This window comes from Microcoleus sp. LAD1_D3, assembly GCF_036702135.1.
Classification (GTDB): Bacteria; Cyanobacteriota; Cyanobacteriia; order Cyanobacteriales; family Microcoleaceae; genus Microcoleus.
In genome coordinates, this window is the sequence record NZ_JAUBSB010000023.1 from 1 (window position 1) to 57671 (window position 57671).

At 46.0% G+C, this 57671-nt stretch carries 32 protein-coding genes and 1 other RNA gene; 19 read left to right on the top strand and 14 right to left on the bottom strand.

Annotation, left to right across the window (positions count from 1 at the left end; all coding sequences use genetic code 11):
* Positions 1 to 281 precede the first annotated feature (281 nt).
* Entirely contained in the window at positions 282 to 1691 is a 1410-nt protein-coding gene (locus QUA74_RS15160; RefSeq protein WP_333330250.1) for a 2-polyprenyl-6-methoxyphenol hydroxylase-like oxidoreductase, read from the bottom strand.
* Between the two features lie 399 nt (positions 1692 to 2090).
* Here QUA74_RS15160 and QUA74_RS15165 point away from each other — a divergent pair, with 399 nt between their 5' ends.
* Positions 2091 to 5195 (top strand): MFS transporter, encoded by a 3105-nt coding sequence (locus QUA74_RS15165; RefSeq protein WP_333330253.1) that lies wholly within the window; start codon positions 2091 to 2093, stop codon positions 5193 to 5195.
* Between the two features lie 856 nt (positions 5196 to 6051).
* Positions 6052 to 10623, top strand: coding sequence for a response regulator (locus QUA74_RS15170; protein ID WP_333330256.1), 4572 nt, complete (start codon positions 6052 to 6054; stop codon positions 10621 to 10623).
* A gap of 101 nt (positions 10624 to 10724) precedes the next feature.
* On the opposite strand, the gene QUA74_RS15175 is transcribed toward QUA74_RS15170, so the two are convergent.
* Entirely contained in the window at positions 10725 to 11903 is a 1179-nt protein-coding gene (locus QUA74_RS15175) for a WYL domain-containing protein (protein WP_333330259.1), read from the bottom strand.
* Between the two features lie 249 nt (positions 11904 to 12152).
* Here QUA74_RS15175 and QUA74_RS15180 point away from each other — a divergent pair, with 249 nt between their 5' ends.
* From QUA74_RS15180 to QUA74_RS15205, 6 genes are read left to right on the top strand one after another with little or no spacing between them, the layout of a single operon-like run.
* A complete protein-coding gene (locus tag QUA74_RS15180) occupies positions 12153 to 13880 on the top strand; it encodes a Cas10/Cmr2 second palm domain-containing protein (protein WP_333330262.1) in 1728 nt (575 codons plus the stop codon).
* Entirely contained in the window at positions 13859 to 15001 is a 1143-nt protein-coding gene (locus QUA74_RS15185) for a type III-B CRISPR module-associated Cmr3 family protein (RefSeq protein WP_333330264.1), read from the top strand. The genes QUA74_RS15180 and QUA74_RS15185 overlap by 22 nt, the downstream gene beginning before the upstream one ends.
* On the top strand, positions 14977 to 15804 hold the full coding sequence (locus QUA74_RS15190; RefSeq protein ID WP_333330267.1) for an RAMP superfamily CRISPR-associated protein: 828 nt from the start codon (positions 14977 to 14979) through the stop codon (positions 15802 to 15804). Before QUA74_RS15185 ends, QUA74_RS15190 begins: the two co-directional genes overlap by 25 nt.
* Positions 15804 to 16229 (top strand): hypothetical protein, encoded by a 426-nt coding sequence (locus tag QUA74_RS15195; protein ID WP_333330270.1) that lies wholly within the window; start codon positions 15804 to 15806, stop codon positions 16227 to 16229. Before QUA74_RS15190 ends, QUA74_RS15195 begins: the two co-directional genes overlap by 1 nt.
* The gene (locus QUA74_RS15200; RefSeq protein WP_333330271.1) at positions 16226 to 17971 is read left to right on the top strand and encodes an RAMP superfamily protein; all 1746 of its coding nucleotides are present in this window, start codon (positions 16226 to 16228) and stop codon (positions 17969 to 17971) included. Before QUA74_RS15195 ends, QUA74_RS15200 begins: the two co-directional genes overlap by 4 nt.
* Complete coding sequence (locus tag QUA74_RS15205; protein ID WP_333330274.1) at positions 17971 to 19563, top strand: hypothetical protein; 1593 nt, start codon at positions 17971 to 17973, stop codon at positions 19561 to 19563. The genes QUA74_RS15200 and QUA74_RS15205 overlap by 1 nt, the downstream gene beginning before the upstream one ends.
* Positions 19564 to 22089: 2526 nt before the next feature.
* On the opposite strand, the gene QUA74_RS15210 is transcribed toward QUA74_RS15205, so the two are convergent.
* Positions 22090 to 23751: a glycosyltransferase family 39 protein gene (locus QUA74_RS15210; RefSeq protein WP_333330277.1), complete on the bottom strand. Its 1662-nt coding sequence runs from the start codon at positions 23749 to 23751 to the stop codon at positions 22090 to 22092.
* A gap of 74 nt (positions 23752 to 23825) precedes the next feature.
* Here QUA74_RS15210 and QUA74_RS15215 point away from each other — a divergent pair, with 74 nt between their 5' ends.
* The 4 genes from QUA74_RS15215 (at position 23826) to QUA74_RS15230 (ending at position 34379) form a co-directional block, all read left to right on the top strand.
* On the top strand, positions 23826 to 25313 hold the full coding sequence (locus tag QUA74_RS15215) for a hypothetical protein (protein WP_333330280.1): 1488 nt from the start codon (positions 23826 to 23828) through the stop codon (positions 25311 to 25313).
* A 360-nt stretch (positions 25314 to 25673) separates the two neighbouring features.
* Positions 25674 to 26078 carry a DUF4347 domain-containing protein gene (locus tag QUA74_RS15220; protein ID WP_333330283.1) on the top strand — a complete coding sequence of 135 codons (405 nt, stop codon included), beginning with the start codon at positions 25674 to 25676 and terminating at the stop codon, positions 26076 to 26078.
* Positions 26079 to 26858: 780 nt separating this feature from the next.
* Positions 26859 to 30359, top strand: a complete 3501-nt coding sequence (locus tag QUA74_RS15225) for a DUF4347 domain-containing protein (RefSeq protein WP_333330286.1) — start codon at positions 26859 to 26861, stop codon at positions 30357 to 30359.
* Positions 30360 to 31139: 780 nt separating this feature from the next.
* On the top strand, positions 31140 to 34379 hold the full coding sequence (locus tag QUA74_RS15230; RefSeq protein ID WP_333330289.1) for a DUF4347 domain-containing protein: 3240 nt from the start codon (positions 31140 to 31142) through the stop codon (positions 34377 to 34379).
* A gap of 271 nt (positions 34380 to 34650) precedes the next feature.
* On the opposite strand, the gene QUA74_RS15235 is transcribed toward QUA74_RS15230, so the two are convergent.
* Both QUA74_RS15235 and cimA read right to left on the bottom strand, forming a co-directional pair.
* The gene (locus tag QUA74_RS15235; protein WP_333330292.1) at positions 34651 to 38232 is read right to left on the bottom strand and encodes a WD40 domain-containing protein; all 3582 of its coding nucleotides are present in this window, start codon (positions 38230 to 38232) and stop codon (positions 34651 to 34653) included.
* A 533-nt stretch (positions 38233 to 38765) separates the two neighbouring features.
* Positions 38766 to 40424: a citramalate synthase gene (gene cimA / locus QUA74_RS15240; protein ID WP_445302151.1), complete on the bottom strand. Its 1659-nt coding sequence runs from the start codon at positions 40422 to 40424 to the stop codon at positions 38766 to 38768.
* Positions 40425 to 40499: 75 nt separating this feature from the next.
* On the opposite strand from cimA, the gene QUA74_RS15245 reads away from it, so the two are divergent.
* The 3 genes from QUA74_RS15245 to QUA74_RS15255 all read left to right on the top strand — a co-directional run bounded on the left by QUA74_RS15245 (position 40500) and on the right by QUA74_RS15255 (position 42419).
* Complete coding sequence (locus QUA74_RS15245; protein WP_333330295.1) at positions 40500 to 40838, top strand: 2Fe-2S iron-sulfur cluster-binding protein; 339 nt, start codon at positions 40500 to 40502, stop codon at positions 40836 to 40838.
* A gap of 151 nt (positions 40839 to 40989) precedes the next feature.
* Positions 40990 to 42099 (top strand): glycine oxidase ThiO, encoded by a 1110-nt coding sequence (gene thiO, locus QUA74_RS15250; protein WP_333330298.1) that lies wholly within the window; start codon positions 40990 to 40992, stop codon positions 42097 to 42099.
* Positions 42100 to 42212: 113 nt separating this feature from the next.
* Complete coding sequence (locus QUA74_RS15255; protein ID WP_333330301.1) at positions 42213 to 42419, top strand: hypothetical protein; 207 nt, start codon at positions 42213 to 42215, stop codon at positions 42417 to 42419.
* Between the two features lie 370 nt (positions 42420 to 42789).
* On the opposite strand, the gene QUA74_RS15260 is transcribed toward QUA74_RS15255, so the two are convergent.
* On the bottom strand, positions 42790 to 43257 hold the full coding sequence (locus QUA74_RS15260) for a hypothetical protein (protein WP_333330304.1): 468 nt from the start codon (positions 43255 to 43257) through the stop codon (positions 42790 to 42792).
* A 101-nt stretch (positions 43258 to 43358) separates the two neighbouring features.
* Positions 43359 to 43640: a hypothetical protein gene (locus QUA74_RS15265; protein WP_333330307.1), complete on the bottom strand. Its 282-nt coding sequence runs from the start codon at positions 43638 to 43640 to the stop codon at positions 43359 to 43361.
* Positions 43641 to 44567: 927 nt separating this feature from the next.
* Between QUA74_RS15265 and QUA74_RS15270 the strand changes: the two genes are divergently transcribed.
* Complete coding sequence (locus tag QUA74_RS15270; protein ID WP_333330311.1) at positions 44568 to 45683, top strand: fatty acid desaturase; 1116 nt, start codon at positions 44568 to 44570, stop codon at positions 45681 to 45683.
* A gap of 212 nt (positions 45684 to 45895) precedes the next feature.
* On the opposite strand, the gene QUA74_RS15275 is transcribed toward QUA74_RS15270, so the two are convergent.
* Positions 45896 to 47644: an ABC transporter ATP-binding protein gene (locus tag QUA74_RS15275; RefSeq protein ID WP_333330314.1), complete on the bottom strand. Its 1749-nt coding sequence runs from the start codon at positions 47642 to 47644 to the stop codon at positions 45896 to 45898.
* A gap of 330 nt (positions 47645 to 47974) precedes the next feature.
* Here QUA74_RS15275 and QUA74_RS15280 point away from each other — a divergent pair, with 330 nt between their 5' ends.
* A complete protein-coding gene (locus tag QUA74_RS15280) occupies positions 47975 to 48136 on the top strand; it encodes a hypothetical protein (protein WP_333330317.1) in 162 nt (53 codons plus the stop codon).
* A gap of 30 nt (positions 48137 to 48166) precedes the next feature.
* Positions 48167 to 49858, top strand: a complete 1692-nt coding sequence (groL, locus tag QUA74_RS15285; protein ID WP_333330320.1) for a chaperonin GroEL — start codon at positions 48167 to 48169, stop codon at positions 49856 to 49858.
* Positions 49859 to 50230: 372 nt separating this feature from the next.
* Here groL and QUA74_RS15290 read toward each other — a convergent pair whose 3' ends face one another.
* The 3 genes from QUA74_RS15290 to QUA74_RS15300 form a co-directional block, all read right to left on the bottom strand.
* Positions 50231 to 50488 (bottom strand): DUF2811 domain-containing protein, encoded by a 258-nt coding sequence (locus QUA74_RS15290; RefSeq protein ID WP_050813024.1) that lies wholly within the window; start codon positions 50486 to 50488, stop codon positions 50231 to 50233.
* A 558-nt stretch (positions 50489 to 51046) separates the two neighbouring features.
* Positions 51047 to 51208 carry a hypothetical protein gene (locus QUA74_RS15295; RefSeq protein WP_333330323.1) on the bottom strand — a complete coding sequence of 54 codons (162 nt, stop codon included), beginning with the start codon at positions 51206 to 51208 and terminating at the stop codon, positions 51047 to 51049.
* A gap of 419 nt (positions 51209 to 51627) precedes the next feature.
* Positions 51628 to 51903 (bottom strand): class I SAM-dependent methyltransferase, encoded by a 276-nt coding sequence (locus tag QUA74_RS15300; RefSeq protein ID WP_333330326.1) that lies wholly within the window; start codon positions 51901 to 51903, stop codon positions 51628 to 51630.
* Positions 51904 to 52701: 798 nt separating this feature from the next.
* Here QUA74_RS15300 and QUA74_RS15305 point away from each other — a divergent pair.
* Complete coding sequence (locus QUA74_RS15305; RefSeq protein WP_333330330.1) at positions 52702 to 54747, top strand: ATP-binding protein; 2046 nt, start codon at positions 52702 to 52704, stop codon at positions 54745 to 54747.
* A gap of 38 nt (positions 54748 to 54785) precedes the next feature.
* Here QUA74_RS15305 and QUA74_RS15310 read toward each other — a convergent pair whose 3' ends face one another.
* From QUA74_RS15310 to rnpB, 3 genes are all read right to left on the bottom strand, one after another.
* Positions 54786 to 55979, bottom strand: a complete 1194-nt coding sequence (locus QUA74_RS15310) for a Gfo/Idh/MocA family oxidoreductase (protein WP_333330333.1) — start codon at positions 55977 to 55979, stop codon at positions 54786 to 54788.
* Between the two features lie 163 nt (positions 55980 to 56142).
* Complete coding sequence (gene rnc, locus QUA74_RS15315; protein ID WP_333330335.1) at positions 56143 to 56865, bottom strand: ribonuclease III; 723 nt, start codon at positions 56863 to 56865, stop codon at positions 56143 to 56145.
* Positions 56866 to 57235: 370 nt separating this feature from the next.
* An RNA gene (gene rnpB, locus QUA74_RS15320) (RNase P RNA component class A) lies at positions 57236 to 57669 on the bottom strand.
* Positions 57670 to 57671 lie beyond the last annotated feature (2 nt).

Below are 57671 nucleotides of genomic sequence, written 5' to 3' on the forward strand. Positions count from 1 at the left end.
CACGGCAATCGTTTGGGAGTTTATTGTTGCCGAATCTATCTTGCTTTACCTCTGCTTAAATATCTGCGGAATGCGGGTTCAAAAGCCTAAAATTGCGGTAGTAAATCGGATTTCACCCATCTTAATTACGTGAAATACCCGAAAACCGCAGTCGCCAAAGTGATCCTTTTTATCATGCAGGTTGTAGCGGACATCATATCAGGTTAAATCAACGCAGATGAATAGGATTTCATCTGCCTTTATCTTCCTTACTCGGCGGGGAAAAAATAGAATTGGCAAAACTAACCGGATTCTGTATAAACTCTCGAGCTTAATTCTCCTTTCTGCCGAACGGTGACTACTTGCCCGATCGCCTTCAGCACAATACTGGGAGAAAAAAGTATAGCCGGCGACTCAATCATGTGCAGAACTTCCAAAAATGCTTGACAAACTTTAGCATCTCCGACCAGCACTTTTAACACTAGATCCATGTAATCAATAATCAGCCGCGTGCCCAAATTTGGTTTCGCACCTGTACTTCCCCGATAGCGGGAATCCTGACTGATGGCAAACGTCCAAGGGATAGTATGTAATTTTGCTAGTTTTTGTTGAAATTGTCGAGAGAAACCTTTTAAATCGCCTTCGGGATACCGCTCTCTTTGCTTTTGCAAACATTCATCTAGCATCTGAGCATCCAGTGCAGCAACGGTCATTCCCTGGCCATAAACCGGGTTGAAAGCGCAAACTGCATGACCGATAATTATTAAGTTTTCAGGGTAACGACGGAGGCGATCGTAGTGGCGTAAACGGTTTTCTGTACCTCGATAACTATAAACAGGTGTGAGGGCTTCTGCGTCTTTAATCGCATGATAAATTGTCGGGGTTGGCAGACTGCGTGCAAATTCTAGAAAACCTGCTTCGTCTGTGGGAGGATAATCCCGATCGCCCCCGGCGACAGTCACCAGCCAGCGATTGCCTTCGATCGGAAAAATTGCACCGCCACGGGTGCGAAATGGCGGTGCTGTTGACACAAAGACTGGCGCTGTGTCTGACAATTTACCCCTGCATTCATAGATGCGGGTGGCATAGCCGACACAAGCATTGATAACGGTTTCTTGCGGAGGTTCATAGCCCAAACTTTTCAACCATTGAGGTGTTTTGGAAACTTTGCCACCAGCATCGACTACTAAATCTGCATACAAATTCTCTGCATGGATGTTAGCCTGGTTGTGGCGATCGCGAAAACGCACCGATACGCCAGCAACCTCCGCACGCGAGGCATTCGTCAGCAACCCCGTTACTGTGCCTCCTTCGAGGAAATGCACGTTCGTATTTTCAGCCAAGCGGCGGCGAATGTGCCAATCCAGTAAATCCCGACTGAACATAATTAAATCATTTAGATCCGGGCTAAATTGCGGAGCCCAACCCGCCGGACTAAACCACCCGATCGACCTTGGATCTAAAGTAGGAGCACCAGCAGCTATCAGTTCGTTTTCCCAGCCGGGAAAAAACTGTTCTAGGATGATTTTCCCCCGATTTAAAAGGATGTGAAGGTGACGAGATTGAGGAATACCGGGGCGAGGTACGGGTTGTTCAGGAAAAAAATCTCGTTCAACAATACTAACTCGGTCGAAGTGTTTTGCTAATACTCTAGAGGCCAACAGTCCTGCTAAACTGCTGCCAATAATAATTGCATGACTTTCTCGCTGCACGATCGAATTCCTTGAAAGCTAATTTGCTATGGCATTGGTAGATAAATTGTTAACAATTTGTCTGGGCTTCTGTGCTGACTCTTTATATCCCTCTACCCAAGATTTTCCTCTGCGATTATTTTAATCCGACTTACCATTACTATCATCTATATCGGGTGCGCCCCAGCGCGCTTTACTCATAACTGAGAACTAACAACTTCACAACTGCCAACTTACTTAGCACAAACAGCCCTAAATAGACAGCCTACCGCAGACATATTTCTACACTTCCAACTGTAGGGGGATGTTTTAGCTCGACAATAAGGCGATGATTGCCATTGGGGGCATGAGTCTAAAACTATATACTGGTAAACTCGCGCCAATGAGCGCGCGCACCCACTCCTTAACGAGGAATATACTATGTATCAAAATTTGCCAATAAATCCACAACTGTATAACATCGGGTTCTGGCTGGCCCAAGTGCCAGTAGAGCAGACTACTACAAACACAGCAGAAGACGCAGCACTTCTCTATTCCGGGCCGCAATTTTTTATCGCCTTGATAGCTGGAGTCGTACTCGCCTGCGCTTTCCAACTCTTGCTAACAAATTTATCAGTAGCCGCGGGCCTTTCCTACATGGGACAATCCCATGACGACGACAGCCACCACTCGGATAGTGGCAGCCCCCCAGTCCGCCATATCGGCCGAAAGGTAGGTACTTGGACGCTAATCACCGTCACCATCGCTTTATTCTTCGCTTGCTTGCTAGCAGTTAAGCTGAGCTTGATTAGCAGTCCCGGTTTAGGTGCGATTGTCGGTTTAGTCGTGTGGGCAACCTATTTCTCAATGCTTGTCTGGGTGAGTTCCACCACCGTCGGTTCCCTGATCGGTTCCGTCGTCAACACTGCCACGTCAGGCTTTCAAGCCATTGTCGGCACCGCAGCCTCGGCCATCGGCGCAAAAGCAGCTAGCAACCAAGTCGTCGCCACAGCGAAAGCAGCAGCAGCAGCAGTGGGCCATGAACTGGGTAGCGCGATCGACCCCACCAGCTTGCGCGAAAACGTCGAAGACTACATCCAAAGCCTCAAACCGCCAGAATTAGACATCAAAGGGATGCGTAGCGAGTTTGAAAAATTGCTTAATGATCCGCAACTAAAAACCATTGCAGCCGAAAATTTGCCGAATCTCGATCGGCAAACTCTCGTAGATTTAGTAAGTTCGCGATCGGACTTATCAAAACGCGACGTAAACCGGATTGTAGACCAACTTCAAGATGCTTGGAAACAAGTAGGAAAACAAGGGCAGCAATCAGACGGCATAGCCCAATTAGTAGACTATCTCAAATCTGCAAAATCGGGAGATTTGGTCTCAGATACATTGGCAAGTAGGGTAGAAAAAGCCCTTAGCAATCTGGGCGGTGGTCAAAATTCGGGACAAAGCCCGACCATGATGAACCAAGCAACGACAATGGCAGTCAATGCTTTAATGGGAATAGTATTGGGTCGCACGGATATGTCCGACTTCGATGTTGAAAAAGTAGTCGGTCAGCTTAAAGCAGCTAAAGACAAAGTTAGCCAGCAAACTGATAAAGTTACCGCTCAAGTTAAAGGCGAACCCGTAACTTACAGCCCAATTCGTGCCGACGTAGAAAACTACCTACTCAACACTTATTCGTGGCAGATGAATCCGCAAGCGATCGAGCGCGAATTTCGTGACGTGCTCTACGATCCTACAGCCGATCCAGGAACAGTGCGCCGCGAATTAGAAAAACTCAAACAGGCAAATTTTGAGGAAACTCTGGCCAGTCGAGGCGTTTTTACCCAAGACAAAATTAAAGAAATTGCCCAGGAATTAGAAGCAATTAGACAGCGCGTTTTACAAACCGTGATCTTTGCCGAGGAACAAGAAAAAGCTCGCGATTTGCAGTGGCGGGTGGAAACTTATTTGAAGCTGACGCCGAAAGAGGAACTGACTGCAGCCGGTATCGGGAGCGATTTCAAAAAAATATTAGAGGATTCCGACGCTACTTACGAACAGTTGGGCACTCGGCTTTCTCCTTACACCCGCGACAGTTTTGTGCAAATTCTCAGAGGTCGCGAAAACTTCGGATTTCAGGAAGTAGAACAGATTGTTCAAGAGTTAGAAAAGACACGAGATGTAGTTTTAGCAGATTCTAAAGGTCTGCAAGAAGCAGCGCAAGTTCGACTAGACAACCAGTGGCAAAGAGTGCAAGAATACTTGAAGTCTACGGGCAAAGAAGAACTTAATCCCGAAGGCATCAAGCGCGATTTGAAAACGCTGCTGGACAACCCGGAAGCGGGAATGTGGGCGCTGAGAGCTAGAGCTTCTAAGTTCGATCGCCAAACTTTGGTAAAATTGCTATCTCAGCGGGAAGACCTCAGCGAAGACCAAGTAAATCAGCTTCTCGACAGCACCGAAGAAAATTGGCACAGCGCGCTGCATGCGCCGCAAAAGTTGGCCGAAAAAGCTAAGGATCAGTACGACAATACCACTACCGCCCTTGCAGATTACCTGCGTAATACTGGCAAATCAGAACTCAATCCTGAAGGGATTCAGCGGGATTTGACAAAACTGCTGCAAAATCCCAAAGAAGGAGCTTTAGCGCTGCGGGGCCGCCTGTCTCAAGTCGATCGCGATACTTTGGTAAAACTGCTTTCTCAGAGACAAGATTTGAGCGAGGAACAAGTCAATCAAATTATCAACCAAGTGCAGGAAACCCTGGGATCGATTGTGAAAGCGCCGCGCCGTTTGGCAAAGCGGATGCAAAGCCAAGTGCACGATTTTCAGAGCGTTTTAGAAGATTATTTGCGTAATACAGGCAAGGATGAATTAAATCCCGAAGCCATCAAGCGCGACTTGCAACTGCTGCTGCATGACCCGAAAGTCGGCGCTTACAGTTTGGGCGAGCGCTTGTCACACCTCGATCGAGCTACAGTTGTTTCTCTGCTGTCTCAGCGGCCGGATATTTCCGAAGCAGAAGCCAATCGCATTGTCGATGGAATTTTGTCGGTGCGCGACGAGTTCGCAATGCAAATCCAGAAAATACAGGAGGGTATTCAGTCGGTAATTGACGGGGTTCTCGGAAAAATTCGGGATTACCTGAATTCGCTCGATCGCCCTGAACTCAACTACGAAGGAATTACGCGGGATGTGCGGAAGTTATTTGACGATCCGCAAGCCGGATTTGATGCTTTGCGCGATCGGCTTGGTCATTTCAATCGCGATACTTTAGTAGCACTAATGAGTTCTCGCGAGGACATTTCCGAAGCAGATGCCAACCGCTTGATCGACCAAATTGAAAGAAGCCGCAACAGCGTCTTGCAAAGAGCAGAACGCTTGCAGCAAGAGGCGCAGCTTCGCCTCGAAAGCATCAAACTGCAAGCCGAAAAACAAGCCGAAGAAACCCGGAAAGCAGCAGAAGTTGCCTCTTGGTGGCTGTTTTTCACCGCTCTTACTTCGGCGGCAGCAGCAGCCGGCGCCGGTGCTTTAGCCGTCATCCGATAAAAAAGACTTCAGTTGCGATCGGATTGCATATAGTGCCTGATGTGAGTTTCTACTGACATCAGGCACTAATGTTAGTAAAGGATTTGAGCGGGGAGTGGGAACGGGTTTTTATTAATTTGTTGGTACTGTTGAATAATGTTATGGTAAACCAGTTACTACCCGTTTTTTGAGGCTGGTGCCAACGGTGAATTTATACATTTTAATTAGCAGTTTTGATTAATTTAAAATAGAAAAGTGAAAAGCCGATTTTATTGATTGTTGTATATTTTATTTGCAGATGTAATAAATAAAAAGTCGCCGGATATTCATTGCCTCTCCTATCACAAGTTTTGAACGGGGTTCAGGCTTGCAGGCTGGATTTGCTTTTCGGCAGATTCTACAACTGTTGCAAGGATTACTGAAGAATGACAAAAATCAAAACAGTTATTGGAGTGAAAACCTTTTGGCAAAGCAAACTTCGCGCGCCAGTTCCCTCTCTCCTCAATATTTTTTAGGTACAATAATAGTGAGGGTTCTCCACCCAGCACGCCTGTTATATCAACCGCCCGCCTCCCTGGCTGCGTCAGTATCAAACGCAAACTGTTTTGAGTTCGATCGGCGGTTTATTTTGAAGATGCCGATCGTCAGATTATAAATTGTAGGTCATAGGTTGTGCATAATAGGGAACTAAAGCTGTGAAAATACTACACTGACTGTGGGGGGCAACATACCGGATACCTTGGAAATACCAAGGGCTTTGCCCACTCACCCCAGAACAGTCCAAACACGCAGGCCCTGCGATCGCCAATGCTAAACAACCTACGTCTCAAACCTCTCCTGGCTAGTTGCCTAGTAGCACCGTGAGGAGGGCGACGCCATGCAACTCCGAAAAAAAACACTATTAATCATCGGTGCAGCGCTGATCAGCCTGATTGTGGTTCTCTATGCCACTGCATCAACTATTTTGCTGCATGATTTTCACAACCTGGAGGCACAGTACGTCCGCCAGGATGTCGCACGGGCTTTGGACGCCTTAGATGATGACTTGTCGAATTTAGACACCAGCGCCCAAGATTACGCCGAGTGGGACGATACTTACTCTTTCGTCGAAACACGAAACGAAAATTTTGTCAAGTCAAATTTCGTGGATTCGACATTTATTTACTTGAGACTAAACTTATTGGTGTTGCTTGACTCCAACGGTAAGACGATTTTCAGTAAAGGTTTCGACCTGAAATCCAAAACCGAAATCCCGATTCCCGAAAGCTTAAAACAGCACTTGACCGAGGCACTAATAGACTCATCGACAGTCCCTGGCGATCGCTCCGGCCCCAACAAAACAGGCGTCCTCACCCTGCCAGAAGCCAGGCTGCTGATTGCCTCCAAGCCCATCTTGAACAGCAACGCTCAAGGCCCGCCGCGTGGGACGCTGATCTTGGGACGCTACCTCGACAGCAGCGAAATCGGTTTGCTTTCAGAACTGACTCACCTGTCAGTGGATTTTAGATTGCCGAGTTTAGATTTTAAAGTTGGAGCCGCGAACTACTCCGGGCACAGCGCCAAGGCGCTGGCTCGATCGAGGCAGGAGTTGGAAAATGTCAAACTCAAAATTTCCAACCTCAAATCAGTAGAAATTTTAGTCGAGCCACTCAGCGACAGCTTAGTCGCAGGATACGCCCTGATTCGCGACATCCACGGCAACCTAGCGCTGCTGCTGCGAGTAGAGACAGATCGCATCATCTACGGCCAAGGTCAGGCTACCTTGGAGCTGTTTACCTTATCAATACTGGCAGTAGGTTTAATATTTAGCGCGATCACCCTGCTGTTGCTAGAAAAATTAGTCTTAGCGAGATTGGCTTCCTTGAGCACCAGCGTCAGCAACATCGCAGCCAGCGGCGACCCAGACTTGCGCGTTCATATGGCCGGAGCAGATGAACTCGCAAGCTTGGCCGACGGCATCAACCGAATGCTAGAAGCATTGGGAAATTCTCAAGTCGAACGTAATGAAAGCGAAGACCGCTATCGGTTGATGGCCGAAAACTCAACCGACATGATCACCAGACACGACCCCAAAGGCGTGTTTATTTACGTCTCGCCCGCCAGCCGGGCTTTGCTGGGATACGAACCTTCGGAACTCATCGGCCACGTCCCCAACGATTATTTTCACCCCGACGATTTAGAAACCATTGCCAAAGCTCACTGGAAAGTCCTGGCCCTTCCGGTGACTTACACCGTCAGCTACCGCATACGGCGCAAAGACGGCAAATACATTTGGTTTGAAACCACCGGCCGCACGATCAGCGATCCCCAAACCGGCGAAGTGCAAGAAATTATCGGCATTTCCCGCGACATCAGCGTGCGGAAGCAAACAGAACAAGAACTGCGAGAAAGCGAAGCTGCAATCAAAGCTTTGTACCAAGTGACTTCGGCTCCCCGTACAGACCCGCTCAACCACCTCTCTACCTTTGATTTGCGCCTCCAAGAACTGCTGGCAATGGGATGTCGGCATTTAGGCCTGTCCGTGGGAATTTTGTCCTGCATTCAAGGCGACAACTATCAAATAATGGCTGTGGAGTGTCCCGACGGGTCGATCGTCAAAGACCAAATTTATGATCTGGAAAAAACTTTCTGCGTCGCTACGGCAATGGCAAAAGAACCGATCTACTTTGAGTCGGTGAGATTTTCGGGTTTGTCCTTCAATAGGGACGATCAAGCTTTCCCAATCGAAGCTTACATGGGCATTCCCGTCACGGTGGGAGGGGAAGTTTACGGTACTCTGTGCTTCTTTTCTCCGACTTCTGTAACAGAACCGTTCCGAGTTGTAGACAGAGAGTTGGTGAAACTGATGGCTCAGTGGGTGGGAAGCGAACTCGAACGTCAGCAAACAGACGTAGATTTGGCAAAAGCTCGCGATCAAGCACTGGCGGCTACTAGAGCCAAAAGCGAATTTTTAGCCACCATGAGCCACGAAATTCGCACTCCGATGAATGGAGTCATCGGCATGACGGGTTTGCTACTGGATACCCCCTTAACTCGCGAACAGCGCGATTTTGTAGAAACTATCCGCAGCAGCGGCGATGCCTTGCTGACGCTGATCAACGATATTCTAGATTTCTCGAAAATAGAGTCGGGCAAATTGGACTTGGAGGAACATCCGTTTGACATCCGCACTTGTATTGAGGAATCTCTAGACTTGGTAGCTGCCAAGGTGGCAGAAAAACAACTGGAAGTGGGTTACTTGATTGATCGTGCAGTACCGGCAACGGCGATCGGCGATAGCACCCGCTTGAGGCAAATTTTAATCAACTTACTCAGTAATGCTGTTAAATTTACCGACGCTGGAGAAGTGGTGGTTTCGGTGACTGCAAAAAAGATTTCACTGCCGGTGGCTAACGCTAAAGAACCGCCATTAATTGCTGGCGAACCCGTAGCAATTAACCCAGCATACGAAATACATTTTGCGGTCAAAGATACCGGTATCGGCATTCCGAGCGATCGCATGGATCGGCTATTTAAATCTTTCAGCCAGGTTGATTCTTCAACGAGCCGGCAGTACGGCGGTACCGGACTGGGTTTGGCAATTAGCAAGCGTTTGGCCGAAATGATGGGTGGCCGGATGTGGGTGGAAAGTATGGGTAGTGTGGCGGGCAATCCTCCAGCAGAGTTTAGGTCATCGGCAGTTTTTGATTTGGGATGGGGAGAATCTTGCGAAATTGCCGAAAAATATAGCTATGGCAAATCTGTACTCAGCAACAAGCCGATCGGCCAAAATACGAAATCCGTTGGCTCTACTTTTTATTTTAGTACGATCGTTTCTGGCTGCAACAGTTCCTTACCAGTTAACTTGAGCAATTCTCAACCTGAATTAGCTGGCAAGCGAGTCTTAATTGTCGATGACAATGCTACCAACCGCAGAATTTTGACTCTCCAAGCTCAGTCTTGGGGAATGGTGGCTAGGGCTTCAGCTTCGGGTCGTTTGGCTTTAGATTGGCTGGCTGCTAAAGAGGTGTTTGATTTGGCAGTTTTGGATATGCAAATGCCGGAAATGGACGGGTTGGCTTTAGCGGCGCAAATTCGCCGATATCCTGATTGCGAAAGGTTGCCGTTAGTGATGCTAACTTCGATCGGCAGGCAAGAAATTAACCCCCCTGCTATGGAGATGGATTTTGCTGCTTTTTTGAATAAACCCATCAAACAATCTCAGCTTTACAATGTTTTAATCAATATTTTTGGAGAACAGACAACGGAATTTAGAGGGCAGCGCACCAGCGGGCCTTTCTTGCAAAGCATACCCGTGCTGGCGGAGAACTTACCCCTGCGGATTCTGTTGGCTGACGATCATTTGGTGAATCAGAAGGTGGCTTTGCAAATTTTGCAGCGGATGGGGTATCGCGCGGATGTGGCGGGAAACGGTATCGAAGTGCTCGAAGCTTTGCGCCGCCAGCCTTACGATGTGGTGCTGATGGATGTGCAAATGCCGGAAATGGACGGACTGGAAACTACCCGCCGCATCCGCGAGCAATTTTCAGGAGATTTAACTTTAGAAAATCCTAGGGGAGAACCAGAAGTTTCCGTAACTAATGAGCAATCTAATCACCAAGACTCGACCAAAAATCCCACGGGAAAATCAGAAGTTTTCGCAACTGATGAGCAATCTAATCATCGAAAATCGAAAATCGAAAATCGAAAATTGACTGATGAGGAATCTAACAATCGAAAATCGAAAATCGAAAATCGAAAATCGACGAGTCCTTGGATTGTGGCGATGACGGCAAATGCGATGCAGGGCGATCGCGAAGAGTGTATGGCTGCGGGGATGGACGACTATTTGAGCAAGCCGATCGCCATTGAGCAGTTGGTGCGAGCTTTGCTCGCGTGTAAATCTCGATCGAACTCGGCATTCGATCGTCTGCAGCCGATTGTTTGTTTGGATGCCCCGGCGGAACAGATCGAAGGAACGAGTGAATTACAAGTGCGATCAAATGTGGCTGTTGCGGGAAATCCACAACTGACAATTCCCAATTCGCCGACAGTCGTCGATTGGGGTGCATCAAATCTCGATCGGGCTTTGTCAGAGGGGCACGATTCCCTGAGTGCCAAGATTATAGAGGGACTGCGAGATGTGGAAGCTTTGGACGAGGCGATCGAGATTTACCTCGAAACAGCTCCCGAACTGCTGCGAGGCATCTCTATGGCCCTGGCTAACGCCGATCCGCTGGCTTTGCGGCGATCGGCTCACTCTTTGAAGTCGATTAGCGGTACTCTCGGTGCTTTTCGCTTGTTTGAGCTGTGCGAGGAACTCGAAATCATGGGTCGCATGGGAACAAATGCTAACCAGCCTTTACCTGATCCGGCCTGCGCGCTTTTAGAAGAGGTTGAAGCGGAGTATCAAAGAGTCGAAACGGCGTTAAAAATAGAAATGCAGTACAGCGAAACAAGGACAGAATAATTAACAAGTCATAACTAACTATTGTTCGTGGGTGGGGGAGGGTTTTTGATATGGTTGGTTTTAGGCCTAGGCATTGATGGTTGGTGAAACCCCCCCTAGGATTACAAGCTGTATCGATCGGCTAAATCTCTCGCTGCTTGTCGCTGTTTTTCTACCAAACTCGGCGGGGAAAGCACTTGGGCGCTATCCATATATCTGTTCACCCACAGACTGAATTCGTTGAGGGAGCGATCGGGCAAATCGATCTGATAATCCACATAAAGCACTTTGCCAAAACTATCCCTTGGGCCTTCTTTAATCTTTTGTCGCGGATGCCGCCGATCGCCCTCTAAAATAAATCCCACTACCTTCTCAAAAAACCGCACTTTCACTTTTTCTAACTTCAGTTGACCCTGCAATTCGGCCTGCTGTTGCTCTGGATTGCCCAAGAACAGCCCCCAGCCGTTTTTTAACAACTTTTGAGCTATTTTCAAACGCTGTTCCTGTACGGCTAAACCGCGCCCTTCTACATCGATAATTTCGCAGCAATCAGTAAAGCGATTCACCCGTTCTACGCTCAAATGCCCGTTGTTGCAAGATTCGCAAATCAGGTACCAAGCGATATCGTGATAGATCAGTTGCAGGGGCCAGATGCGCCGGAAACCGACTTTGCCTTTACCGTAATAATCGCTTTGACGGTAAAGTTCGAGCGCCTGACCTCGAACAATTGCTGTTTCTACGATGTCTAGTTTGTGAAATAGGGTATTGCGATATTCTTGGCGATCGCTCATTTCGACAGGATCGGTGTAAATAATCGCACGATTTAGGTGTTCGCGAACGGGATAAAACAATTGACCTTTGAGTTCGATATCTAATCCGCGCAACAGTTTAGTGAGTTTTTCACAAATTTTGCGGGCTTGGGGATTTCCCTGATATTTGGCTTGAGATGCTATTGCTTGGAATGCGAATAGTAGTTCTTCTCGATTCATTGCGCCGGTACCGAGATAATAGCCGAAGCGATACATTCGTTTGTCGAGGATTCCGTAGTGGCGCAAAGTTTCTAAATCTTTGCGAATTGTGGGAGTTGCGGGATAGTTTTCGGGAAATTCGATGTTGAATTCGGCGGCAATTTTCTGTAATTGAGATTGAACTTCTAGCAAGGCATCGTGATATTTACTGTCGGATGTTTCGGTGTCGGAGTGTCCGATTCCGGGATGGTTTACTAATGTGGCGATGAGGAGCATGATGCGATCGAATGTTAGTTTGTCGGCGTAGGGGTGAGGGGTTGGTTTTTTGGCCATGATGGGTGGATGGGGGTAAGGGGGTTAAAAGTCAAGTAAAAGACAATATTGACACAAAAATATATAACGGTCTGAAAGCCTTTATTTGGATAGCTTTAGATTTTGAAAAAAGTTTAATAAATATTGTGAATCTGAAGACATGAAGCTGGCTCGGCTGATATATTGAGTTGAGTAGAACTTAAGCAGTTAGCGACTTGGGACACTACCAGCAGCATTCAGGTGGGCATTGCCCGCCTTAAAATTGAATTTATGCCTGCATACACTGCGATCGCCTTTGCCCCCGTTCAAGGCTTTATCGAGAAATCCCGCAAACTCCGAGATTTGTATGGGGCCTCGCTGATTTTATCTTTTTTGAGTTTTAAGCTTGTACAAAAAGCAGAGTCTTTAGGACTTAAGGTGATTTCCCCTGGATTGCCTACTATACAAGAAGGAATGCCAAACCGAATTCTCATTAAGGGAAAATTTGAGCGTAATGATGTCCAAAATACTCTCTTAAAAGAATGGCAAGAAATCTTAAAAGTTTGCCGCGAGTGGATAGAAGACAATCTTGACATCCCAAAAGACCAATATTACTGGTCACAAACAGAAGATAAAAAAGGCAGACAAAAAGGAGAGTGGGAACGATGGGGAAGCTATACCTGGGAAATTTTTTGGGGATATGGTGAATCTGAAAAAGAAGCCATCAAAAAGGCAATGGATGACTTGGAGACTCGCAAGCTCAAGCGAGATTGGACAGCTATCAACTGGATGGGTGAGAGTTCGAGTCTGACTGGGACAGATGCGATCGCATGGCATCAACTAGGTAAAGAGTCAAAAGAACCAGGGCGATCGCTCAAGGAAAATGAGCAACGACAACTCAAACAATTCTATCATCGCCTCGCTTGGATTTTGGACGATCCTTACTCTCGAAATCATCTAGCTAGAGAGCGAACGAAAGAGTCCATTCCCTCAGATGAAAAACTGGAACAATACTTTCAGGAAGACAGCAGCGGCAAGTTTATTGCTCCGGGTGAAAAGTTAAGTATTCCAGAACTGGTGAAGCGTTTAGTAACTCTACCCAAGCTTGCTAAAAAAATTGGCATGGAAGAATTGGATGAAGGCTTCAAGGATATTTTTCGAGACGCCGGATATTGGACAGGCTGGTTTATGGGCGATGGCGACAAGGTTGGAGATAAGCTTAAATTTCTTGCCACGCGCCCTGAAATTGATAAAGACAAGCAAGAACAAGGCCTCAAACGCTTCACTGAGTTAATGAGGCAGTGGGGAAAAGATTTTCAGGATAACAAACATCTATTTCCTGAAGGTAAGGGGCGTGTCATCTATGCTGGTGGCGATGACTTTCTCGGAGTGCTTTACAGTGAGAAAACTGATACACAAGAAAAGCCTGAGAAAGTGAAACCGATAGAGGCTTTAAATTGGTTGTTAACCCTAGAAAACCATTGGAAAGAGCATCAACATACAATTAAGCAGGAATTTAATCTTGATTTTACCTATAGTGTAGGTTTTGTTTGGGCGGGGCATCAGGTGCCACAGCGAGATATTTTGCAACACTGTCGGGAGGCGGAAAAACGGGCAAAAAGTTTGGGGCGCGATCGGGTTACGGTGCGAGTAGTTTTTAACAGCGGTCAATTTGTGCAGTGGACTTGTCCTTGGGACTATCTTCATGTATTGAGGAATTATCGCGATCGAGATGGTAAAAGTTGGGGGGAAAAACCCAACTGGACTCACATCTACAACGATTGGGCGCAACTAAAAGCACGCCATGCAATTCGACTTCAAGAAATGGAAGATATTTCTATCAACAAGGAACTAGCTCTTGTCATATTCAATTTATATTTCGATAACGCTGGAGAGAAGTTTAAGCAAGAAAGGAAATGGAGCGATTTGGCCGGGGATAACTCTAACTCTGCGATCGTGAATTGGATCGATGACCTTGTTCAAGTGGGATGGCAGCTATGTCGAAATTCCAATATTTAATTACGGTTTCCCCTTTGGGATTCATGTATGGCAGTGCGGGAGCTTTTCTGTCTCCAGAGAATTTAGTCGGGCGATCGAGTAGTAAGTTTCCACCGGATAGCGCCGCGATCGCTGGACTGTTTTTGAATGCCAATCGCGAACAGAAGTTTGCTTCTCACCAAGAGCTTAGAGATAAGCTCGTAATTTCAGGCCCTTTTTGGGCAAAACAGGATACACCTAAACAATTCTACGTGCCAATTCCCTGGCATCAAGTAATTGCTGAAAAAGAGGATGATGAATGGGTTTTTGTGAAAAAGAAATCTGATGAACCAGGCATTGTTCAAGCAGATGATGATAAATGGTGTCTGGGTCAACATCAATGGGAGCGCCAGAACAAAGATTTGAAACCAGAATATAGTTGGCAGTCGATTGATGCCTGGAATTTACCCGCAGAAGAACTGCGAGAAAGAAAAGCGATCGCCAAAGCACCGTGGGAATTTGTCTCGTTTCTGCATCCCAAAATCAAGGCCCAGGAGCGTCACGTTGTCGAAAAGAACGGACTTTTCTTAGAAAGCGCCGTGCAGATCCCTGAAGATTACTGCTTAGTATATCTCTCTAACTATGAAATACATAGTGGGTGGTATCGATTGGGCGGTGAAGGACATTTGGTGGAAATTGAAAGTCACCCTCTCTCAGAAAAACACAAAATCAATCGATTACTTAACCCTAAGAATAAGATTCAACAAGCCTTTGCTCTGATTACACCTGGAGTCTGGGGGTCGAATAAATTATCCTACCGTTACCCTCACCATCCCAGTTTTCCTCGGCAAGGACTCAAAATGTTGACCGATAAACCAGTGCCCTACCGCTATCGCATCGGTCATTCCAGGAAAGAGGAAGAAATAGAAGGTGAGGGCTCGCGCTACGATGCCAAGAAAACCGGCCGACTCAGCCGGGGACGCTACGCCGTTCCAGCAGGAAGCGTTTATGTTGTCAAACATCCCCTCGAACTTACTTGGTGGGATTTCCCAGATGAGTGGTTCCCAAAAGAAGGATTTCACCTCAAACATCTGGGGTGTGGTTTGTGTTTACCCATTGATATTCAAGGATTACCGCAATGTACCGCAAAGCTTACGGAGTAATTGAAACTCTTGCACCTGTCCATGTTGGGGCAACCGCAGGGGAAGAAACTGGCAATCTCAACCTGATTTTTCGCGATCAGTTTACGCAAACAGGGATTATTCCAGGCAGTTCTATTCGGGGACGGTTTCGCGCCGACTTAAGAGATAGGGAACCGGGCGAAGAACAACTATGGTATGGACATGAAGCCGTTGATGGTCGTTCGGATGGCGGGACAACCGAAGCACTTGTGAAGTTTGAATATGCTTCACTGGTTTGGTTCCCCGTGTTCTGTCCTGGCCAGCCTGTGGTTTGGGTAAGTTGCCCTCTACTGTTGAAACGGTTTAAACGCATTGTAGGCGTGAGAGCAGATATTCCTGAACCCTACACGGCACAGAGAGGTTTACAGGGTCGGCCAATGAAAGACCAAGGCAAAATTCTCTTTTTCAATCTAGGGTTTCTTGAAATTGAGCATGAGGAGGACTTATCAGCCTGGATTCCCAGGGGGACAGACTTAGATGCTAATAAGTTAGTGGTGGTTCACGATAACGATATTGCGATGCTGCATGATATGGCACTGTATCGCCAGAGTCGCGTCAAATTGGGATCGAAAGAAAAACCCAACGAAAAAAAAGTTGATGGTGGTGCTTTTTTCAATACTGAAGCTTTGCCAGAAGGAAGTATTTTAGTATTTCCGATTGCGTTGAAGCAAACCGATTGGAAACCCTTTGGCGAAAATGAGAATTCATCAGAGTTATATTTCGGTGGTTTGGAATCAATTGGTTTTGGTCGTTGTCTTGTATCCCTTTCAGGAGATTATCAGTAATGGGTTGGAAATCTTACGAACTCGATCGCGCTGCTCAAAAGCTAGTGCTCAACGCACGGGAGCGCGATCCAAAATCCCTCAATCAGTCCCATAATATGCGAATGGCTGTAGCTTATGGGTTAGAGCGTTTTTGGGGCGAACACTTGCGACTTAAAGGTAAAGAAGAAAACAAATCCATTTTCTGGAAAGAAACCTGGGATGCTCTAGAAACAATCATGGACAAGGGAGGGGTGACAATTCCCAACCAGCCTTTACATCCTGACAGTAAGGGCAAGATTCCGACTAAAGAAATTCAGGCTATGTCTGAAAGTCTTTGGGCATTGCCTGTGGAAGATCAGCGAGTGGCGATCGCAGTCTTGACTCAATTATGCGATTGTCTTGTCTGGTGGACGCAACGCTATAAAGTTCGGGAGGGTCGTCAATGAAATTGATTCCTAATGCACACAAAAAGATTCCCATGATGTTTCGCGCACAGGTGGGGGGGCGATCGCAACTGCAATATCTTGACCCTGAGAAGAAAAGGGCAGGCGAGCAACAAGATGTTGAAAGGTGGGCAGATGAATGGACTGACAAAGCTGAGTTTATCTCTGCGGAAGATGCACAAGATGTACAGACTGAGACCTACGGAGCAAAATCTTATCAAATATCTTGGCGGTTTGTCACCAATGGCGGGCAAGATGATGGAATGCTTCGTCCTGTAATCGGTGCTTCAGGGATGCCTTTTTATCCTGGTAGCAGTATGAAAGGAGCCTTTCGCCAAGCTTGCGAAGAAGCGGAAAAAGCAGGTGATATACCACTAGGAACCTGTAATAATTATTGTGGCGATGAGTCTGAATTTACACCAGGAATTTTGCGTTTTCAGGGGGCTTATCCTACTAATGATTGGACAAAAGGGTTACTAGACTTAGTTCATCCTCAACAGGGTTGGCAAGTTATGACTCGTGATACTGATGAGAAACCAAAAGGAGAGAGTGCATATGCTCAAGTTTCTCTTTACCAGCCGACCCTAAGATTTGCTATCTCCTGTTCTAAACCGCTATCATCTGATCAGTGGCAGCAAATTTGGCAAATTTGGGAACGAGCCATCGCCGCCGGCTTAGGTTCAAAAGTCTCTACAGGCTATGGACAAATTACCAAAACTTCTCACCCGATTGTTTATCGGGCAAAACTCAAAGGACAAGGACAAGCTGCTAAACTGATTGATGGTACGGGGGAGTTTCGTCCTAATATTTTCCGAGCTGCACTGCGCGGTCATGCCTTAAGGGTTTTTGGTGGTATAACAGATAGTGAAAGTGCTAAAGAATTAGTACAAAGCTTATTTGGGGGTATCGAGAAAAAAGAAGGAACTGTCGGATTTTTAGGATTCCAATTTCAGCCTTCTAAATTAGAGATTAAATCTTTTGGTTCTGGAAACTATGCTCAACCTGCCTACGAAGTTGAGGGAGAACTGATTTGGTTTTTAGCTAAACCATTATCTGACCCTGAACAAGAATCTATTCTGAAAAAGTTGGTTAGCAAGTTAATGCAGTTTGCAATGGTTATGGGAGGATTTGGTAAATCATGGCGACGAGTTGATCACCGTGAGTTTTTTGAAGAATATTACGAAAATAACTACAAAGCATTGATTGGTTGCCACTGGCAATGGTTAGGAGAGAATACACAATCACGAAATGTGCAGGTTAGCCGATTAGAGAAGGTAGGAGAATTTTTAGATATAGTTCGACAAATAGCTAGAGAATGGATACAATCTCAAAACAAACCATTAAGAGAAACTGAATGGGCCAAAGATTGGCGAGAAGCTTGGCATCCAAGTAACGTTCAGGTTTGGGGTCGAATTGCAGACAATAAGGATGAAAGTGCAGCCGTGCGCTGGTTTCACAAACCGTACCAACAAAAAATACAAGGCATTCAGCCAGAAGGATCAATTTATCAATCATCTGTAACAGGGGAAGTTGGGCAAATTAGTCTTATCTGGCATCGAATTTACCCTTTGATAATTGTTAAAAATAATCCTGAAAATCCGAGAAAGCCTATTATTAAGCCAACTCCTCGCTATTTGGAACTTATCACGCTCTTTCCAGATGGTTCAAGAGAGTCAAATGATTTTTTGGATTTTCTGAATACTAAACCTGATGGATTTAAACTACTTTGGGGAGAGGAGCAATAATGAATATTTGGATTCTCACAATCGGTAGCAGTGATGTGCAGCTTGAGAGCGATAAAATAAATCGTGAAAAGGGCCTAACAGAGAAGCAAAGAAGCCATAAGGTTTGGTCTGAATGGTATGATGAGGCGATTAAGGAAGAGTGCCATGATATACTTTTTGTACCCAAGCAATCTTATAATGAGAGTGATGAGTCTTACCGGATTGAAGCAAGAGTTGTGGGGACGGTTTATGAGTCAAGTTCTTTGAAAGTACAAGATGAAATTTGGTCGTATCTAACCTTTCCCCTGCTAGATAACTTTGTCAGAGAGTTCAAAATATCTCACCCAGATGCGATCGCTATTATACTAACAGATCAATCTGAGATTTTCAAAGATAACAAAGCGAGACGGAAACCGAAATGTGCTTACTGGCAAGATACCTGCAAGTTGGAGCCAATTTTGAAGAGGTATTTTCAGGATAAATTCCCCGAAGCAAAATGCGAACCAATTTTTTTGTCTCCGACATCTGCCGATAAAGGACTAGATGATTGGAATTACGTTCTCGACTTGGTTCGTCAAAAGCTACGCACTTTTAAATTTGATGGTAAAGAAATCAAAAATGAAGAAATTAAGACGGTATATGTTAGCCATCAAGCAGGAACTCCAGCAATTTCATCGGCTGTACAGTTTGTCACCTTGGCACGGTTTAGAAACAATGTCGAGTTTTTAGTTAGCAATGAGTATAATCTAGAAACTCGTAAGATACCTCGTTCTACTTATCTCGGAGCTATTCAACTACAGGAGGCACAAGCACTTTTGGAGCGGTATGACTATGCAGGTGTTCGGGATATTTTAGGGCTGACAAAAATAGCTCAAAATAACCCTAAAGAGAAACGCATCAAAGATTTACTAGATGCAGGAGAACAGTGGAATTTTGCTGAATTTCAAAAATTTAAGAAAATTTTAGCCGATCGCAAATTGTTACCAGTCCATAATTTTCCGTGGTATCAGTCAGGATTTGAATCTATCTATCTCGCTTGGGTTCGTTTTGAGCAAGGTAGCACTGTTGATGCTTTATTCCATAGCTTCCGGGCTGCTGAAGGCTCAATGATTAAATGGGCAGAAAAGCGCTATAGCTCTCAGATTACTAAGGAGGGAGATCCTGACTATAACCGCAAATATGGGCCTCAACTGAGGTTTTCTATTTGTAAAGAGCTACCGGGCTACTTGAATGCACTCTCCCCAGCCATGCAAACAAACTTCCGAGATAGGGGTAATATTGGGCTATATGGTGTTTCACTTTATGAGTTACTAAAACAAGCTAGACCTGATTGGCAAAACCATCCAGACATTAAAACAGTTTGGGAAGTCGCTAGCAAACAACGTAATAATGACTTTCATCGCATAGAAGGTTTACAAGAATCAGAAGTATTTAAAGCTTGGGCTACTGATAATTCTACTGATTGGAAAAAACGAATTTTAGGCTGTATAAATTTTATTGCTCAAGAAGAAGATAGGTTTCAAGAATTTACATCACTTGAAGAAGCGAGTTTGATGGCCAAAGTGCATAATGAATTAGTAGAGGCGATCGCCCCTAACAACTTTCAAACCTAAAATTGATATATCGCAGCATCCGGTTTTATCCGGTGTCGCGCCATACTTTGGGAGAGGTGGAGGTTTTGGGAGTGGGAGCACCGGTGACAAAAGCACCTGGGTCAGTGATTATTTAGCTAATGCTGCGAGGCTGGCGGTAAATTAGCTCAAACGACCTTTTTCCGTCGCGAGCCTCGCAGCTTTACGGGGCAAGGGTTTCAAGGATTATTGTGAGCGAACACAGGTGTGAGTTCCACAAAAAATATCTGAGCCTCGCAAAGGGCCTCTAGACACCTTGCGCTGTCTTGGGTGTATCATAGAGGACTCCCCACTCGTTGGGGAAACTAATTGAATGGAAATCCACCGTAACCAGCTAACAGTGTATGTCCACCGCCTACTAGCTTGAAGCTCCCCACTCGTTGGGGAAACTAATTGAATGGAAACTCAGCATTAACAGCTAGAGTTGTGTGGTGAGATTTGTCTCCCCACTCGTTGGGGAAGCTAATTGAATGGAAACATCAGTAAACCAAAAACTTCCAAAGATGTTAGCTTTACTCCCCACTCGTTGGGGAAACTAATTGAATGGAAACTTGACTATCCCCAGAGACTTTCTCATTGATTTCTTTTCGAGACTCCCCACTCGTTGGGGAAACTAATTGAATGGAAACGCCCCGAATGGGACCTTCACCGTTGTTTGGAGTTTTTTTTGCGTATTCTCCCCACTCGTTGGGGGAACTAATTGAATGGAAACTTGTGTCTCAATAGCGAGAACTTGATGTCTGCAAAATAATTCAAAGACTCCCCACTCGTTGGGGAAACTAATTGAATGGAAACTTGAGGTTAGCTGCATTTTCTTCGTCAGTTTTATATAACTCCCCACTCGTTGGGGAAACTAATTGAATGGAAATGCACGAGTGTTGGCATCGTGATCTGTTGTATCTCCAAAAACTCCCCACCCGCTGGGAAAACTAATTGAATGGAAACTGCCGGCGTACCGCGTCGATTAGCGCCTGAACTTCATTAGTAGCCTCCCCACTCGTTGGGAAACTAATTGAATGGAAACATTAACCCAGCTAACTTAAAGGGTTTATAGCCAAATTGTGTCTCCCCACTGGTTGGGGAAACTAATTGAATGGAAACTCGATATCTATATAATTGGTGTAAACCATCCCGCACCCACTCCCCACCCGCTGGGGAAACTAATTGAATGGAAACTAGAGTAGTTGACCGCCCTCAAATAGAGCAATTCTGTTCTCCCCACTCGTTGGGGAAACTAATTAAATGGAAACGGATCCTCTAGATCGCCGGGGAATTCGTCTTCAAATCTCCCCACTCGTTGGGGAAACTAATTGAATGGAAACAATTGATCAGCTAGCTCTTGTGTATTCATGTTCTAGTTTCAACTCCCCACTCCTTGGGGAAACTAATTGAATGGCAACGGCATATCGTAACCCCAGTGTTGGTTGATTCCGAAAATTCCTCTCCCCACTCGTTGGGGAAACTAATTGAATGGAAACCTGTCGTTCGAGGGGCCGTCAAAAAAGTGAATCCAAAGTTGATTCTCAGCGTCCGGCTCCCCACTAGCTGGGGAAACTAATTGAATGGAAACTCTAGACTTTTATGACCAGCAGCAACGCCGCCCTGGTTAGTAACTCCCTACTCGTTGGGGAAACTAATTGAATAGAAACATTCGTTTAGTTAATGCTTGAGCCGAAGCACGGTTGAACTCCCCACTCGTTGGGGAAACTAATTGAATGGAAACACAAATCCACAGGCGTTAGCCTTTGTGGTAATTGTCCCAGACGTGGTGACTCCCCACTGGTTGGAGAAACTAATTGAATGGAAACTCCTTGGTAGCTAGTACCTCTTTGATATCCTCAATATCGGCTCCCCACTCGTTGGGGAAACTAATTGAATGGAAACGAGAAAAAATTAGGGTGTTGTCCAGCAATTGGTAAAAGCTCCCCACTCGTTGGGGAAACTAATTGAATGGAAACGCTAAAACAAAATTAGTGGAATTATTCTATTAATGCGACAGTTTAAGGGAAACCATAAATAGCTGTTGACAAAAGACTAGATTTCTAATAGTCTAATTTTGGGGGACGCCTCTACCGCATAGAAAGCCGTCCCTAAGGCATCGTCCTATCCCCCAGCCGAAGGGTTACGGCACTTAAATTTAAGTCGGCACTGCCTAGCAATAGGTAGCTAAGACAAATTTTGTCGAAGTCTTCTATTAATGCGGAATCGAAGGAGGCTTCGACTCCCCCGACACCGCAAACAGAAATGAAAAAATCCGAGCCTTCTGTAGTGGCAAAAGCTCTAAATTTTTAACCTCTGGAAAACTCCAAAGACAAACTTTTACAACTCAAATTTCTGCAATCAATCCTAGTTGCGAAGAATTAATAAGCACAAAAAAAAGCCCCAGAATCGGGGCAAAATATAACTATTCTCAGTCGTTGGGTGGGGGCGGGTTTATTATATTGTTGGTTTCTGACATAGATGGTTGGTGAAACCCGCCCCTACGATAATTTGGGCACACACGATCGCTTATTTTCGAGTTACCAAAACCCAATCGTCGGCTGTTTTCACAACCTCAGCATTCTGCAAACCTAAATGTTTTAAAACTGGTTTTTCTAACAGGAAATAAGGTGGAGGATGAGATTGCCATTTCTGTTTGAGCGTCGGCGGGTCGGCGACAATAACTTGGCGTTGACTGTAAAAATTCAGCGATGGACGGCCCAAGCGGTGAGAAGTAAACACTTGTTGACTGGCCGGAGTTCCTGTGCGGACAATTTCGGCGATCGGCTTAACAGGATAATCCTCCGCCAGTTCCCAAACCCAGTTATCAGAAGCCACCAATACCAATAGCGTCAGGTAAGTTCCCCAAATTAAAACTAATATAAACTGCCGATCTTTGCGGTGCAGCAACACGGCAGCCATTGTCATTGTCAAAGCTACAAACATCAGCATTAACTGCAAATCTCGCTCTGGAGGCGCAATTTGTCCCCCGATCCGTACCCAACCACTAAAGTACACGCAACCGACGACAGCAACTACACCCAGCATTGCCAAAATCGCGGGATGAGGCAACAAAGAAATAGCATCAAAACGTTCTTCTGCTTCCTCTTTGATCGGCTCTGGCGGCAGCGACAGTTGCTCCCAAACTTCAGCGAGATAACTGCCAACGGCAAGAGCAAAAGCTGGATAAATTGGCAAAACATACCACGGCAATTTAGTAGTCATCACAGAAATAGCCAGCAGATATACTCCAGTCCAAACCAATACTAATTTTGGCCCGGCAAAACTGCGATTTTCCCAACTCAGACGCAGCCCTTGTAGCCAAAATAACTGCCACGGCCAAGCTAATTTAAAAATTTCTAAAAGATAATACCAGGGCGGGCCTTTGTGACTGCTGACAGGTTCCGAAATGCGCCGGAAAGATTCGTTAACTAAATTAGTGTGGATGAAATATTGGCCGTAGTGCAGCAATTGGGCACAATACCAAGCAGCTACTGGCAATGTTCCGATCGCCAATCCGCCCCAAAGATACCCAGAAGTGAGGAGTCGCGGGGTATCCCAAACCAAAAAAATACAGCCAACAGCACCCAGCAGCAGCCCCAACATCACGCCCTTAGTCAGGCAAATGAGTCCGAACCCAATCCCCGCGCCCAAAGCGTAGCGCAAATCCCGGCGCGATCGTAGCAAACACCACATCGCCGCCAGCAAAAAACACAAAACCGCCCCATCCAACATCGCCAAACGTCCATGCCGCACCACCGGTAACAGCGTCAGATACACGAGGGCAGAAAAAATGGCGATCGAACGCGGAGGAAACAACTCCCTGCCAATGGCGTAAAGCAAGGGCACAGAAGTCGCTGTCAGCATCGCCGGTAGCAACCTCGCCGTCAATTCGCTGACACCGCCGACGGCAAAACACAGCCCGATTAGCCAGTGTACCAGCGGCGGTTTGTTCAAATAAGGCATTGAGTCGATCGTCGGATACAGCCAATTTAAGTTGCCGCGCCAAATTTCGCGACTTACCTGCGCTGCAATGCCTTCATCCCAATCCCGCAAAGCCACGCCGCCCAGATTCAGCCCGAAAATCAGCACTGCAGCCAACAGAAAAGCCAGCATCCACACTTTGTCTGTAAAGCTGTCATTCCAGCGATTTTTCGGTTTGCGGCTTAGGAATGGAAAGATTTCTGACATAAGTTAAGAGAGTTTTGAGCGTCCCAAACTGAAGGTAAACTTAGACAGCAGTTATTTGCGACTAGGAAAATACCATGAACTTGCCTGTAATTATAGATATTATCATTGGCTTAGTCTTTATCTACCTGACTTTAAGCTTGCTAGCTTCGGAAATTCAAGAACTGATTGCTACTGTTTGGCAGTGGCGGGCGGAACATTTAAAGAAGTCGATCGAAGTGCTGATTTCTGGCGGCAGCGAAGGGGCGAAAGATCCCCTGCAATTTAAGAGAGTCGGACAGTTAGCCCATTCGATTTACGCCAATCCGATTATCAAGGATTTGAATCAGGGAGCGAAAGGGCTTTTATCAGAGGGATTCCGCTCTGTTACGCACCGCATGGGGGATTTTTACCACGGAGTTACGGGTACTAAAAATGTTTTCGGCAATAAATCCAGTGGGCCTTCTTATATTCCAGCCGAGTGTTTTTCGGCTAGCCTTTTGGATACTTTAAAGGTGTCTACTTTGCTTAGCTCTATCTCTAAAATCCGATTGGAAAGATTTAAAGATTTACAATTAGCACAAATTCTACAGATTGGAAAAAATCTGAGTTTGCCGGATGCTACTAAACCGATTATTGAGCAAGAATTTAGGTGGCTGACTGCGGAGTTCAATCGAGTGGTTGAAGATTATCAAAACAATTTAGCAAGTTTGAACAACAGCTTAGATCGGATGTCGGAAAAGCTAGGATTTTATATTAATGATTCTCAGGTTTATCTACCCGAAACCGAGCTGGCAGGGAGAGAGTTTCAGAGGCAGATGGCAATTGTGAAGGCTCGTTTTGACAGCAAAATTGAGCGGGTGGCGCTGCTGGGGCAACTGCAACCGAGTTTCAGCAATCTGTTAAATACTGTTAAAAAAAGTCAAGATACGGTAGCAGAAATTATGGAGATCAAAGAGGAGAGTCCGATTTATCAACAAATTCAAGCAACCTTGGACAGTATGCCAGAATCTTTGAAACGCAGCCTTTATATTTTAGCGCAGCGCGCGGAAAAAGGCGGCGGAGATACTCAAGAGCAGTTGCAGCGGTTTCAGAAAGAAATTGAAATTTGGTTTGACCAATCGATGGAGCGTGCTTCTGGCGTTTACAAGCGGAATGCCAGGGGGGTGGCGATTTTGCTCGGAACTGCGATCGCTGTCGCTGCTAATGCTGATAGCATTCATATTATTAATCGGTTGTCGAAGGATTCGATGTTGCGATCGACTGTTAATTTGTACGCTCAGCAGTTGGTGGAAAACAATGCTAAGACTAAATCAAATAATTTAACCAGTCTGACAAAAGTTCAACAGGATGTCGATCGAGCTTTGGATCAGGTAGCTCTGCCTTTTGGATGGAGCGAACAGAACAGCTTAGAACGAGATAAGCAGGGGAATTTATTGTGGCCGGCTTTGATGGCAAAATTGTTTGGTTGGATATTGAGCGGTATAGCTATTTCTATGGGGGCTGCTTTTTGGTTTGAGGCGCTCAACAAGATTATTAATATTCGCAATGCAGGGAAAAAACCCCCATCTTCCACAGAATCTTGAGGGGTGCAGTTGGGAGGCCAATTAACTAACTGTCATACCCTTTTAGATTTTAGATTTTAGATGCGGGAATGACTGAAGACTATCGAGGTTTGAAGCACGGGCTTACGGTTGGATTCTTTTTTGAAGGTGGTATCACGGATAGGATACCGGATCGAGCGGTAATTGTGCGTTTGCCGGAAGTAAGGGAAAACACGGAGAATATAAATTCCGTGCGATCGCGGATGGCAGTACTGCATAAATAGGGCAAACTGATAGATAGGTTAAATAAGAATGAGCGAAATAAACACGGTCGCTGGCAGTTTCAGAAGCTCTGACTCCAAGGCTGTATCTACCGCTAAACTCACTTTTGGAGGACGGAATATGTTGACTTCTTTAAGGGAAACGACTCCCGCCTCGGAATACGAAACTCCCCCATCCAAAAGCTTTGTATTCAAGGACTCCAGCATCAATGAAGGTGGATATTTTGTTTCCAGAATTTTGGCTGGGGAATCTGACTGCATCGAGAAAATTACTTCGGCACTTCAAAAATATGCCTCTATCCTTAGAGAGATTGACAAAGTTCGCACAACTTCTGAGGGCAGCTCGAACCAACTGCAATTAGGCTTTGTTATCCTCAGTTCAGGTTACCTCCAACAATACAAAAGTCAATTGCCAAAATCGCATATTTCTCTGACTCAAAACAGCGGACTTGGTTCGTGTTATGCCGATCGAGATAGTGATACACTCAGCAACGGCGGTGGGCGCGATCGACTGTTTGCTAATTAAGGAGAGTGATTTAATGGAGGGTGTGGAACGTACCGAGGGCGACTGGACCAGAATACAATTTTAATTAGGGAGGCAGGCGCGATCGCAATCAACGATTTGATCTGACTCAATCTGCAATCAGATCAACTCCCGCTAAATAATTTGAATCACGTTTGTAGTGAGGAGGGCAGTCCTCAAAGTGTAGGTAGCACGCCATAAGCCAATTGATTTCTAGCGATGGGTTCCACTTAATATCAGACTGTTTTGAGTGTTAGTAAATACGACCCAACCTTCCGGGTAATAAGTATTTGGATGTATCGCAAACCTAGCAACTTCAAAGCATATAGAATTATTCAAAATCTACATAATTCAGTTTTTCGTTAGATGAAATATAGCTAGGGAAACTGTAGTGCATTGTGCCTATATGTAAAATATCACACTCAAATAAAAACTACTAAATATAATTAAGAGGAGTTATTCTGGGGGAAATTACCTCCACCATTTCCGAATACCTAAAATCCCGCTACTGTTAGCGAAATAAGGTCGAAAAAATTTGGATGGTAGAACCTAGATTGATTTCTTTGAATATTCGCAATAAGTGTTGTAATATATTCCCAGCGGTAGAGGTTTAAATTTCCATTGTGGTCAGGGTGCAAGCGATAAATATGATAAGAATAAATTAATAAAAATTTTGGAAAAAGTGCACCATGTTCCAATTTAGTGTTAAAATATAATGAAATAAGCCTGATAAGATTACTCCGGGGTGTATCTACTAATAATGCCCTTAATGGAGTCTCCAATATGAGTTCTACATTCGCTCAAGTTAACTCACAATCTTCTTTTGAACAACTGCCACTTCGCTCCTTAGTCTTCATTGACTCCGGCGTGGAAGATTACGAGTCACTTACAGCGGGAGTGCTGCCGGGACAGCAGGTAGTAATACTCGATCGCACCAAAAACGGCATCGAACAAATCACCTCTGAAATTGAAAAATACGCCTCTACTAACGGGGCAATCGACTCAGTTCACATTATTTCTCACGGCAATTCAGGCAGCCTACAACTCGGCAATACCGCTCTGGGTTCAGATAACATAGAGCAATACAAAAGCCAGTTGGAAAAGTGGCAAACTTCACTAGCCCCACAAGCAGATATCATGCTGTACGGCTGCGATGTAGCAGGCGGTACAGGTGCTAATTTCGTTGATCGATTCAGTCAATTTACCGGGGCTGACGTTGCCGCATCCACCAACATAACGGGCAGTGGCGGCGACTGGAATTTAGAATTTGCTAAGGGGCAAATTGAATCTCCCTTAGCCTTGCAGCCAGAGGCTATGGCAAGTTACCAAGGTGATTTAGCTACGATCGTAGTAGCCAACAATAGCGATAGCGGGCCGGGTTCATTAAGGGCTGCGATCGCCACCGCTGTTGCAGGGGATACAATTACCTTCGCTCCAGGTTTAGCCAGCCAAACTATTACCCTCACCAGCGGTCAACTCGATATTCCCGTTGGCAAAAACATCACCATTGACGGCGCCGCCGCAGCGGGTTTAACTATCAGTGGTAACAACGCATCCCGCGCCTTTTTTGTCAATGCCAACGTTGCGACTGCTACCAATTTTGTGGTCAAAAACCTCATTATTACTAACGGCAAAACTACGGATCGAGGTGGCGCGATCGGCACAACCGACGAAGTAAACCTCACAGTAGAAAACGTTCAGTTCAACAACAACGTTGCCGATAAAGGCGGTGGCGCAATTTTTGGTAATTTCAACAATACCCTGACTGTTACTAACAGTAAATTCAACGGCAACGTCGCCACCTCCGCTAACGATGAACGCGGTGCAGGTGCGATCGGCTTTTTGAGTTTCAAAACTTTTACAGTTACCAACAGCGACTTCACCAACAACAAAGGAATTAACGGGGGGGCAATTAACAGCCTTCAAGGTAAGCTGACAATTGACAACTCCCGATTCATCGGCAACGACACCACCGCAGCCGTTTACGCAACAGGCCAAGATAATCCGTTTTTAAGGGGTTTTGGCGGCGCAGTTTACACAGACAGAGCCAGCAATCCGAGCGAAGCTTCCGGCACAATTAAGATTACCAATAGCGTATTTCAAGACAATAAAGGTCGAGGTGAAGGAGGCGCAGCTTATCTGTTCACCGGCAGCCAAGACAAGGTTATTTTGGAAAAGAGCACCTTCCAAAATAACGAAATTCTGGCGCTACCCAACGGTGGAAATCCTGGAAATGGTGGTGGGGTAACGATTTTGAGCGACAGCACCAACCAGGGATTGACCATTGCCAACACCACCTTTGCCGGCAACAAAGCCGGCAATCAAGGTGGCGGCCTGTGGATGCGAAATGCCCCTACTACGATTACTAACAGTACGTTTTCTGGCAACTCCACGGCGTTTGCTGCTGGTGATTTCAACAAACTCGGCGGTGCAATGACTCTTGGTGCACCCACAACCATTCTCAACACGACGATCGCCGATAATTCTGCCGGCTGGGTTGGTGGAGGTATCTTCGCCGATGCCAATAATGTCACCCTCAAAAACACGATTCTTGCCAACAATACAGCGGCTAACGGAGGAAACCCTTGGGGCATTCAGCAACACGCCACCGCCCAATATAGCGATCAAGGAGGGAATTTTCAGTGGCCGCTGATTGACACCGATACCAAGGTGACGACAAGTGTGACGATCGCAGACCCCTTACTTGGCCCTTTGCAAAACCTCAACGGCGCTTTAGTCAGGCCCCTGCTGACAGGAAGTCCCGCAATTGATACAGGGATTGCCACCGGCGCACCCGCTGCAGATCAGCGTGGCGTGACTCGCCCTCAAGATGGCGACAGCATTCCAGGTGCGATCGTGGACAGCGGCTCTTTTGAATTGGGAGGTAGTGTCGTCCCGGCGCCAACTCCGACACCCGCGCCGGCCCCAACTCCGACGCCCGCGCCGGCGCCGACTCCGACACCCGCGCCGGCCCCAACTCCGACACCCGAACCGGCGCCAACTCCGACACCCGAACCGGCGCCAACTCCGACACCCGCGCCGGCCCCAACTCCGACACCCGCGCCGGCCCCAACTCCGACACCCGCGCCGGCCCCAACTCCGACTGAGACTCCGACTCCGGCGCCGACACCCGCGCCGGCCCCAACTCCGACGCCCGAACCCACTCCGACTCCCACACCGGAACCGAGTCCGACTCCCACACCGGAACCGAGTCCGACTCCCACACCTGCGCCGACTCCGACTCCCACACCTGCGCCGACTCCGCCGCCGACTCCGACGCCCGCGCCAACTCCAACTCCGGCCGTAGATGGTTCGCTGCTCGATGACCTTAACGCCCCGCAACTCGACTCTGCCACCATCACCCCCAACCCCGTCCAACAAACTATCAACGGCGGTAACGATGCCGATTTCATCATGGGCGGCGGCATCAACGAGTCGATTAACGGACTTGTCGGCAACGATACTCTCTACGGCATGGGTGGCAATGACAACATTGATGGCGGTGCAGATAACGACTCAATTTTTGGCAATGAAGGCAGCGATTTCATCTCTGGCGGCGCTGGCAACGATACCATCTACGGCGGCAAAGATAATGACACTGTTGTTGGCGGAGATGGCGACGACTTTTTGAGGGGAGATCTCGCCAATGATACAGTTGCCGGCGGCCTTGGCAACGACACCATTTTCGGCGGCAAAGATGACGATATCTTACTCGGTGAAGATGGCGACGACTACATTTTAGGCAACTTAGGAAATGACACACTTAATGCTGGAAACGGCAACGATATTGCCTTTGGCAATGAAGGTGCAGACCTGATTTTTGGCGATTTGGGAAATGACACGCTTTACGGCGGCAAAGAAAACGACAGTCTCGATGGCGGTGAGGGCAACGACTTACTGTTCGGCGGCAATGAAAACGATGTGCTTTGCGGCGACATCGGTAACGATACCCTGTATGGAGGCAAAGGTAATGATATTCTCAGTGGTGGCAGCGGTTCCGATTTCCTTTCCGGGGATGTTGGGGATGATACTTTGACTGGTGGTTCGGGAAATGATGTGTTTTTCCTAAATCAAAGTTTGGGTAGCGACACCATTAATGATTTCCGCAAGGGAGAGGATTTAATTGGGTTGAATTCTGGTTTGAGTTTTAATCAACTCAGTATTACTTCCACCAACAATCAGACTTTGATTACTGTGACGGACACCAATCAATTGTTGGCGAAGCTTAACGGTATTACCCCCGGTATTCTGACTGCTAGCGATTTCACTCAGGTAACAATCTAACTGCCTGGGGTAGGGTGCACTATAAGCAGCCAGCGCGCTTAGAAGTGGTGAAGAAAGCTCTCAAACTCCTGAAATTTGGTGGATGACGTTAGCGCAGCCCGCCCTTACGGGGCTACGCCAACGAAGAGGATCGATCGATCTGATTCTTTTCAACTGCGATCGGTAATAAATCTTGTTTATTGCCGATCGCCCACACCTAGAATGAGGCACATCCGTCTATTGCACTCCTGAGCTGGCTAGCCATAAGCACTGCCGGAAGAAAACCAGCTTTTTCAGTCACTAAATTTCTGATTTTGGGGAACTTTTTTCGATCAACAAAAAAAGTTAAATTAATCAAATTTTTAGGCGATTTTCCTGGTTTTATCTAAGGTGAATGTATCAGGTACTAGCTAGAGCAATTGTCATAATTTTGGCAGACCATAAAATCTTTGATGAATTTGATCTGACCAAGGCTGCCAAATGGTTTTATGCACTATTTCTATCGCTAATGGTGGGCATTGCGAACCCAAACATAGATGTAGGTTCCCAGTCCCGGACTATTTACATTACATACTCTGCCGTTAATTGCTAAAAAGCTCGCAATTCTCACACAGCAAAAGCTGATTAGGGAGACAAATCTCGGATTTCACTTAGGGATAAAATTAAAGTTTTTCCCTAAATTTTAATCTCCCCGATGGATTACCGAGGTTTTAATTCTGCCTGCTGCCTTCTGCATCTCTAGCCTTCTGCTTTCAAGGTGAATCTACCAGCAAATAGTAAACATTCTCATGGGTATGCGAAATGAGTTCAACTTTTGCCACCAACATGGATTCACAATCTGTTCTCCGCAAAGCTGGTTCTAAATCTATTGTCTTCATTGATTCCGAGTTAGATGACTATCAAACTCTTGCGGGTGGCGTGCTTCCCGGTGCAGAGATCATCATTTTAGATAAAAATGGTAACGGAGTCGAGCAAATTACTACGAAACTGCAAACACTTTCTGCTGCGGGGGAAACTGTAGACCAAGTTCACATTTTTTCTCACGGTAATTCTGGCAGCTTGCAGCTAGGTTCTGCAACGCTGAATTCGGATAATTTGCCGCAATATGAAAGCCAGTTGCAAGGGTGGCGAAATGCGCTAAGCGACAAAGCAGATATTGTGCTTTATGGTTGCGATGTTGCGGCGGGTTCGGGAAGCGATTTTGTCGATCGCCTGGGCGAGTTAACCGGGGCTGATATTGCGGCATCTAGCGATCGCACTGGCCGCGGCGGTAACTGGAATTTGGAGTTTGCCAAGGGTGATATTGAAGCACCGCTAGCCTTGACTCCAGAGGTAATGGCGGATTATCAAGGAACTTTAGCGACTATTACCGTTACTAACAGTAATGATAGCGGGCCGGGTTCATTGAGAGATGCGATCGCCTCCGCAGCAGCCGGCGATACCATTCAATTTGCCTCGACTCTTGCCAGCCAAACAATTACTCTCACTTCCGGTCAACTTGTCATCAACAAAAACTTGACAATTGATGCCGTTGGTGCAGTAAATTTAACCATCAGTGGCAACAATACTTCGCGCGTAATCCGCACAGAAGGTGCAACAAATGTTACTCTAAAAAACCTGATTGTTGCCAACGGCAAAGTTTCTGGAACCGATCCGAATAATGAGGCAACTAGCGCCGGTGCTGGTATTCAAACAGGAGGTAGCAGCACTTTAACTTTAGAAAATTGCCAAGTAAATAATAATGTTGCCGGTTTTGGTGGCGGCATTTACACGGGTTTTCGCAGCACGACAAATGTAATTAACAGCAAGTTTAGCGACAATGACGGTTCGGTAGCGGATAATACCGAACGTGGTGGCGGCGCGATCGCCACTAAAAGCGGCGGTGTTCTGACTATCAGAGATAGCGAATTTACCAACAACAAAGGCAGCTACGGCGGAGCTGTTAATAACCTGTTGGGCAGCATGACAATCGAAAACTCTAAATTCACCGGCAACAGCACAAATAAAGGCCCTGGTGGGGCAGTTTACGTCGATGGCGCTAATGCTTCGGGCCCGAATGCAACCCCCGGCCCCGTTGCCGGAACTATTGCTATTCGCAACAGCGTTTTTGATGGCAATATCGGAGCGAGAGAAGGAGGAGCGGGATTTTTATTTGGCTATCTTCAAGATAAGATAGTTTTGGAAAATAGCACTTTTGTTAACAATAAAGCTGTTAAGGATTTAGCAGGAGTTGGAGGTTCTGGAGGCGCAATTCGTCACGGTAATGTGGATCTTACTGTAACAAACTCCACTTTTGCTAATAACCAAGCTGAAGACAACGGCGGCGGTTTGTGGTTGGGAGAAAATGGAAATGTCAGCATTGTCAACAGTACCTTTTCCGGCAACAGTGCTGCTAAGCAGGGCGGGGGAATGCTTGTCGCTAACAGAGATTCCTTTTCGACTAATATCGTCAATTCGACTTTTGCTAAAAATACCGCTGAATTTTCGGGAGGTATTGCTACTTTTAACGATCCTGTGAAATCGCCAATTACTGTCAAGAATTCGATTTTTGATAGGAATACGGCCAGTAATCCTTTTAAAAATAGGCAGCACACTGGACGGGAGCTCATTGATGGGGGAAACAATCTTCAATTTCCCGCTAAACTGACCGTGGGAGATCCTAATGATAGTAATGTTACGGCAAGTATTACGATCGCAGACCCCTTACTCGGCCCTTTGGAAAATATTAACGGCGCTTTCGTGCTGCCGCTGCTAACAGGAAGTCCGGCAATTGATACTGGTACTGGTGCGGGCGCGCCGGCTGCTGATCAGCGCGGTGTGAGTCGCCCTCAAGATGGTGATAATAACGGAAGTGCGATCGTTGATATTGGGGCTTACGAATTGAACGCTACAGTCACGCCGACTCCAACTCCGACGCCCACTCCAACTCCCACTCCGACGCCGACTCCGACTCCCACACCCGAACCGACTCCGACTCCCACACCCGAACCAACTCCAACTCCCACACCCGAACCAACTCCCACGCCCACACCCGAACCGACACCAACTCCCACGCCAACTCCGCCTGCAGATGATTGCCTACTCGATAGCCTCAACGCCCCGCAACTAGATCCTGCCACCATCGCCCCCAACCCAGTCCAACAAACTATCAACGGCGGCGACACTACCGACTTCATCATGGGCGGTGTCATCAACGAGTCAATTAACGGACAAGCCGGCAACGATACTCTCTACGGCATGGGCGGCAATGACAACATTGATGGCGGTGTAGATAACGACTCAATCTTCGGCAATGAAGGCAGCGATTTCATCTCTGGCGACGCTGGCAACGATACCATCTACGCTGGCAAAGATAATGACACTGTTGTTGGCGGAGATGGCGAGGACTTGTTGAGGGGAGATCTCGGCAATGATACAGTTGCCGGCGGCCTTGGCAACGACACTATTTTCGGCGGTAAAGATGATGATATCTTGCTGGGTGAAGATGGCGACGACTACATTTTAGGCAACTTAGAAAATGACACAATTAATGCTGGAAACGGCAACGATATTGCCTTTGGCAATGAAGGTGCAGACCTGATTTTTGGCGATTTGGGAAATGACACGCTTTACGGCGGCAAAGAAAACGACAGTCTCGATGGCGGTGAGGGCAACGACTTACTGTTCGGCGGCAATGAAAACGATGTGCTTTGCGGCGACATCGGTAACGATACCCTGTATGGAGGCAAAGGTAATGATATTCTCAGTGGTGGCAGCGGTTCCGATTTCCTTTCCGGGGATGTTGGGGATGATACTTTGACTGGTGGTTCGGGAAATGATGTGTTTTTCCTAAATCAAAGTTTGGGTAGCGACACCATTAATGATTTCCGCAAGGGAGAGGATTTAATTGGGTTGAATACTGATTTGAGTTTTAATCAACTCAGTATTACTTCCAGCAACAATCAAACTTTGATTAGCGTGACTGACACCAATCAATTATTGGCGAAGCTTAACAATGTTACACCGGGTATTCTGACTGCTAGCGATTTCATTACTCTGTAGTTATAGTTATTATACCAAATCCAGGTTGGCTACTCTCTTTATCCTTCTGCGTATCATTCGGTGGTTAAAACCAGGGCAACCACGGGGGGATTGCCCCTACAAAAACGAAGTCCGCCTCCGCAGACTGAGAGATAAAGGGAGTAGTTAAGCCTGATTTATTCTTATAGCATATTCCAATAAAAATTAGCCAAGCATGATAAAGATCCTCTAATCCTCTGATGCTCTAGCCCACACATATTAATCTATTATTCCTAATAAAGCGGAGTTGATATTATTCCGTTTTAATACGATCGCACAAATGTCTGTCCTCCTCCTTCACATCAGCATTGGTTCGCAGATAATCCCGCACCCAATCGCATCCATACTGGAGAAAATCGAGCTGAAAAATTCGCTCTAAATTCCACACAATTGCTGCGGTATCCTGACTGGCGGAGGCGATGAACTTCCCATCAGGGCTAAATGTCACTCCGAACACCCCATCGCTATGTCCTTTTAAGGTTTCAAGCTCTTGACCATCGTACCTCCAAAGTTTAACAGTGCCGTCAAAACTTGCTGAAGCGAGAGTCTTGCCATCAGGGCTAAATGCCACTCCGAATACCCCATTTTTGTGTCCCTTTAAGGCTCTGATTTCCGTACCATCGCGCCGCCAAAGTCTGACCATGCTATCCATACCTGCTGAAGCGAGAATCTTGCCATCCGGGCTAAATGCCACTCCAGCTACCTGACGGCGATGGCTTTTTAACGTGTGTAAAAGTTTGTAGCTGGGCTTTCCAGATGCGATCGCATTATCCCACTGCCAAAGTTTGACAGTGCCGTCCACACTACCAGAGGCAATGAGCTTTCCATCGGGACTAAAGGCAACTCCGTTAATATGATCGGTATGCCCTTTGAGAGTTGCCAATTCAGTGCCATCAATACTCCAGACTTTGACCGTTTTGTCCTCACCCGCCGAGGCGAGTGACTGTCCATCTGGATGGAAATCAACCGCGAAAACTCTACCTTGATGTCCAGTAAAAGTCTTGATTAAGGTTCCATCTAGTCGCCACAATCGAACAGTGCTGTCATAACCGCCTGTAGCAATTGTGTCTCCCTTTGGGCTGAAATCTACTCCGAAAACTTTATCAGCTTGTTTGGGGAAAGTGCGAATTAAGCTACCATCAAGGCGCCAAAGTTTAACGGTATTGTCACGACTGGCGGTGGCAATTGTCTTACCATCAGGACTAAATTTTATGGTGTAAATTGATGCTTGATGTCCCTTAAGAGTCTTGAGCAAACTGTCATCAAGCTTCCAGAGTGCGATCGGGCCATCCCAACTGGATGAGGCAAAGATTTGCCCGTCAGGACTCCAAGCCAATCCAGAGACGACATCCTTGGCGACTAGCAGGGTTTTTAGCAGAGTCCCGTCAAGCTGCCACAGTTTGACTGTTCTGTCTAGACTTGCCGAGGCAAGCAAACCACCTTTAGGGTTAAAAGTGATTTTTGTCACGGCATCGCTGTGTCCAGTTAGGGTTTTGACTAAAGTTCCATCAAGATGCCAAAGTTTGACCGTTTTATCCGCACTCGCCGAGGCAATGAGATATTCTGAAGGGCTGTTGGCGTAGCCTGCGCTTGGCGCATAGGCAACATTCATAACTCTATCCGTATGTCCGGTGAGGGTTCTGATCAGTTTACCGTCTGCATTCCAGAGTTTGATGGTTTGATCTTTAGAAGCAGATGCAATAGTTTGACTGTCCGGGCTAAAGGCAACGCTGTTAACTTCATCTGTATGTCCGGTGAGAGTTCTCAGCAGTTTACCGTCTGTACTCCAGAGTTTAATGGTTTTATCTTTAGAAGCAGAAGCAATAGTTTGACCATCAGGAGCGATCGCAACTTGTGTAACATTATCGGTATGTCCTTTTAAGGTCTGCCACAAGGTATAACTCGGCTTGACCTTTGGTAAATTTGTACTGTTTTTGCGCCAAAGTTTGACTGTTTTATCCCCAGAACCCGAAACAATTAGATCCCCTCTGGGGTTAAATACAACTCCCCAAACTGCATTGTTGTGCCCTTGAAGTATTCCTAGTTTTGTACCGTCTTTTTTCCAAAGATCGATGGTTTTGTCGGCAGAAGCTGAGGCGATGAGTTCGCCATCAGGGCTGAAAGTTACATCGTTAACCACATTGTTATGCCCGGATAAGTGGTTATACTCAACCGCTCCATAAATAGCTTGATGAAGAACTTCTTTAACTGAGCCTTCGATCTCTGGTTCTACACCACCTAACTTTTGCAGTTGTCGCTTTCCTCTGATCGCTTCTATTAATCCGTCTAATTTTTGGTTTGACGCGAATAGCGCTTCGGAAGATTTGGCGATCGCTTTGATTTCGCTGACAGCAGTTTGCCGATACTGAAAATACACCGCTACCCCCAATGCACAGGCAATAATTAATGCTATTGTTACTACAAAAAGCAAAAATCTTTGCCGCTTAGAACTTTTTTTCTCTACAGCTAATCTTTTTTGTTCTTCCGTTAGTCTGGCTTCAATTTCTTTAGCCCGTTCTGCTTCCAATCCTACCTGCATTTCTCTTCGGTCTAATTCTTCAGAAGCGCCTAAAAACTGATAATCTAAGTCACTCAAACTTTTACCCTGGGCCCAAGCTTGAGCATTTTTCAATGCCTGTCCGCGCAACAGTCGGGATCTATCGGTCTGCTTGGAAGTTATCCAAGCATCAAAGGCTTGAGAGTATGGACGCAAGGAAGCGAGATTTTTTCCTACCCATTTTTTGTTAAATACTTCTTGATAAATCGGGTTGCTTACCTGTAAAAACCCCTGGTATTTTACTACCAAACCAGACAGCAATAGTTCTACCTGTTCTCGCGAGTCATCTGTTGAAACTTCCACTCCTTGTAATATTTGTTGATAGATTCCCAGGAGTCTTCCAGCACGTTGCTCGTTGCGGAGAAGGCGATCGCGGATCGTCTTTAAATGCTCTGGCTCATCTTGAGATTCCCAATTCTGGATGATCTGCGATCGCACCACCGATTCCACAAAAAATCCCTCGGTTCCCGGTGGAATTGTCAGCACGTCACTGTGAGATTCTCGCGCCGCTATTACTATCAATTGACACAGCTTTTGGCTCAGAAATGGTTGCCCATAAGTCCAAGCTAATATTGCTTTGATAATAGCCTCGGCATTACTGACTACACTGTCTAACCCTTTAGTTAAAGGAGAGGCTTCTTCCCAGGAAAACCCGTGCAAATCAACTGCTTGTCCGATATTAAAAGGTGTGCGATTTTTATCAGCAATTAAATCGCTTGGTGTAGCTACTCCGAAAATTGCGAAAGTAATCCGGTTGTATTCTGGATTAATGGCTCGTTGGTTGTAACAATAACGAATTAATGCAAAAAAGTCATCTACAGGAAAATCTAAGCTTAAAATACTATCAATTTCATCGACAAATATAAAAATTCGCTCATCGGGAAATCTGGCTAATAAAATATCTTCAATAAATTGACTTAATCTTTGCAGGAGAGAAACTTCTTCTTGTTCTTTCCACCAAGTTTTTAAATTAACTTGTCCTAATAAATTAAAGCTGCGCCACAAATCCCCAACGATTCCTTTGTACCACTGTAAGGGAGTAATGTTTTCGCTGCCGATGCGGGTCATGTCGATCGTGCTGCATTGAAATCCTTCTGCTTGTAATCGATGGAAGGTGCGAACGATAAGGGAAGATTTGCCCATTTGCCGCGAATTGAGAACGTAGCAAAATTCGCCTCGTTTTAAGGCTTCATAAAGTTCGATATCTGCTTGTCGTTGGACATAGGTAGGCGCATCAGTTGTGAGACTGCCGCCAATTTGGTAAGAGTAATCTTTCATAATTGATAGTTAATTGTTTCCGATAATTTAGCGATCGCCCACTGCATCGCACAAATGTCTATCCTCCTCCTTCACATCGGCATTTGTTCGCAGGTAATCTCGCACGCGATCGCATCTAGATGCTAGTGCCCGATCTCAATCTACACTCCGCTTTAAATTCCAGAGAATTACTGTTTTATCCCCTTAGCAGTAGCCAAACAAAGACGACCATCCCGAAACAAAAGAAGACAGGGAATTAAAAAACAATTCCAATACATCAAAACCTAGCTCATATTGAACAGCCATAGCTCTGTTTAATCCCGCTTACCTACTTTCTCCAACAGTCTCTTGATATCAAATTCGGTAGCATCGGAATTAATATTACCAGCAGTCTGGACACCGCGAGAACCCCGGATCCCTACAATTAATCCGGGTATGGAAACGGCACTGCCGTGTCCTCTATATCATGTCGAAGAGTGCAACCGGAAACTATATGAAATCGCCTGGTATCTATTTAAACATCGATATTCAGGCAACTTCTCTTGGTCCTCAACCTAATAACTCGACACAGTTAAAACGATCGCCTCCCTATCTCCCAACACCAAACCATACTCCAAACCTTCAACAACCGCCTGATAAGAAGCATCCAAAATATTACCAGAAACCCCAACCGTTGTCCAGCGGTCTTGACCGTTGCTAAACTCAACCAAAACGCGAGTTTTAGCAGAAGTTCCCGCACATCCGTCCAGAATTCGCACCTTATAATCGGTTAAGTTAAAATCAGTAATTGCCGGATAAAAATTCCGCAAAGCCTTCCGCAAAGCCGCATCAAGTGCCGAAACAGGCCCGTTTCCTTCCGCGCATTCCAGAATATCTTGACCGTTAACAGTCACCTTCACCGTTGCTAAAGAATTAACTGTTTCCTCCCTACCTTTATCGCAGTGAACTTGAAAACCTTTGATTTCAAATAAATGCTTGCGCTTTCCCAAGGCTTCTCGCATTAACAATTCAAAAGACGCCTCAGCACCCTCAAATTGATACCCCTGACTTTCCAAATCTTTCAATTTTTCCAAAATTTGGCGGCAAGCAGGATTTTTGCGATCGAGATCCATGCCAAAAGTGCGCGCCTTGGCCAAAACATTGCTCAAACCAGCTTGATCCGAAATCACAATTCGCCGCCTGTTGCCAATTTTTTCCGGTTCCAAATGTTCGTAAGTTAACGGATTTTTCTCAACAGCCGATACATGAATTCCGCCTTTATGAGCAAAAGCAGAAAGGCCGACAAAAGGAGCATGATCATCGGGAGCCAGATTGACAATTTCGCTGATCGATCGACTTACTTGAGTTAATCTAACTAATTGCTCGTCTTGAATGCAATTATAACCCAACTTTAGCTGAAAATTAGGAATCAATGAACATAAATTGGCATTGCCGCAGCGTTCGCCATAACCGTTAATAGTTCCCTGTACCATCGTCACTCCTTCCCGCACAGCAGCCAAAGCATTAGCAACCGCAACTCCCGAGTCGTTGTGAGTGTGAATTCCTAATTGTATAGATTTTTCGCGATTGGTTCCTAAAGCTTTTAAAACATCGCAAACAACCTGACTGACTTCATTAGGTAAAGTACCCCCGTTAGTATCGCAAAGCACTAGCCATTCTGCACCGGCATCGGCGGCAACTTCTAAAGTTTTAATAGCATAATCTCGATTGTGATTGTAGCCGTCAAACCAGTGTTCTGCATCGTAAATAACGCGCCTTCCCTGACTCCGCAAATATTCAATTGTATCTCGAATCATCGCTAGATTTTCTTCTAGCGTCGTCTTCAAACTTTCAATAACGTGCAAATCCCACGACTTGCCAAACAGCGTCACCCAGCGAGTACCGGCGGACAAAATAGCCTGCAACATTTCATCATTAGCTGCCGTAGTTCCCGGCCGCCTAGTCGAACAAAAAGCTACAACTTCTGCTTGAGTTAGGGGCTGTTCTTTGAGACGCCAAAAAAATTGTACGTCTTTAGGATTCGCCCCCGGCCAGCCGCCTTCAATAAAGGGAATTCCTAAACTGTCTAACTGCCGAGCAATTCGCAGTTTGTCTTCGAGAGATAAGCAGAGTCCCTCGCACTGAGCACCGTCTCGCAGCGTGGTATCGTAGATCCAGAGCCGATTTGTCATGGGAAATTGCGATCGAGAAATTGGTAATATATCACTTACCATATTAGATGAATTTATTTGAATTTAATGCGATAATATATAGGAAAATTAACATAAATCTAACTGGGGTAAATTGCTGTGGTCAAGGTACAAGCGCAAGGAAAAACATTTGAGTGCGATCGCGAAGCGAATCTCCGTGAAGTTTTGCTCAAAAACGGCATCGATCTCTACAACGGCAACGCCAAAGTCATCAACTGCCACGGCCTCGGCACTTGCGGCACCTGCGCCGTCACTGTCGAGGGGGAAGTTTCCGAGCCCCAGTGGCGCGAAAAAGCCCGACTTTCGGTTCCTCCCCATTCTTCCGCCTCCAATCGCCGTTTGTCCTGTCAAACCAAGGTTTTAGGCGATATTAAGGTGACAAAATATGACGGTTTCTGGGGTCAAGGTTCTGAAACTGTCTGGAACCCACAAGCATAGATTTTTTGTTAAGAAAGGCTGATAGGACGATCGCCTTGCCAGATAATCTGTAAGACTTGCATAATAATTCTAACTGTAAGGTGTGCTTAGCGCACCTTACCCTAAAGAAAGCCGAGAGGTCAAAAAAGCCAGAAAGTCCATATAAAAGTTAATGAATTCATCTAAAGATATTCTGATTATTGGTGGCGGAATAATTGGTCTTTCGCTAGCCGTAGAACTGAAATTGCGAGGGGCATCTGTCGCGGTTCTTACCGCAGATTCTAAACCACCGACTGCCAGGGCTGCGGCTGGAATGCTTGCCCCGCAAGCTGAACGAATTCCCCCCAGTCCGATGCTGGATTTGTGCTTGCAAAGCCGCGCACTGTATCCTGCCTGGGTGGAACGGCTAGAAGATATTACCGGATTAAAAACGGGATATTGGCGATCGGGAATTCTCGCACCAGTTTGTCAAAACGAGCCTCAAGAAAAGCCGCTTTTGTCAAACCTTAATTATCAATGGTTGGACAGAGATACTGTTCGCCAGCACCAGTTTGGATTAGGTCAAGAAGTAATTGGCGGTTGGTGGTATCCTGACGACGCTCAAGTAGACAACCGCGCTTTATTTCGGACGCTTCAGAGCACAACCAAAGAATTGCAGATTGAGATTATTCAAGACACTGCAAAGGAAATTATTCGACAGGGAAACCGAGTTGTGGGCATTGAAACAACAGCAGGAAAATTGCAAGCAGACCGTTATGTTTTAGCGGCGGGTGCTTGGTCTGAGCAGTTATTGAATGTTCCTGTTTTTCCAAGAAAAGGACAAATGCTGTCAGTATGTGTACCAGAAGATTGTGGAGTTATCCAGCCCCTGCAAACCGTTCTATTCGGGACTGGCATTTATATTGTACCACGTCAAGATGGCAGAATTATTGTTGGCGCTACTAGCGAAAATGTGGATTTTAGACCGGGAAATACGCCTGCAGGAATCCAAAGTTTGCTAGCAGGAGCGATTAAGTTATATCCCGAATTACAAAATTATCCGATTCTGGAGTTTTGGTGGGGATTTCGGCCGGCTACTCCTGATGAGTTGCCGATTTTGGGTGCTAGTGCTTGGGAGAATTTGACATTGGCTACGGGGCATTACCGCAATGGCATTTTGTTGGCTCCGGTGACGGCTAAATTATTGGCTGATTTGATTGGGAATCAGAACTCAGATCCGTTATTGGCTGCTTTTCATTATTCGAGGTTTCCTGAATCTTGGAAATTGGAAAATGCTAAATAGTGAGATTTTTTGCTTTTTTTAAGACGAGGCAGAGCCGGGGAACGAGAAACGAAAGTCAACCAAAAAAATATTTTTTGCTATAATCTAATCAGCACAATAGGGTTTTGTAAGTTATGACTTTCAGTGATGTGGTCGAGACGATCAAGAATCTTTCTACTGACGAAAAGCAAGAGCTTCAACTGTTGTTGAAGCAATATCTCCGGGAAGAACGTCGCGAAGAGATGTATCAAAACTTTAAGTCAGCGCAGATTGAACAACAAAAAGGTGAAATGAAATTTTCCGCTAACATCAATGAACTCAGAGTAATGATAGAGGAATAATCGTGGAAGTCAGTTTCAGTTCTTCATTCAAGCGTGCTTTCAAAAAGCGGATCAAAGGCGATGCTGATTTGGAGGCTAGGTTTTGACAAAAGCTGGAACAGTTCATCAGAGAGCCGTTTGAACCAAGCTTAAAAACTCATCAATTGTCCGGTAGGCTCAAGGAGTTTTGGAGCTTTAGCGTAGATTACGACGAAAGGGTACTTTTCTACTTTACAGAAGACGGAAAAGCCGTGTTTGTAGATTTGGGAAGTCATGATGAAGTATATTAATCGACAGAACAGTTGCTACCGTAATCTGTATCTGTAGGGTGCATAGTGTGCACCTTATTGCTGCAAGTAGCGCCCCCAACCATTTTTTGGTAAGTCTGGAATTAGTTTGCATCCTGTTTTTTGGGTTGGTTTAATTCCCTGCATTTAGCGGCAGCCAAATCGTAAGCATTTTGGTAATCGCTACCGCCTAACATCAAATCGCCGTAATATTCATAAGGTTGATTGCCATAAATCGGCAGCGGGTCGTCTTCAGGATAATCTTCTTTTGATTCTTCTAGGATTGCTTTGAGTTTCTTGAGGCTGAAGCGCTGGACTGGGAAGTAATGAATGTCTTGAGCGATGAAACCAAGATGGGGAAAGGTTGGGTCAATAATTCGCTCGTCGAGTTCAATCCAGCTATATTCGATGGGTTTATATGGCACTCCCGGCACGGCTAAAAAGCCTTGAACATAAATCGCGCCCTCGGTGGCTAACGCTGCTTTACAGGCGTTGTCAAAGCAATTTTTACGGTTGCTTTTGATGCGAGCGGCCATTTCAATAGAAAGCGTCTCATCTAATAGTTCGGTCATAACCCATTTCTAATCGCGTGTGCGATTAGATTGTAGCAAATCCGAGCTATCTCCGAGCACAAAAAACGCAGGCAATTGCGATCGCTCCTCAAATTCTCGTCTCAAGGAGTTGAGCCAAAATCCTCTGCGGTTGTGGATGTTGTGTCAGCTTTGGTTTCCGAGATGGGCCGTTTGTCCCTCGCCCCTATAGCCCGCCCATAAAAAGTTTTCGCCAGTAGCCAAAATTTTGAACCTGCGATCGAGTTGGGATAGAACCCGGAACGATAAACTGTGCCACAGACGATGCAAGCAAAAATAGCGGCATACATCACCGAAGGTCGATCGTGCAACCAACCAATCATATTAATCCCTTCCGGTGCAGCAATTTGTTCCGCGGCTGACACGCTGCAGAGTTTTTTCTGCAAACAAAGTTGAGTTATGACGATTCTAGCTGAGACATGGGAATATCCTCGGATTGGCAAAAACCGGGAAATAAAGAAAGCCCTGAAAACATTTTTGACTGGAAAATTAGAGACAGATGCTTGATTGCAGACTGTTCCCGCGCTAAAAAATATGGTAAAATATGCTACAGTGCTGCGGCAAGAAACCCATGCAAGTTGAAGATCACAAGCGGCAAGGTAGCTTTGGGTATTGACAGAATCTGTTTATTCACCAAAATATGCTGACCCTGGGATGCACCGCTGGAAATGGATTTTAACGCCTGGTTTAAGCCCGTTCTTTGTGATAAAATTTGCATCTCAATACACCTGTGAAGTAGCAAGTGGACACGGTTCCACATCACTGAAAATTCCCACCACAATGGTCGCTCAAATATTATCTGCAACGAAGGTCAATAGAGCTATCTGCTATCTCTAGTTTGCTTCAAATCACTGCGACATAAAATCCCCCCAAGAAATTATTATCCTCACAGGTAAGAGTAAAATAGAAGCAATTTGCTGCAACGATTAGTAATTACTCCCGTAGTTTGTTATGATTAAGTACGTCAACGCTGGGATGAACTTCAGCTTGGTGAAACCACCCAAAGGAGGAGTGAAGGTACTCAATATTATCAGCAGGTTGGTAAAGTATAGGCAAAATTTCAACCGTAATTTACCCTAAGCTGTTCGGCATTTAAAAGACGATAGTATGGTGCGGAGCGTACAGAAGTGTTTCCCCTGTAAGCGTAAGTGTTCGCGCCTGACGCGCCCTACAAGCCTCCTTAGTGGTTTAAATGCGTAACAGCTTATTACCTGCAATAAAACAAGACAAAAAATAGCGAACCTATCCTGATGCTAAGCTAAGCACTTATCCACACACCATAGACATACTGAATGAAAAGCGCGATCAAAAAGTCAGATTTTGTGCTAGCTCCTTATATGAAGAGCAACAATTTGACAGCTACTTGCCAAATACTCAATACAGTGGTTCCTTATATATTCTTATGGTTTTTAGCCTTTAAAGCTACTGCCATTTCTGTATTCCTTCTTCCGCCGATAATGGTGTTGATGACACTTTTTTCAGGACGTTGTTTCGCTTTGATGCACGATTGCGGACACTATTCTCTTTTTAGTTCCAAAAAAGTCAATCGCATTATGGGTTTTCTGCTAGGTATTATCAATGCGATTCCTCAGTACCCCTGGTCGAGGGGACACGCTTATCACCACAAACATAATGGTAATTGGGATATGTACCGAGGCCCTTCGGCGTTGATATCCACCGAAAAATTTGCGGCGCTAAGTCCATTTAGTCAAAAGATGTATCAGTTACTCAGACACCCCTTGATGCTGTTTCCCGGTGGTTTTTTCTATCTAATTATTAAGCCAAGACTCGCGCTAATCTTGGGAATTACGGGTTTTATCAGACATATTTTTGGTTGTCTCACTCAAGATTTTGGTATGGGTTTATCTGCAATCATTGCTTCTTATAAATCCAAACATTGGTATACGACGGCTGAGTTTTGGGATTTACTGTTCAACAATATTTGTGTTGTGGGTAGCTGGATTTATCTGAGCAACTTACTGGGGTTTGGCTTTTTCTGGAGTGTTTACTCAATTGTCATGACTTGTTCGGCGGCAATATTTATCTGTATTTTCTTTGTACAGCATAACTTTGAGGGTTCTTACGCCCACAAAACAGAGGGCTGGGACTATCTGCTGGGCGCAATAGAAGGCAGCAGTTATCTCAAATTACCAACTCTTCTCAATTGGTTTTCGGCTGATATTGCTTACCACAACATTCATCATCTCTCGGAGCGAATACCTAACTATAATCTTCGGGCTTGTCACAATGCTAATATTCACCTGCTTGCTAATTCAAAATCCCTGACAATTCGCGATATTCCTGACTGCTTCCAATTCATTCTTTGGGATGCTGCTTCAGATAGTCTGCAATCGATTAAATTATTTCAAGAACAAGAAGAAATTCCCTTGAGTAATGTAGCTAATTAAAATCGCTTGGCAATGAATTTGGTTGCTTCTTTATCCCCAAAATCCTATGATATCGTTTCCGGTAGCACCGGAATTATATAGAGGACACGGCGCCGTGCCGTGTCCCTACCGCGATTAATTGTAGGGACACGGCACGGCGCCGTGTCCAGGCTGTGGGTAATATTAATTCCGATGCTACCGGAGTTGATATAAATCAAAGTATCTGTCACTTGTCAATGCAGCAATTCCTCTAATTTTTGCTGGTTCCACAAATACTGATAAAGCCCTGTTTCCCCTACCAATTCAATGTGAGTGCCACTCTGAACTATTTCTCCTTTCTCCATCACAAAAATGCGATCGGCACTGGCCGCCGCCGACATTTGATGCGAGATAAAAATTACTGTTTTGCGATCTGTTCCCGTTGCCAAGTTTCGCAAGATGTCGGTAGCAGTTTGATTGTCAACGCTGGAAAGAGCGTCATCCAAAATTAACACCGGGGCGTCAACTAACAAAGCGCGAGCAAGTGCTGTCCGCTGCCGCTGTCCGCCGGATAAAGTAATGCCGCGCTCGCCGACAACTGTTTTGTACTGCTGCGGAAAGTTGAGGATTTCGGCGTGAATTTGCGCTTGTTTTGCGGCGGCTTCAATCTCCGGCTGTTCCGCTAAGGGGTTTCCGTAGCGGATATTATTCTTGATGGTAGTGCCGAATAGAAAACTTTCTTGCGGGACGTAGGCGATCGCCCCGCGCAAATGGGTCAATTGTACCTCGGTAATATCCTGTCCGTCTACAAATAACTCGCCCCGATCGATATCTAGCAAGCGTGGCAACGCATTAGCTAAAGTTGATTTTCCCGATCCGATCGCCCCAACAATTGCGACTGTTTCTCCCGGTTTTATGGTAAAATAAACATCTTTAAGCGCGGGGATATTAGCACCGGGATAAGTATAATTTAGATGGCGAGCCACAATTTCGCCTTTGACTGGAGTTGCCAGTTCAACTGCATCGGCAGCATCCTTAATTTGCGGTTCCACAGTCAGAATTGATTCGATGCGATCGACACTCACTTCTCCTCGCTGGTAAGCAGTAATTGTGAAACCCAATAGCGCCGTCGGAAATACCAAACGCTCGACATAAATCAGCAACGCTACAAAATCGCCAATGCTAATTTGACCACTAGCAATTGCCCCGCCACCTGCTGAAAGCAGCACCAACAAACTGATGCTTGCCAAACCCCCCAGCAGTGGAAAAATAAAGTTTCTAGTTTTTGCTAATTGCAAATTTGCTGATAGCAACTTCGCATTGGAATTGCGAAAAGCTCGGCGTTCGTTTTCTTCTTGAGCGTAGATTTTAATTACGGACATCCCGCTCATATCTTCCTGAATTAAATCGCTCATCGCCGACAATTCCTCTTGCACGGCTAACTGTTGGATGCGAAGTTTGTCGCTAAATAACTGTACCAAAACCAGCATTAAAGGATAAACTGCGATCGCCAACAGCGTCAGCCTTACATTAATCCCCAGCATCACCGGCAAAGTCAAAGCATAGGCAAATGCCGTATTCGCCAAACTCAGCACTGCAAACCCCACCAAGCGCCGAATATTGTCCAAATCGGAAGTAGCCCGGTTAATTAAATCTCCTACCGTATTAGCCGCAAAATAAGACGGTTCTAATGTTAATAAATGGTTAAAAATTTGCTGTTTGAGGTCAAATTCTACTTGACGCCCCACGCCAAACAGCAGAATCCGCGACACCATCCGAATTACCCACATAATTGAGGCGAGGATCAGAATTAGTGCCACGTAGTTGAAAACTTGGTCAAATTTAGTCGCAACTTGGAGAGTGTCAACTGAATTCCGAATCAGCAGGGGAATGTAAACGCCCACAGCATTGACAACTAATAGCGAAAAAATGCCCCAGAATGTTGGTTTCCAGTGCGGGCGCATATAAGAGCCGAGTTTTTGCAGTCGAGAATAACGAGCCATAGGAAGAAGGAAGAAGGTTCGGCAGCGGATTTTGTAACGGATGTAACGGATGGATGCTGAAGGAAGAAGGAATCTTCCCCAAGGTTTTCAGCAATTAAGAACGTCCTAATAGTCTTGGCGGTTGCTATAGAAGGTAGAAGGTCGAAAAAAAAGAATAGAAGCTCTATCGAAAGGTAGATGACCGAAAACACAAGTTAAGAAATTTTGAATAAAAATTCTGCTTGGGGATGACGCGCCATAAAAGTTGGGTTTGGGGCCGAGCCAAAACCCGATCGAGATGTAACAAACCATATTATATCTGCGGGACAGGATATCTGTGAGGACACAGCAGTGCCGTGCCCCTACCCGCTGTGGGGACACGGCATTGCCCTGTCCTTAGCTACTGGCAACGATCGCCCAAATCTCCCATCCGCCCCCGCAACCCCCCACACCGTTGAGTCGCGCTACAATCAAAAATCGATCAACTTAGCACTCAGCCTCAGAGAGTGCTAAATTTGCTAATGTAAGCGATTGGAGACAAACATGACCAAAATAGTTGCATTTAGCGACAAATCTCGGCGGGCACTAGAACGCGGCGTCAATCAACTCGCCGATGCTGTCCGCATCACCTTGGGCCCGAAAGGCCGCAACGTCCTATTGGAAAAGAAGTACGGCGCTCCCCAAATCGTTAACGACGGTATCACCGTTGCTAGGGAGATCGAACTCGAAGACCCCCTAGAAAATGCCGGCGCTCGCTTAATTCAAGAAGTCGCCTCCAAAACTAAAGATATCGCAGGCGACGGCACAACAACCGCAACGGTTATAGCTCAATCCCTGATTCGCGAAGGTTTGAAGAATGTCGCAGCAGGCGCAAACCCAGTCGCGCTGCGCCGGGGTATTGAAAAAACGATCGCCCACTTGGTGCTGGAAATCGAGAAATTGGCGAAACCCGTCGAAGGGGCTGCAATTGCTCAAGTCGCCACTGTCTCCGCCGGTAACGACGAAGAAGTCGGCGCCATGATTGCCCAAGCAATGGAAAAAGTCACCAAAGACGGCGTAATTACTGTTGAAGAGTCGAAGTCTCTGACAACAGAATTGGAAGTTGTCGAAGGGATGCAGTACGATCGCGGATATCTTTCTCCGTATTTCGTCACTAACACCGATCGCATGGAAGTTGAGTACGAAAACGCTCGCATCCTGATTACCGACAAAAAAATTAGCTCGATTCAAGAACTAATTCCAGTTCTCGAAAAAATCGCCCGCACAGGTCAACCGCTGCTAATTATCGCCGAAGATATTGAAGGCGAAGCTTTGGCAACTCTGGTAGTCAACAAAGCCCGCGGCGTATTGAACATCGCAGCAACGAAATCTCCTGGTTTTGGCGATCGACGCAAAGCTATGCTTCAAGATATCGCCGTGCTCACCGGCGGTCAACTGATTTCCGAAGAAGTCGGACTCAGCATCGATACCGCAACCCTAGAAATGCTCGGTACCGCCCGCAAAATTACGATCGACAAAGAAAACACGATCATTGTTGCTGGCGACGAACACAAAGCTGACGTGCTAAAACGGATCGAGCAAATCCGCAAGCAGCTAGAAGCGACGGATTCCGACTACGACAAGGAAAAGCTAACCGAACGCATCGCCAAACTCGCCGGCGGCATCGCTGTAATTAAAGTCGGCGCAGCTACCGAAACCGAACTCAAAGACCGTAAACTGCGTATTGAAGACGCTCTGAACGCTACTAAAGCTGCTGTGGAAGAAGGTATCGTTGCCGGAGGTGGCACGACCCTACTTCACCTGATTACCAAAATAGATGCGATCAGAGATACTTTAGACAGCGAAGAACAAGTAGGCGCTGACTTGGTGAAGAAAGCTTTGGAATCACCTTTGCGTCAAATTGCTGATAATGCCGGCGTTGAAGGTTCGATCGTCATCGAGCGAGTGCGGGCGAGCGAGTTCAACGTTGGCTACAACGCTCTCACCGACGTGTACGAAGATATGATTGCCGCCGGGATTATTGACCCGGCTAAGGTAGTGCGATCGGCCTTGCAAAATGCCGGTTCCATTGCTGGTATGGTTTTGACCACTGAAGCTGTGATTGTCGAAAAACCCGAGAAGAAAAAAGCCGGCGGCGACATGGGCGACATGGGCGGCATGGGCGGCATGGGCGGCATGGGCGGCATGGGCGGCATGGGCGGCATGGGCGGCATGGGCGGCATGGGCATGATGTAGTCTTCAGCCATTAGTTTGTAGTCTGTAGAGTGCGCTATAAGCACCATGGGTGTAAACAAGCGCATCTTATGTACTACCCGTCTACTGTTTGACGAATAAGGCAGCTTATCCCCCCGGCATCCCCTGATAGTCCGGGGGGAATTGAAGCTATCAAAGTCCCCTTCTTAAGGGAGATGCAATGGGGCTCGGCATTAAGCTATAAGCCATAGTTCTCAGGGATTTTAAGCTGAAGTTGCCACCTATGCAGTCCGCGCCCTCTCGGTCAACTAAAATCCTTCCCAGAAACCGCGTCTCCCCCTCTCCCCTTATCCTTTAAGCAATCCCCGTTGAAGTCAGAAGCTCACACTGTACCGAAGGTCAGCGCTGGGTAGTTCACGACGACGGAGTTACATTGTTGCTGTGCAAGTCTTGAGGAGATTGAAACAGAGTTTCGAGATAAACTCTCGCAGCTTGGCGATAACTGCGCGAAGCTTCAGGCGTACCGCTATCGGCATTCTGCAACAAAAACAGCGACAGGGCCGCGCAAAATACTCGGTCTAGATCCCATTCGGGATGGGTTTCCAGGTAAGTTTTGAGAGAATCGTGCAGCGTTTCGGGAATTTCAGCAAAAATACTGACTGTTGGGTTCATCATTTTTTTTAGTCTCGCTAATAAATTGAAAACAGAACCCCCCCTTCGGCCGGATACAGGTGCAGGCACAGCCGAAATCAGAGCGCTTTTTTTTAGGTCGGTCGCATCATTGTGCGCTATGAGGGGGTGGGTTTGTCAATGTTGCGAAATATTACAAAGTTCTTTACATAAAAAAAAGGTTTACCAAATAATCAGCTTTTCAGGGCATTTTTTGTTACATATCTTTATGTAGTGGGGGGGGTTATGAGGAATTAGGCAGCAAGTTAAGGAAATCCCCAATTCCGCAGCAAGATGCTACCGTACCGTTAATTTCTGTGGAAAACTGTGTCGCATCTGTGGAAAACCTCAGACTTGCCTGTGGAAACGCTGTGGAATGTTTAGGGAAAAGTCAGGGAAAAAATAAGAATTGCAAAGGGCATGGGGCGTGGGGCATGGGGCATGGGGCATTGGGCATGGGGCATGGGGCATGGGGCATTGGGCATTGGTAGCAAATAGCAAATAACAAATAACTAATGACTGTTGACTGTTGACTGCTGACTGCTGACAACTGACTACTGACTACTGACTTCCTAAGTGCCACTCTGCCGCTTTTTGCCGGATGGTTGCCAATTCTGCCGACGGCATTTTGTCGAGATTGGCTAAGATAAAGCTCATGCGACCGATCGACTGAAGTTTGTCGCGGTGGCGCGCTAGGAAATCCCAGTAGGGAAGATTTATCATCTGTGCGGTTGAGAACAGCTTGGTTCTGCCAAAGTTAATCGCCTAATATCCAAACGCCAACAGTCATTTTATTTGTTTCACCATTTCACCATAAAACTTATCTTTTACTTTTCATGAGGGCTGGTGGTATATTCCGAAAACTTAATTGGCTGAAAACTCACAACTCTAAACTCATATTTTTTCCGCTTATACCGAGAAAATACTAGAGCCTAACAGTGATTTCCCAAGATAGGAAAGCCGACCAGCAAATTTAAATTTTATGTCGGTGTATCCTTCAGATGTTAATAACTTGGTCAGCGTCTCTACTGAAAAAAAATTAATGTAGCCGTTATCCCAAAGAGCGGCTAAATGTTTATTTAGTTTACCAAAAATCGCTAAAGCCCGATTTATTAAATAGCCGTGATAGGGTGTGGAAATAATTAGTTTTTCTCCCAAATGAGGCATCTTTTTGCAGTTTTTGCTAGTTCTTTAGGATAAAGCAAGTGTTCGATTACTTCAATAGCTAAGACAACATCAAATGAGTTTAGAATATCGGTATCTGGCCGGTCGTAAATATCTGCTTGGATCAACTGACAATCGGGGAAACTTTGACGGGAGAGGGCAATTCCGGGTGCAGAAGTGTCAACGCCGATAACTTCGCAGCCGTGCTCTGCGATGACGTGACTGAGGTTGCTATTACCGCAGCCGAGATCCAAAACTCGGAGTTGTGTCTTGCTGACCTCCTAAAGTGTCGCTAGCCTTTCTCAAAGGGGAGATATCAAATAAGCGTGATGATATCTCGGACGGTTGTTTGTGTAATAATACGTATAAATGCTAAAGTTTTTTTTCATGGATTAAGCTATGGAGATTATTGCCGAGACCGCGAATTTAGGGAGTGTGGGTGCACTGTTTGGGCCAAGGTTCCCCGCATTAGGGTTGTCAGAGTCGATCGGCAGCTTGATCGTCTCATTCTTTTTGTTGGACAGGTGAATTATTGTCACCGAATCAACCGGATGGCAAAAGAAATCTTTCGCAGGGTGCAAAATCTTGCATCGCCCATCTCTGGCCCATCTCTCGAAGGCATTCGGAAAGAAAAAGTCTGATCGAGCAATAATTCTCTCTGTACACTAGCCGGAAACCGAACTTTTTGCCTGTTAATTTGGGGCGAGTGCATCCATACGATTTTAGCTTCAAGCAACTGCGGTATGTCCACCCGACGGTTTTTCCAGCCTGAAAAATGTGCCCTGGGGCGATCGGGTGCCAGTCGATCCGAGAAGTGAGAAGGGAAGTGTGACCGAAATCACAGGCATTTGCCAACAAATTGCTGAGCATCTTTGGGTCCACACACTTAGAATCGAGATTACTACAGTGGCTTCTATAATTGTGTTTAAATGTTGTTCTGAAGCTGTGTTGTCCAGTCAGCAGAGCCCCCTAGACAGATTCACGCTTTCGGTCTGGTTTATTTCACTTTAATGGTCGCTGTTGGGTGTTGCACCTTAATTTAGATATTTCCTATGGTTAAGTTAGGTCAATCCTCCTTTCGCCGTATTTTACTGTCGCGGATTTTGTTGCTCAGCGTACCTGTTCTACTGGTGGGGGAGTATGTTACCTATCGCAAGGCACGCTCGACTCTTCTGGAAACTGCTCGTCAAAACTTGACAGAAAGTGCAGTCAGAAAAGCAGAAACTATTGAACAGTGGGCGAAATCGCTGAAGTCCAATCTGATCGGCGCTTCGGAAAGCTCGATGTTGCAGTCGGTAGATCCGAAGGATTATCAAAAGTTTATCGCCCAATTAGGGCAGCGGTTGCCAACGCAGGTTGATTGCTTGCAATTGACTAATATAAAGACAAATCAAGTGATCGCAAGCACTTGCGGGCAGCAGCCGATTCAGTCGTTGCCGGCCAAATTTTGGCCACCCGTACAGCAGCAGCAAACGCTGCTGGACGAGAAGAGCGTTTACATCAGCCTGTCCTTACCTCAGCAGCAACAGGGAACAGCAAACGATCAGAAAGTGACTTTGGGGGCTGAGGATTTTCCCGAGGCGGGTAAAGAAGGCCGCGATAGCCAAGCGAGTTTGGTGTTGAGCGCTCCTGTTTACATTCGTCGGGGCAATACCCTGCAGTTGAGTTATGCTTTGAGTTTGCAGTCGGCCTTGCCTGTGCAAACCAGCGCTCCCAAGGGTTCTTTAGCCGGCTATACGGTGGCGATCGACCAAGATGGGACGATTTTGGCGCACCCGAATGTCAACCGCGTGGGCCGCAATATCGCCCAAGAGGCAGATGCCGATCGACTAAAAAGTATTGTCAGAAGGGCGATCGCCGGCGGAACAGCTTTTCTCCACCTATTTTCCTTTGAAAGAAATGGTGTAGAGTTGCTAGCAGGATACGCCGCTATCCCGAGTCCTTCAACTACACAGGAGAACAGCAAGTGGATTATTTTAGCTGTCTCTCGTTTAGATTACGCTCTATCAGGTTTGGAAGAAATTCAGCAAGTTTTATTTAATTTAATTGTCGGTTTGGTTGCTGCTAGTATCATCGCGACTTTATATCTGTCTCGCGACTTGGCGCGTCCTGTGGAAAAACTGAGAGACTACGCGATGAAAGTAGATACAGAAGCGTCGCAGACAGTGCCCCAAGATTTCCAAATTAGGGAATTCAATCAACTATCAGAAGCACTAAACAGCATGGTGCAGGGTCTCAGATCCAGGGCAAAAGCATTGGAAGTCGCAACCAAAGAAGCGCAAGTTGCCAATCAATTAAAAAATGAATTTTTGGGTAATATTTCTCACGAATTGAGAACGCCGCTCAACGGGATTATTGGTTTTATTCAAATTGTGCGGGACGGCTACTGCGATGACCGAGATGAAGAAATGGAATTTTTACAGCGGGCCCACGACTCGTCCATGCAATTGCTCAATATTATTAATGATATTTTGGACATTGCTAAAATAGAATCCGGCACGTTCTCCATGATGTTAGAAGTAGTTGATATTACTCAGGTACTTGAAGACGCGATTGATTTGCAAGCGACTCCTATCGAGGAAAAAGGCTTGAAGTTAAGTTTGCCAGCTCCTCATGATCCGATTATTGTTCATGCCGATCCGGAGAAGCTAAAACAGGTGTTTTTAAATGTTTTGAGCAATGCCGTTAAGTTTACAGAGTCGGGCAGCATTAATATATCTGTGCGGCTAGAGTCGAGGACTAATTCTGGTAGTTTTAACGGCAGTGGGGAAACTACGAATGGCACCAGCGGTCAAAGCGATTGGGTGGTGGTGACAATTAAAGATACGGGAATTGGTATCGATCCCGATCACCAGCAGAAATTGTTTCAACCTTTTGTGATGGCTGATGGTTCTACAACTCGCAAGTTTGGCGGTAACGGTTTGGGCTTGGCTATCTCGCGAAGGATAATGGAATCTATGATCGGAAGCATTACCCTGCACAGCGCGGGCGTGAATCAAGGTACTACGGTGATGATTTCTTTGCCTGTTAATCAGCAGTCAAGTTTTTATTTTCACAGCCCGGACTTAGTAACGGAAAAGGGAAATTTCAAAAGTTGAGGAGTGATTTTCCCACTCTAAAATCTAAAATCTAAAATCTAAAATGGTATTAGGGGCTGTCCACCGAGTTCGAGGGATTTGCTCAAAGTGCTGAGAATGCGGATTAATTCAACGGAGGCCGCGCCCGAAGAGGTAAGACAGGGGGTATTTGTTTCCACGCAGTTGAGGAAGCGATCGCACACTCTCCTCAGGGGTTCTACTTGTTCTAAACTCAACACTTCGCGGTGTTTAAGGCCCGTTGGCTGCGGCGCGATCCTCTTCGTTGGCGTAGCCCCCGTAGGGGCGGGCTTCGCTAACGCACTTTCAAAAGAGTTATTCTCTTCGCCTCCCCTATCTGGATTGCCGCGCTGCAAAATCAGGGGAGTTTCTGGCGACATTTCGTCAAAAATCAAGGTTCCCAAACTGCCAACAACTGTTAAGCGCCGTTGTTTGTCTGGATTTAGCCAGCACAGGTGAATAAATGCTTGAAATCCGTCGGGATAGGTGAGCGTTACCCAAACTAAATCTGCTAGTTTTTCTGCAGGATAAGTAGTCAGCAGTGAAGGAGAAAATTGATTTTCAATTTCTGCTGATTCTTGATTTATTCCTTCTTTCTTTTTCCCTCTTCGTTCTTCCTTGTTTCTCCTTCCTTCTTCCTTCGGAAAAACAGTGCCGATCGCCCTTACTAGAATTGGCGTTTGTTCCAACCAAGTATTGAAAATAGCGATATCGTGAATCGCCAAGTCCCAAAGGGCATCAACATCATGGCGCACCGGTTCAAAATGCGTACGCTGGGCGTAACCGTAGCGCAATTTTCCCAGTTGATGCTGTTGAATAATTCTTTGGCCTCGATCAACTGCTGGATGAAACAGATAAGTGTGGTCAACGAAGAGTTGCCGCTGCTGTTTTTTGGCTAATTGACAGAGTTCTATTGCTTCAGTGAGGTTGAGGGCGAGGGGTTTTTCTGCTAAGACGTGGTAGCCTTGTTTCAGCGCTGCTGCTGCGAGGGTGTAGTGTGTGGAAGCTGGAGTGGCGATCGCCACAGCTTCCAGTCCCGGCAAGGTTTGGACTTGAGACCAATCGGTAGCTAGAATCACCGAGGCATCGAGATTAAACTGTTTTTGAACGGCCGCCAATGAATCTCGATTCGGGTCTACCACCGCTAAAACTTGGCTATTGGGATGTTCGAGAAAGTTGCGAATTAAGTTAACTCCCCAGCGACCTGCACCCAATACAGCTATTCCGATTTTCATTGATAATAATAACAAAAATAGCACATAAATTATAGCATATTTTGTTATTATTATCTATGTTTTAACTCAAAAAAATCACTGTTGACTGTTGGCAGGAGTTATTGGTTATTGGCTATTGGTAGCAGCCAACAAATAACCAATAACTGATAACACCAGTCAACAGTCAACTGTCAACTGTCAACTGACTACCAACTAATTTATTGAAAGCTGCCTGAGCCGCTGCTTGTTCAGCCGCTTTGATCGATCGACCTTTTCCCTCTGCTACCAACTTTCCCTGAATGAGAACTTCTGCGGTAAAACGATCCTCGCCGCCCTGCACTGTCCCGGTTTCTTGCACGCTATATTTGGGCAAAGTTTTGTATTTGCCTTGAGTCAACTCTTGGAGAGCAGCTTTGTAGTTTTGGCGGGCCGGATCGCTGCGGATTTCTGTCGCTAAGCGTTGAAAGTGAGAATCTAGCCAAGGGCGAATTAATTCTAAGCTCTGGGTACTCAAATAAAGCGCAGCCAGTACCGCTTCCAAAGCATCGGCCAGTCGGGGTTCAGCGCCTGTTTTGTCCGAGGCGGCGCTGCTGGAAACAATTAAATAGCGATCGAACCCGTAACTTTCAGCGATTTTAGCAAGAATGCGATCGCTCACCAAGATCGATCGAATAGCAGCAAATTCCCCCACTGTACAGTCTGGATAAATCTCAAACAACAATTCCGACGCAGCCAGCCGCACCACTGCATCGCCGACAAACTCTAGTTGCTCGTAATTTGCCTTAGCTGACGCGCTCGCATGAGTCAAAGCTAAATCTATGAGATGCCACTTTATCGAAGCATTCTTCGTCAGTCCCAATTTTTGAATTAATGTTTCAAGTTGCTTTTGGCGACCTGGATAAATCATACCCTTTTAGATTTTAGATTTTAGATTTTAGATTTTATAATTGCGAATGACGGATGACTATCCGGGATAGGAGCTTGTCTAAAGTTGCATGATTTTTTGAAAATGGTATCAAATTCATATCACTAAAAAGCTTTTTATTAAAAAACTAAATAGTCCTCCTGGTGCTTATAGTCCGCTCTGTCAAGGTGGTTAAGAAGTGCCTCACACCCTGGAAATCTTTGCTTCGGGCGATCGATAAATCTTCTTTATTTGATAGATTATTAGCAATAAATAATATATCAAGAATAAAGCTCAACGGTTACGATGACGCAAAAACCTTAACTACACTTTGACAAGTCTGCCCATAAGCACCTTACCCAAATTTGGGTGGGGAAAAAGTCGGACATAAGCCGGGTTCTGTTCTCTCAACTGCAAGCAGTTTTCGAGGGCAGTTATCTATCTGGGACGCCTGTTACCAGACGCCTCAAGCAGTACCAAAAAACGGAACTGGTAAAAAACCAACCATAGTCCCTCCGACCTTGCTCCCAACTGGGGTTTACCTAGCCAGCACCTCTCGATGCTGCTGGTGCGCTCTTACCGCACCTTTGCACCCTTACCCCCTAACACTTTGCGATTTTTGATGTTCGATTTTTGATGCAATCTCAAATCTCAAATCTCAAATCTCAAATTGGGGGGCGGTATCTTTCTGTGGCACTATCCTCACGATCGCTCGCACTGGGCGTTACCCAGCAAGTTTGGTTTTTCGGGAGCCCGGACTTTCCTCAGACAAGCTTTCGCTAATCCGCAACCGCCTGCGCCTACTTTCT

Excerpts from the sequence above, each read along its gene's own strand:
- QUA74_RS15170 (WP_333330256.1), top strand. The coding sequence starts at position 6,052 with ATGCAACTCCGAAAAAAAACACTATTAATCATCGGTGCAGCGCTGATC.
- QUA74_RS15310 (WP_333330333.1), bottom strand. The coding sequence starts at position 55,979 with ATGAAAATCGGAATAGCTGTATTGGGTGCAGGTCGCTGGGGAGTTAAC.
- QUA74_RS15180 (WP_333330262.1), top strand. The coding sequence starts at position 12,153 with ATGCCTGCATACACTGCGATCGCCTTTGCCCCCGTTCAAGGCTTTATC.
- QUA74_RS15235 (WP_333330292.1), bottom strand. The coding sequence starts at position 38,232 with ATGAAAGATTACTCTTACCAAATTGGCGGCAGTCTCACAACTGATGCG.
- QUA74_RS15205 (WP_333330274.1), top strand. The coding sequence starts at position 17,971 with ATGAATATTTGGATTCTCACAATCGGTAGCAGTGATGTGCAGCTTGAG.
- QUA74_RS15200 (WP_333330271.1), top strand. The coding sequence starts at position 16,226 with ATGAAATTGATTCCTAATGCACACAAAAAGATTCCCATGATGTTTCGC.
- QUA74_RS15275 (WP_333330314.1), bottom strand. The coding sequence starts at position 47,644 with ATGGCTCGTTATTCTCGACTGCAAAAACTCGGCTCTTATATGCGCCCG.
- thiO (WP_333330298.1), top strand. The coding sequence starts at position 40,990 with ATGAATTCATCTAAAGATATTCTGATTATTGGTGGCGGAATAATTGGT.
- QUA74_RS15215 (WP_333330280.1), top strand. The coding sequence starts at position 23,826 with ATGAACTTGCCTGTAATTATAGATATTATCATTGGCTTAGTCTTTATC.
- QUA74_RS15230 (WP_333330289.1), top strand. The coding sequence starts at position 31,140 with ATGAGTTCAACTTTTGCCACCAACATGGATTCACAATCTGTTCTCCGC.
- QUA74_RS15295 (WP_333330323.1), bottom strand. The coding sequence starts at position 51,208 with ATGATAAATCTTCCCTACTGGGATTTCCTAGCGCGCCACCGCGACAAA.
- QUA74_RS15255 (WP_333330301.1), top strand. The coding sequence starts at position 42,213 with ATGACTTTCAGTGATGTGGTCGAGACGATCAAGAATCTTTCTACTGAC.
- QUA74_RS15190 (WP_333330267.1), top strand. The coding sequence starts at position 14,977 with ATGTACCGCAAAGCTTACGGAGTAATTGAAACTCTTGCACCTGTCCAT.
- QUA74_RS15185 (WP_333330264.1), top strand. The coding sequence starts at position 13,859 with ATGTCGAAATTCCAATATTTAATTACGGTTTCCCCTTTGGGATTCATG.
- QUA74_RS15225 (WP_333330286.1), top strand. The coding sequence starts at position 26,859 with ATGAGTTCTACATTCGCTCAAGTTAACTCACAATCTTCTTTTGAACAA.
- QUA74_RS15195 (WP_333330270.1), top strand. The coding sequence starts at position 15,804 with ATGGGTTGGAAATCTTACGAACTCGATCGCGCTGCTCAAAAGCTAGTG.
- QUA74_RS15165 (WP_333330253.1), top strand. The coding sequence starts at position 2,091 with ATGTATCAAAATTTGCCAATAAATCCACAACTGTATAACATCGGGTTC.
- QUA74_RS15175 (WP_333330259.1), bottom strand. The coding sequence starts at position 11,903 with ATGGCCAAAAAACCAACCCCTCACCCCTACGCCGACAAACTAACATTC.
- QUA74_RS15305 (WP_333330330.1), top strand. The coding sequence starts at position 52,702 with ATGGTTAAGTTAGGTCAATCCTCCTTTCGCCGTATTTTACTGTCGCGG.
- rnc (WP_333330335.1), bottom strand. The coding sequence starts at position 56,865 with ATGATTTATCCAGGTCGCCAAAAGCAACTTGAAACATTAATTCAAAAA.
- QUA74_RS15220 (WP_333330283.1), top strand. The coding sequence starts at position 25,674 with ATGTTGACTTCTTTAAGGGAAACGACTCCCGCCTCGGAATACGAAACT.
- QUA74_RS15210 (WP_333330277.1), bottom strand. The coding sequence starts at position 23,751 with ATGTCAGAAATCTTTCCATTCCTAAGCCGCAAACCGAAAAATCGCTGG.
- groL (WP_333330320.1), top strand. The coding sequence starts at position 48,167 with ATGACCAAAATAGTTGCATTTAGCGACAAATCTCGGCGGGCACTAGAA.
- cimA (WP_445302151.1), bottom strand. The coding sequence starts at position 40,424 with ATGGTAAGTGATATATTACCAATTTCTCGATCGCAATTTCCCATGACA.
- QUA74_RS15270 (WP_333330311.1), top strand. The coding sequence starts at position 44,568 with ATGAAAAGCGCGATCAAAAAGTCAGATTTTGTGCTAGCTCCTTATATG.
- QUA74_RS15290 (WP_050813024.1), bottom strand. The coding sequence starts at position 50,488 with ATGAACCCAACAGTCAGTATTTTTGCTGAAATTCCCGAAACGCTGCAC.
- QUA74_RS15260 (WP_333330304.1), bottom strand. The coding sequence starts at position 43,257 with ATGACCGAACTATTAGATGAGACGCTTTCTATTGAAATGGCCGCTCGC.